Here is a 56,304-nt window from a genome sequence, read left to right as displayed (position 1 = left end):
GCACCGCGATCGCGTCGTCGACGGAGACCGACAGCCCGTCGAGCCGCGTGCCGGGCGGCCCGAGCGTCGTCTCGCCCATGCCGCGCTGGTCGTAGCGCACCACGCACAGCCCGCGATCCGCGATGAGGTCGCAGAACTCGGGCCGCCACCAGTCCATCGAGGACTCGCCTCCGGCGACGAGCAAGACGAACGGATGCTCCGCCGACCCGATCGCCTCGGCTGCGATCACGGCACCGTCGGGGCGTGCGACACGCAACGATCGAACCTCTGCTCGCGACATCCGTGCTCCGCTCAAGCGCTCCATGATGCTCAGTGCTCGACTCAGCCGCTTGCATCCTCGAGGTGCGGCGCACCGTGGTTCAGCACCTTCACGACGAGATTGTGCCGCCGCAGGGTTCGGATCGTGCGCGTGACCTCGTCGCGATCGCGGCCGAGCGCGCGCTCGTTCGCGACCACGAGCACGTCACCGGCCCGCAGCGTGTCGAACAACCGGCCGAGCCGCTGCTCCCAGGTCTCGGGCGCCTCTGCCGCCGGGTGCTTGAAATCGAGGATCGCCACGCCGAAGGCAGCCAGGTCATTCCGCTGCTCGACGACCGACGGCATGTCGTCGCGCGCGACGACGAGCCCCACGAGTCGCGACCCCTCGGGACGCGCCTTCCACCAGTCGCGGTTGCGCTGCAGCTCCTCGAAGCACTCGGGACAACCGAGGGCGTGATGGCCGGGGCCGTGCGGTGAGCGCGAGGCACCTGGTGCCGGCGTCGGCCCCGGCGCATCCGTCGTCGAATCTGTCGTCAGCTCACTCATGCTGTGCCCCTTCGCGCGTCGCCTTCCATTCTCACCCCGATCGGGGTGGGCCGCGCAGCGCACGCTGACTCGCCGCATCAGGAACACGCGACTCTTGGAATTGAACGCGGGAAGAGCGGCGAGCTCACCGCCCTCGACGTCCCCGCTTCACGCGCCTACGCTACGCATCCGCATCGGCGGCTCCTGCTGACTCTGCGACCACCAGGTTTGGGGCGTGCCGGCGGCCGCGAACGTGAGGACACCTTGACCGCGATCCCCGTGGGCGTCGATGATCACCCCGAGCGCCGCGACGCCCAAGGTATTGAGGCGGCCGAGTTCTTCCATCCACGTGAGCTGCAGTGTGACGCCCACGAAGCCTGGCGGCGGCGAGTACGAGCTTTGCACGTCCGTGACTTCGCACGGGAACGCAGATGTGCCGAACATAGCCGTCAGGCCGGTGAAAATCTGGAGTTCGTCGGACTGTGGATCGAACTGCGCCGCCGATCCGTCGGGCCTGCAGGCGGAGATGAACGCGATCACCTCCGGGCCGTCGCCGTGGCCGATAGTGACCGTGAAAGCACCTGCAATTGTGAGCTCGGCCATGAGGTTCCCTTCCCCGGCAAAGTTTGCTCCGCCTGTTTGCTCGCCCCCACCCCCCTTTCACGGGTGCCCGGCTTCGACGCGGAGAAGGCGCCCGATTCATGGGTGTCCTTGCTTTCAGGAGTAGGGCGAGACGGATGCCACGGGCACGACGGCGCGCATCTGTTCCGGCGGCGGCGTCGCCGAGGAGCACCGTGCGCGACGTCGCCCAGCGCGCGGCGCGAGTGTCGAGTCGCCAGCAGTACGGGTCGACCTGCTCAGGCGTGCTCGTCGGGCTGGCCGCCCTCGGGCTCGACGCTCCACGACGGCGGCTCGTCGGCGCCCGACTCCTCGTCTCGCTGCGCCTCATCCGCCGTCTTCTGCACCAGGCCTGGGGCGTGATGCACCGGCGCGTACACGGCGTAGAGGCGCATCGGCTCATCGCCGATGTTCTCGACGTCGTGCCACGTACCGGCCGGCACCTGGACACTCCAGCCGTCGGAGACATCCTGCTGGAAGGTCAACTCGTCTTTCGACGGGCCCATCTTCGCTCGCCCTCGGCCGGCGTCGAGGCGCAGGAACTGGTCGGTCTCGGGATGCACCTCCAGACCGATCGACTCCCCCGCCGGGATCGACATGAGCGTCACCTGCAGGTACTTGCCGGTCCACGCGACCGTGCGATAGTTGGCGTTCTCCTTCGTCGCCCTCTCGATGTCGAACGCATTCGGCTCGGGTCCGTTGTCGCTGATCTTCATGAGTCGCAGTCCTTTCGCTCGGCGTCACGATCCTCGAACAACCCGCGCGGTCGTACAAGGGCTTGCGCACGGCGAGAGCGTGGGAGACCTCGTCACGCACTGACGAAGTGCGAGACCTGTTCGCCGACGAGGGCGACCGCGAGCACGATCATCGCGCCACCCGAGATGCGCGAGATGATGCGCATTGCCGACGGCCGGAATCGGAGCACTGCCCGCGCACTCATGCCCACGACGGAGTAGACGAGCGCGCAACTCCCGACGAAGATGAGGCCCAGCACGGCGAGCTGCAACGGAATCGGCCAGGAGCTCGCGGCATCCGTGAACTGCGGCAGCAACACGACCAGCACCAGGAGCCCTTTCGGGTTCAGTCCGCTGACGCCGGCGCCCTGGGCGAGTCGCAGCCACGGCCGAGGGGTGGATCCCACGTCGGAACCGGATGCCGCATCACCTGCCACGAGGGCGGGCGGCTGCCTGAGCACGCGGATGCCGAGGAACGACAGGTACGCCGCCGCCGCGAACGTCAACCCGACGAGCACCCACGGCAGGGCCGCCACTGCGGCACCGACGCCGACCGAAACCGCCGTCACCGCCACGAGATATCCGACGAGGATCCCCGCGAGCGCCGGCGCGATGGTGCGATCCCGAGTGCCCGCGTCGATGATGTACGCCCAATCAGGGCCGGGAACCAACACCATGAGCGTCATCATGCCCCAGCATGCGAGCAGCAACTCCGTGTTCATCCTGCCCCACCTCCGGCCCTCGTTCGATACGACGAACTTAGGCAAGAACGGGCAGAATAGGCTTCCAAGTTTGCCCACCACAGGCCTCTCTCGTGGAATGATTCACTCCATGGACGCCACTGATCGGAAAATCCTTGCGGAACTGCAGCAAGACGGTCGGCTCAGCCTCACCGACCTCGCCGCGCGCGTGCAGCTGAGCATGTCGCCGACCCATCGTCGGCTCCACGCGCTCGAGGCATCCGGAGCCATCACCGGGTACCGGGCCGTCATCGACCCCGAGGTGGTCGGGCTCGGTTTCGGAGCCCTGGTGTTCGTCACGATGGAGCAGGCGAACCGCGCGACCATCCCCGCCTTCGACGCCGCGGTGGCCGAGATCCCCGAGGTGATCCAGGCGCTGCGACTCTTCGGCGACCCCGACTACCTGCTGCGTGTCGCGGTGCCCGACCTTCCTGCATATCAACGGCTCTGGGACGAACGCCTCTCTGCGCTGCCGGGCGTTCGCCGCGTCGAGTCGACCCTGGTCATGAAGGCGATCGTCGACGACCGCCCGCTGCCGATCTGAGGCCGGATGCCGCTCGCCCACGTTACGACGGCGAGCGATCCAGCACCGCGGAGGCGCCTACCCCGGGATGCCGGCGCGCACCGGCGCCAGGGGCTGCGGTGCGGGAGCCGACCGACGCACCGCGCCGGGGGTTGTTCCGTAGTGACGCTTGAAGGCTCGACTGAAGGCCGCCTCCGAGGTGTAGCCGACCCGGCTCGAGATCGACGCGATCGCGTCGGTGGTGCGGAGCAGCTCGGAGCGGGCCTGCTCGAGCCTCCATCCGGCGAGGTACCGCATCGGCGGCTCGCCGACGAGCGTCATGAACCGCTCCGCAAACGCCGACCGTGACATGTTGGCCTGCCTGGCGAGCTCGACCAAGGTCCAGTCGGCTTCGGGACGAGCGTGCATGCGGCCGAGCGCGCGGCCGACCTGTGGGTCACGAAGGGCTGCGAGCCATCCGGTCGCCGCGAGGTCGGCGTTGCGCAGCCACCAGCGGAGCACCTGGATGACCAGCACATCGGCCAGCCGAGTCATGACGGCCTCGCCGCCGGGTTCGATGGCCTCGGCCTCCCGTGCGAGCAGGCGCAGCACCGCCTGGAAGACACCCGCCTCGCCGTCAGCCCAAGCGTCGACGCGAATGACATCGGGAAGCTCGGCGATCAGGCGAGCCGTGAGCGGGGCATCGACCCGCATCGCCGCGTAGGCGACCTGAGCGCGCTCACCGCCGCCACCGAAACGTATGTGCTCGTACGTGTCGCTGAGCTGCTCGACGGGAATGTCGAAGAGCGGCGTTGCCGCGGCATCCGCAGTACTCAGCAGCCGGTGCGGGGCGCCGCGCGTGATGAGGGCCGCACTGCCGGCCTCGAGAATGTGCCGATCGTCGCCGATCTCGAGCACGCACCTTCCGGCCAAGACCACCGGAAGCGTCATGTACCCGTCGAGGCGCGGAACCTCCACGCCCCACGGAGCGGAGAGCTCGGCGCGGCAGTAGAGCGCACCGGTGAACCGCAGGAGGTGGAGACCATCGCCGAGTTGTTCGCCGGCGGCGGGGCCAGCGCCGGCTGTGCGCGGATTGACCATGCGTCCACAGTGGCATGCAGGTCTTCCAGAAGTCCCGGGGACTGGACGATCAGCAATAAGACGCGTACTCACGGCGATTGTTCGTCCGATCGAGTGCCGCGAAAGTGGACGCATACGAACCGAAAGGACACCTCATCATGAGTTCCACTATCGCCGTCATCGGCTCCACCGGAAAGACCGGACGTCGCATCGCCGACCTGCTCGATGAGCGCGGCCTCACCGTGCGCCGCCTGGCCCGCGGCACGAGCCCGGCCTTCGACTGGGAGCACCCCGAGGGCTGGCCGCAGGCACTGCACGGCGTCGAGCGCCTGTATGCGGCCTACGTCCCTGATCTCGCAGTCCCCGGATCGGATGCCGCCATCACCCGTCTCATCGAGGTCGCTCGCAACGCCGGCGTACGTCGCATCGTGTTGCTCTCCGGGCGCGGCGAAGATGGCGCGCGTCGCTGCGAGGACATCCTGCTCGCCTCCGGCATCCCCGCCACCGTCGTGCGCGCCAGCTGGTTCACGCAGAACTTCACCGAGGGGATGCTTCGTGACGCGGCATTGAGCGGAGTCCTGGCGCTTCCGGCCGGCGATGTGCGCGAGCCGTTCATCGACGTCGACGACATCGCTGCGGTCGCGGTCGAGGCGCTCACCGGCGAAGGCCACGAGGGTCGCCTCTACGAGGTGACCGGGCCCCAGTCGCTGACGTTCGCGGAAGTGGCCACCATGCTCTCCGAGATCAACGGGCGAGAGGTCGTGTACCTGCCGGTGACGTTCGACGAGTTCCATGCCGCCGTCGCCGCCGCGGAGGGACCCGAAGTCGCGACGATGCTCACCGAGCTGTGCCGCGAAGTGCTCGACGGTCGTAACGAGGCCACTGCCACCGGCGTGAGTGAGGTGCTCGGCCGGCCGGCGCGCGACGTGCGTACGGTGCTCACCGAGGCGGGTGTGGTTGGAGCTTGGGCGTAGCGGTCGCCGCAAAGGCGGTGTCGAGTGCTCGGAGTAACGACTACCCTTAGCCGGAGCGAACCACGAAAGGCAGTGCGGCTTGAGCGGACAACCGACCCTGATCAGGGCGAGTTCGTGCTCGAGCCGTCGAACTCCCGATGCACTCTGACGACGAGGCGGCCCGCCGCATCCAACTGACGCTGCGCAAGCCGTGGTTTGCGCTCCACGCCCGAATCAAGCCGACGCTCGTGATCGCCGGGCGAGGCCAGCCTGCCCAGTGGGGAATCGGAACCTGGCAAGTGCCGGCAGACGAGACGGTGGTCGTCGGGGTGTTCCTGTTCAACCGGTTATGGCGTTTCGGCCGTGCCGAGTTCGCTCTCGAACCGCACGATCCGCCAGCGCTCGTGTACCGGGCGCCGGCGCTCCCGTTCTTGCGCGGTCGGATTCGCACGAACGTGTGAGCCGCTCGTAGCGTTCCCAGCGCTCTGGGGAACGTCAGTCCGCCACCGTGTGGCCGGCCGCGATGAGCGCGTCGACGGCGAGCTGTCGATGCGTCAGCGGAACCAGCACGAGGTCAGCTGTGGCGGTGGATGCAACGAAGATCGGGCATCCGGCGGCAGAGAGCGGCGCAATGACGGAAACGGTCATTCCGGGCGTCTCCAGACCATGGGCGGTTCCGCCCGAGTAGAACGCCAACCACCGCTCACGATCGGTCTCGCTCGCGCGTCGCACCCGCGTCGTTCCATCGGGAGCCCGCACCACAGCCAGCTCGTAGTCCGATCCGATCGGGACCGACTCGCCCGAGACCGGCTCAACGGCGTACTCGCCATCGAGCAGCGCCAGGTGCTGGGGAACAACGTCAACCGTGATGACCGCCATCAGCCCAGACTAGGGTCCGGTGCCGCGGGCCGCCCGAGAACCACGGATGCCGCCGGCCGTGCAGCGACGGCACGACGCGGCATCCGCCGGCTACAGCCCCTCTGCGATCTCCTTGATCGTCGCGAGGCGGCGGTCCCACTCGGCCCCGATGGCCTCGAGCCGACGCGCGGTGTCGCTCAGTTGCGACCCGATCACCCGGTACTGAACCTCGCGTCCGACGCGGATGGGTTCGACGAGGCCCACCTCCTGCAGCACGGCGAGGTGCTTCGCGATCGCCTGGCGGGTGACCGGGAGGCGCCCGGCGAGGGCCGACGCCGACGCGTCGCCCTCGCCGAGTGCAGCCAGGATGCTCCACCGGGTCTCGTCACCGAGTGCGGCGAACACCGGGACCAGCGTTCCCGTGGTCACGCGTCGCCCTCCAGCAGGGCGACGAGCTTGTCGAGTTCGGAGACCCATCCCTCGCCGTGGCTCGCCATGTTCGCGGCCGGGTCGGTAGTGCGGTCGAATCCGGTCTCCACGACGGTGAGCTGCGTGCCGTCGGGCACCGACTCGAGCGTGAAGGTGAAGACCGTCGAGTGCTCCTCGTCGATCGCGTCGGGCCGCTCATCGGCGGCATCGTCGTTGCCCCAGCGGTACGAGACCATGCGCGGGGCATCCACCGCCTCGACCCGCAGCGGCACGGAGCCGTAGTTGGGGAACGTGATGGTGCCGAGCGCCCCGGCGCCCGTTCCATTGAGCACGGTCTGCCCGAACCACTTGGAGATGTGCGCGGGTTCGGTGACGGCGGTCCACACCTTCTCGATGGGCGCGGCGATGCGGATCGTGCGCCGAACGGTGAACGTCTCTGCGTCGATGACGGAGGCCTGGTTGTCGGTCATAGTCACAATGATCTTCCTTTCAATGGATTTTCTATGGATGCCTGCAGCTATTGGATTGCAACAGGTTCGGGTGCGGCGACCGCCGCGGGTTTCAGGAATCCGGTCGCCCACGCGACGGCGATCGAGATCGCCGCGACGACGGCGCCGGTCAGTACGGCTGCGGGGATGCCGCTGAGGTCGATCGCCACTCCCCCGGCGAACGCGCCGCCGGCGATTCCGGCGTTGACAGCGGATGCCGGCAGCGAGGCTGCGAGCGGTGCGCCCGGCCCGGCGAGGCTCACGACGCGGTGCTGGAGCGACGGCCCGGTTGCCATGCCGAACAGCCCGATGCCGAACACTGCGATGGCGACGACGAGCGGGCTGCCGCCGAAGCTGAAGAGCACGACGAGCGAGACCGTCACTCCGGTTGCGCCGACGACCAGGGCGCGCGTGGCGCTCGCGTCGGCGAAGCGTCCGCCGACGAACGAGCCGACCGTGGTCGCGACGCCGTAGGCCAGCAGGTATGCGCCGACTGCCGACCCAGAGACATCCGTCACCCCGGCGAGGAACGGCACGAGGTACGTCACTGCCGACTGGATGGCCACGAAGATCAGTGCCGCGAGGCCGAGCACGGCGATGACGCGCGGGGCGAAGGCGAACCGCGCCTGGCCGACGGCACCGCTCTCGCGCGGCGTCGGCACCGAGGGGAGCACTCGCACGGCGATGACCAGGAGCGCGAGCGCGACCGCGACGACGGCCGTGAACGATCCGCGCCAGCCGACCGCCTGCCCGAGCAACGTGCCCAGCGGCAGGCCCAGCGCACTCGCCGACGCGAAGCCGGTGATGACGACGGCCATCGCGCGGCCGGCGCGCTCGGGCGGCACGATCGTGGTCGCCATCACCATCGCGGCTGCGATGAACAGGCCCTGTGCGGCGCCGATGACGACGCGTGCGGCGAGGAAGATCGAGTAGTCGGAGCCGAACGCCGGCAGGAGGTTCGCCAGCACGAAGACGACCATCGTGGCGAGCAGCACGCGTCGCCGGTCGAATCGCGTCGTCAGGAACGTCAGCAGCGGGCCGCCGATCGCGAGCCCCAGCGCGTTGGCCGTGACGAGCGCGCCCGCAGCCGGCACCGAGACCGACAGGTCGACGGCGATCAGGTCGATCAGGCCCACGACGAGCATCTCGGCGCAGCCCATCACGAACGCGCCGGCGAAGAGCACGGCGAGCACGAGCGTCGGGCGGGGCGACGTGCGGCGGATGTCGGTCATGTCTCACTCCCTCGATTTGTGCAACCCCATAGTTGCAGATCATGAGACAGAGTGCAACCCCCCGGTTGCACCTGCGCCGGCGGACCCCCTCAGTCGTCGAGACTCCTGGGCGACGAACTCGTGACCGGCCCCGACGCGCAGCTGTCGTCGACCACGTTCGGGGACTGGCTGGCCGTCCAGTCAGCCGCGTAAACTCGAGCCATGAAGGTCGCGGTCATCGGCGGCACAGGGCTCATCGGCACGCGAATCGTGGCGGCGCTCACCGCCGACGGCCACGAGGTCGTCTCCGCATCGCGCGCGACCGGGGTCAACTCCTACACCGGCGAGGGTCTCGCGGAGGCCCTCGCCGGTGTCGAGATCCTCATCGACGTGTCGAACTCGGGATACCTCGACGAGCGGGGCGCGAACGACTTCTTCTACGGCTCCACCCTCAACTTGCTCACGTACGGCGCTGCGGCGGGCGTGCGGCATCACGTCGCACTCTCGGTCGTCGGTACCGACCGGCTCGCCCGCACCGAGGGCGGCTACTTCGCCGCGAAGGCGGCGCAGGAGCGACTCATCCGCGGGTCAGGTCGCCCCTACTCGATCGTGCACTCGACCCAGTTCTTCGAGTTCATCGCGAGCATCGCGGATGCCGCCACGAGCCAGCACATCGCCCGGCTCTCGCATGCGCTCATCCAGCCGATCGCCGCGCAGGATGTCGCGGCCGCGATCGAGTCGGTCGCGTTCGGCACGCCCGTGAACGGCGTGGTCGAGTTCGCCGGGCCCGACCAGTTCCGGCTCGGGAAGCTCGTGCGAGAGGACTTCCGCATTCGCGACGATCCGCGCGAGCTGGTCGCCGACCCGCTCGCGCGGTACTTCGGCACCGACCTCGATGAGCGCGAGTTGCTGCCGGGCCCCGATGCGACGATCACGCCGACTCGGCTGAGCGAATGGATCGCACAGGAGGCCGCTGAGCTCAGATGAGTCGGTGCACCGACGACTGAATCGCGACCGCCGCGGCACCCCGCGCCCAACCGACGAAGTCGGCGGCGTCGAGCCGAAGGTCGATCGGATCGGCCTCGGCATCGCGATCGGCGTGCATCGCCTCGAGCACGATGGGCTCGGTCACCTCATAGAGCGGCAGCCCCTCGCCGGCGAGCACGATCGTGTCCACCATGCCGAGATTCGCCGCCAACGCGAGCAGTCGACCAAGGGCGCGCCCCGCCGGTTCGGTGATGGCCAGCGCCACAGGGTCTCCCTCGGCGGCCAGGGAGATCAGCTCGTCGAACTCGATGCCACGTCCGAAGGCCACGGATGCCTGTGCGCAGAGGCTGGGAATGGTCAGCATCGCCGTGGCGCACCCGCGATGGCCCTCTGGGCAGACCGCGCCAAGGGGATCGAGTCGGATGTGCCCGGCGAGGCCGATGCCCTTGTCGGAGCGCACGACGCGATCGGCGCAGACATAGCCGTGGCCCACGCCCGCGCCGATCGTGATCACCGCGAAGTCGGTGAGCCCACGGCCCTCGCCGAACCAATGCTGGGCCTCAGTAAGGGCGACGATGTCGTTCTCGACCACGGTCGGCACCCCGAGCCTGCGCTCGAGCTCGCGCCCCAGATCCACGTCACGCCAGCCGAGGAACGGCGCCCGGATGACGAAGCGGCGATCCGTGACCGTGCCGCCGAGGCTCACTCCGACGGCATCGAAACCGCCACCGGCCGAGAGCTCGTCGTGGGCCCGAACGACCACATCGCAGACTGCGTCGACGGACTGCTCGGAGAAGACGTACTCGCGCCGATCGAGCTCGGTGGCCCGAAGGTCGGTCGAAACCGCGACGACGGAGGTTCCGGTGAGCTTGACTCCCAGGTAGTGCCGGCTGTCCCAGCGCACATCGAGGAATTTCGGAGGTCGACCGACAGCGCCGCCGGGCTCGGCGTCTTCAACGAACACCCCTCCCGCGGTGAGCTCACGCGCGAGGCGAGTGAGCGTCGGTGGCGACATGTCGAGCAATCTCATCACGTCGGTGCGCGAGATCGGGCCGTGAATCAGCACCGTGCGAGCGAGTTCCAGCGCCGGGCCGGAAATCGCGCTCTCAGCGCGCAGTGCTGCGTCAGCCACCTGACAACCCCCCTGGGTCTGCCCTCATGCGAGGACTATCTCGATGAGAATAGCCTGCTCGGGATGCAGGATCGGCGGGCGCAGGCCGATCGTCGCGAGCGCCGCCCCCGTGGTGGTCACGCCGTCGACCCACATCGGATCGGCGTGCTGCATGGCGGGTGCACGCCCCGCCGGCTCGATTCGACGCACGCGATACCGTGCGTCGGGGTCGAGGCCCGGGATGAGTGCTGGCGACGGCAGCACCCCGCCCGCGGCAGCCACTTGCGTGTAGCAGAAGATCGCCGCGGAACGATCGTGTGCCACCACGCCATGCACGAGCGCCGCAGTGTCGCTGTGATCGACTCGCACGACGCGACCGGAGTGGAGGAGGTCGCGATTCGCCTTGTAATAGGCCGCCCACTCTGCGAGGAGCGACCGTTCCGCGTTCGTCGTCTCCGTGATGTCCCACTCGATGCCCGCGTGGCCGAAGAGCGCCGTCGCGGCCCGGAACGAGAGCGAGTGCGAGCGACTCGACGAGTGGGAGGTCGACGGCCCGATGTGCGTGCCGAGCATCTCGGGCGGGATGGCGATCATCGAGTAACGCTGGATCTCCTGCCGCTCGAGCGCATCGTTCGAGTCCGAAGTCCAGAATCGATCGGCGTGCATCGCCATGCCGAGATCGACGCGGCCTCCTCCCGAGGCGCACGATTCGATCTCGAGGCCCGGATGACGCGACTTCAGCTCGTCGAAGAGTCGATAGATCGCCAGGGTCTGGGAGTTGACCGCGGGGCGCCCGTAGTGCGCCGGGTCGACGAGCGGGCGATTGTGGTCCCACTTGATGTAGGAGATCGGATGCTTCGACAACAGCGCATCGACCTGCCCGAGCACGTGCTCGTAGGCTCCGTCGTGCGTCAGGTCGAGCACCTGCTGGTTGCGACCGGTGGGCGGAGTGCGACCGGGCACGTGCAGGATCCACTCGGGGTGCGCGCGATACAGGTCGGAGTCGGGGTTGACCATCTCGCCCTCGAACCACAGCCCGAATTCCATGCCCGCGGCCGTCACCCGATCGATCAGTGGATCGAGACCCTGGGGCCAGGCCTCGTCGGAGACGACCCAGTCGCCGAGGCCGGCACGGTCGTCGCGGCGAGCGCCGAACCATCCGTCGTCCAGCACGAAACGTTCGACGCCGATCTCGGCCGCGACATCGACGAGGGCACTCAGTCGCTCGAGGTCGTGATCGAAGTACACCGCCTCCCACACGTTGAGGGTGACCGGACGCGGCCGTACCCGGGTGGGGTGCTCCGGTCGGGCGCGCAGCCACTCGTGGTACCGCGAACTGAGCCCGTCGAGGCCTTCATCGGAGTAGGCCGCCGCCACCGTCGGTGCCTGGTAGCGAGCGCCAGGCGCCAGCACCATCTCCCCCGACTGCAGGAGCTCGCCCGCGCCCATGGCCGTGCGGCCGTCGGTTCCCCGCTCGATGAGGTGCCGGTGCTCACCGCTCCAGAGCAGCCCGAGCGCCCAGACCTCTCCATTGGCGAACCCGGCCCCGCCGGTCATGGCGCATTGCACCACGGATGCCCCGTGGCCCGAGCGGCCCTCGCGGGACTCGAGCACCCAGCTGCCCACCGCGATCGGCCGGCGCTGCGGCTGCCGCTCCTTGAGCCAGCGCCCGGTGAAGTCGAGCGATTCGGACGCCCGTTCGGGCAGGGGCATCCAGGTGGTCAGTTCCTCGAGACGGTAGGGTTCGGAGCCATCGTTGACCGCCGCGAGGTCGACGAGCACGATTCCGGTGGGCTCGATTCGGTACCGCAAGTCGATCGTGAGCGATGCCTCGGCATCGTGGAGCCGGATGCTCGTCTCCGTCTCCGACGCGTGGTGCTCGACGATCCGGAACAGGGGCGCCCAGTCGAGGCCGTTCCGGTTCCCGCTCAGCGCGGGGCGTCCGTGGAAGGCCCTCCCCCGCTCACGCATGACGCCGGGATCTTGCGGCACGTCGACCGCGCTGTGCGGGATCGGCGGCGTCGTCATCCGGCGAAGGGCATCGCTCTCGACGTCGCCCAGGGGCGAACCCCAGTGACGCACCACCGGTGCACCCGAGGACAGGTCGAGGACGAGCTGGACGCCGTCGGCGGACAGGACGATTTGGTCGCGATGCGAAACCACGTGAAGATCACTCCGAACACAGTGGTCGGCGCCAGCAGCTGGTTGCCCCTGACGCCGACCGGGTTGATGAGACTTACTTGAAGAGGCCGTTGACCTGATCGTTGGCGCCGACGAGCGCATCCGTCCCCGACTTGCCCGACATGATCGACTCCATGACCGGGGTCATCGTCGCGTTCACATCCGACTTGTGGTCGGTGATCGGGTAGAGCACCGTCGTGCCGTTCGTCACGTGGTCGGCGAATGCCGCGACATCCACGCCCTTGGCCTCGAAGGCGGCAACAGCCTTCTCCGTCGAGGTCTTGATGGCGGGGAACACGACGGCAGAGTCGGCGACGACGTCCTGGCAGTCAGCGGAGCCCAGGTATTTCACCCATTCCCAAGCTTCGTCAGGGTGCTTCGTCGTGGCGGCGATGTTGTCGGCAAGGCCGTTGAACATCGACCAGCTCTTGCCATCCGGGCCCTCGGGGGTGGAGGCGAGCGCCGGCGTGAACGTGTCGCTTGCGGCGCCGAAGACGTGACCGGTCATCCACGATCCGTTCGGCACGAGTGCCGCCTTCCCCGCGATGAGCTGGTCGGCCCAGGCGATGCCGGTCTGCGCCTCGAGTGAGGGCATGTAGCCCTTCTCGACGAGCGAATACCACCACGAGATGGTGTCGGCGAACTCAGGCGCGTCGTAGTTGTACGAGTCGGCCCACGGCTCGTCGGTCTGGCTCCAGCCGAGCGACGCGGTCAGGAAGGACCACTGGGTCTGTCCGTCGGCACCGCCGGACGCCTCCATCCAGAGCCCGTAGGTCGCGACGTTGTTCTTGTCGAAGCCGGGCTCGTCGCCTCGCACGCCATTGGCGTCGACGGTGAGGTGTGCGATGACGTCCTCGTACGTGCCTCCGTCTTCGGGGTTCCACGTCAGCGACGCGAGGTCCTCGGCGGTGTACCCCGCGGCATCCGTGAACTGGGAGTTGTAGAACAACGCGATGGTGTCGAAGTCCTTGGGCAAGCCGTACTGCACACCGTCGGGGTCCTGCCAGAGCTCGACGAGGCCGTCCTGGTAGATGCTCAGGTCGAGCTCGTCGGCTTCGATGTAGTCGTCGAGGGGCAGCACCTGGCCGCTGGCCTGGAATTCGGGGTAGAACGCGACGTGGCTTGTGAACACGTCGAAGTTCTCACCCGAGACGAACCCGGTCGTGATCTTGTTCCAGTACTCGTCCCATCCGACCTGCTCGACCTTGACCTTGATGTCGTCCTGCGTCTTCTCGAAGTCGGCGGCGCACTGCTCGTAGGCAGGCAACTGGTTGGCGTCCCAGAGGCCGTAGCTGAGGGTCACCTTGCCGTCGCTCGGGGCTCCGGCTGAGCACCCTGCGAGCAGTGCGACTATCCCGACAGCGGCTGTGCTGGCGATTGTGATTCGCTTCATTGGTCCTGCTTCTTTCCTTGGTGGGGGTGGAGAAAGGGTTGGTGGAGGTGGGAAGGGCGGTGGTGCCCCGTCGGGAGTCGCCGCAGCGAGCAGCGCGCTACTTGACCCCGGACGACTGGATGGAGCCGACGATTCGGCGACCGAAGATGACGACGAGAATGAAGATCGGCACAGCCGCCAGCAGTGCACCGGCCATGAGGCCGGCCCAGTCGGGGCTGCCCTGCGGGGTCTGCGACTTGAAGATGCCGAGACCGACGGTGAGGAGCTTGGTGTCTTCGGACTGGCCCACCAGGAGGGGCCAGAGGTAGTCGTTCCAATAGAAGATGAACTGCAGGATCGCGATCGTGACGATCTGCGGCGCGACCAGTGGCGCGGCGATCCGGTAGAAGATCCGCCAGGTTCCCGCGCCGTCGATGACGGCGGCCTCGAGGATGCTCCGGTTCACCCCTAGGAAGAACTGCCTGAGGAAGAACACGACGAATGGCGACATGAAGATCGAGGGCAGTGCGATCCCGATGAAGGTGTTCAGCAGGCCCAGTTCCTTGACGAGGATGAAGTTCGGAAGCAGCGTGAAGATTCCCGGTACGAGCAGGGCGACGAGGAAGATCGCGAACACCGTGTCACGGCCCCGCCAGCGCAGCACTCCGAATGCATAGGCCGCCGCCGCCGAGAACACCACCTGCCCGACCGTGATGAGCACGCAGACGATGACCGAGTTCAGCAGGTACAGGCCGAAGTTGATGTCGGCGCCCGATCCGCCCTCGGCGAGCGCATCGCTCGTGGTGGCGATTCCGAGCACTCGCTCGAACGCTCCGAAGGTGAACTCGACCGGCAGCAGGCTCAGCGGATCGGAGAACATCGCGTTGTTCGTGCTGAATGCGGTGCGAATCATCCACCAGAACGGGAAGAGCGTGCCGACCACGACGACGCCGAGGGCGATGCCGCCGAAGATCCGTGAGCGGCGCGACGAGGTGCGGAATCCCTCATCGGAGGCGGCGGCCCGAGCGGCGGCGCGAGCGCCCCGCGACGTCGTTCGGGGTCCTTCGTCGGTGGCGAGAGCGAGATCGTCGGCGCTGGAGCCGTCGAGGTCTTCGGGGCGGGGGCGAGTGAGGATCGACATGTTCACCGTTCCAGGTCTGAGTCGTTGGCACGAAGCACGCGGAGCTGAATGAGGGCCACAGCACCGAGGATGATCATGAGAATGACCGACATCGCCGAGGCGTACCCGAAGTCGAACCGGCCGAACGCCCGTTCGTAGATGTAGTAGGTGATCGCTCGGGTGGCGTCGACGGGCCCTCCCCCAGTGGTCACCGCGATCGTGTCGAAGATCTGGAACGCACCGACGAGCGTGATGACGAGCACGAAGGCGAGCACCGGCCGGAGCAGCGGCAGCGTGATCCCGAAGAACGTGCGAGCCTCGCCGGCGCCGTCGACTTCGGCCGCCTCGTAGACGTCGCGTGGGATGGCCTGCAGCCCGGCGAAGATGAGGAGCGTCGTGTACCCGAGGTGACGCCACACGTTGATCAGGGCGATCGTCGGCATCGCGAGTGCCTCGTTGCCGAAGAAGCCGACGCGATCGAAGCCCACGGCATCGAGCGTGGAGTTGATCAGTCCGAGGTTGTAGTCGGCCAGCCAGAACCAGACGAGCGCGACCACGACGTTCGCGATCAGGTACGGCAGCAACACCACCCCGCGCACGACCATCGATCGGGTGAATCGCTGGAGGAGGACCGCGAGCACGAGTGCTGCGATCGTCTGCACACCGATGTTGATGAGCACGTACTCGGAGGTCACGACGAGCGAATTCCAGAAGACCGGGTCACCGGCGATCGCCACGTAGTTGTCGAAGCCGATCCACTCTGGAGGCTGCAGGAGGTTGAACTCGGTGAAGCTGAGGTACACACCGCGCACGGTGGGCCACGCGAAGAAGGCGATGAACCCGATGAACGCGGGTATGAGGAAGAGCATCGCCGATCTGAAATCACTGCGCCGGGCTGGCTTCGCCGACGTGAAGTCGCTGCGCCGGGCTGGCATCGCCGACTTGAGGTCACTGCGCCTTGCTGCTGGCTTCGTTGCCACCATGGGGTCCTCCGATTAACTTCCTTGTTGGAAGAAACGTAGTGACTATGGCTCGACTTCACAAGGGTAAGTTCCCAATTTTGCCGACGACGCAGGAAAGCTGTTGGCTTCTAAACTTCCACGCTGAAAATAATGGCTCCGGCAGGCCGTGAACGCTCCGTATCGTCGTCCGCTACGCGGATTCGTCCTCTTCGACCCACTCGAGGAGATCACCCGGCTGGCACTCGAGAACCCGGCACATGGCGTCGAGCGTGCTGAATCGCACCGCCTTCGCGCGGCCGTTCTTCAAGACCGCCACATTCGCCGGCGTGAGTCCGATGCGCTCGGCGAAGTCCCCCACGCTCATCTTGCGCTTGGCGAGCTCGACGTCGATCCGCACGACGATCGGCATCAGATCACTTCCTCCAGATCGGTCTTCAGCACGGTCGCCTGCCGCAGCAGCGCCCGCAGCACGAACATCGTCAGCACCACGACTCCGCTGATCAGCACCATGCCGAACAGGAAGATCGGCAGCCCCGGATCACGGAGTTCGGGCGTGACGTAGATGAACCCGACGAGGTATGCGGACACACCCGCAACGAGCACCCAGCCGGTGGCCATCGCCCACAGGATCGCGTCGACCCACACGAAGGCCTCCTCGCTGAAGATGCGATCCGCCCTGACCAGAGTGAGCAGCCTCCAGGTGCACACGATCACGATCTGAACGCACAGCAGCTCCAGGATCCAGAACGCCAGCAACAGCCACGGGATCACGCCCAGGCGGGGAGACTCCTCGGCCATGTGCGAGAACTGCCCGGGCAGGCTGAAGAGCTGTGCCAGCAGCAGGCCGGCGAAGACCACGACGAGGAGGACCCTGAGCGGGATGACGAGCCAACGGATGTTCTTCATATATCGAAGATCGCGCTATTTCTATCGTTTGTCAATCGATTGGCCAGATCTCATCGAGCCTCGCCGTCGTCGAAACATCCGCGTAGGGTAGGCGGCGAAGCGAGCCGAACAAGGAGGTTCTCATGGCTGAGCTCTCACCGATCCAGCCGTGCCTGTGGTTCGACGACCAGGCACGCGAGGCGATGGAGTACTACGTCGACGTCTTCCCGAACTCCCGCATCAACCGGATCGATGAATACCCGGACGAATCGCTCGACGAGCACTTCGCCGGGATGTCGGGCAAGGTGATCAACGGACAGTTCACGCTGAACGGGGTCGACTTCGTCTGCCTCGACGGCGGGCCGCTCTTCACGTTCAACGAATCGATCTCGTTCATCGTCTCCTGCGAAGACCAGGACGAGATCGACCGGTACTGGTCGGCGCTCTCGCACGTGCCCGAGTCGGAGCAGTGCGGCTGGTGCAAGGACCGGTTCGGGGTCAGCTGGCAGGTCATCCCCGCGAACATGGGTGAGCTGACCCGCCGGCCCGAGCAGATCCAGGTGATGATGGGCCAGAAGAAGATCGTGATCGCCGAGCTCGAGAACGCCTGACGACTGACGCCCCGCGTCGCGCCGGTCTCGCCCGCCCGGGCGGGTCGCGTCATTTCCGATCGGCGAGTGGTTGGCATCCCGCGCGCAGATCCCGAAGGATGGGCAGATGGATGCCGCCGCGACCATCGATGTGGAACTCGTCACCGCGCTCGTCGCCGACCAGTTCCCCCAGTGGAGCCAGCTCCCCATCTCCCAGGTGCTGCCCGGCGGGTGGGACAACCGCACGTTCCGGCTCGGCGACGAGTTGAGCGTGCGTCTGCCGAGCAGCGAGGGCTACGTGCTCCAGGTCGAGAAGGAGCAGCGCTGGTTGCCCATCCTGGCTCCGCAGCTGCGCGTGCCGGTGCCCGAGCCGGTCGGCATCGGGCAGCCGTCCGAGCGCTTCCCGTTCCCATGGTCGGTGTACCGGTGGCTGCCCGGCCACGCGGCATCCGCCGACCTCATCGCCCATGACGCGGCGTTCGCCGCCGATCTCGGCGACTTCCTCGCCGACCTGCAGCGAGCGGATGCCTCCGGCGGCCCGCTCCCGGGTGCTCACAACTTCTCTCGCGGCGACTCACCGGCCGTCTACGACGCGCAGACCCGGCAGGCGATCGAGGCCCTCGGCGACACGATCGATGCCGCCGTCGTGGGCGAGGTCTGGGATGCCGCGCTCTCGACGCGGTGGCAGGCGGAGCCGGTGTGGTTCCACGGCGACGTCAGCGAGGGCAATCTCCTCGTCGACGGCGGGCAGCTCGCCGCCGTCATCGACTTCGGCACGTCGGGCATCGGCGATCCCGCGTGCGACCTCGTGATCGGGCTGACGACGTTCCGCGGGGATGCTCGCGAGGCGTTCCGGGAGCATCGAGAGCTCGACGCCGACACGTGGGCCCGGGCACGTGGCTGGGCGATCTGGAAGGCGCTCATCGTGGCCGCCGGCATGGCGGGCTCGCACTCCCCCGAAACCGAGGCGCGCAAGGCCCGGCGCACGATCGACGCGGTGATCGAGGATCATCTCGCGTCGAACTGAGGTGATGAGAGGGGCATCGCGACATCCCCGCAACCCCGATCGCCAGAACGTCACCTAGGCGTAGATTGGCCTCAACGAGGAGGTTCGCGTGAGCAGCATCCGTGAGTCCACCATCCCGCCTGTCGAGCACGTCGACGAGCAGCAGTCGCGCGCCGTCGCCGAGGCCGCCCGCGAAACGGAGTGGCGAAAGCCGAGCTTCGCCAAGGGCCTGTACCTGGGGCAGTTCGACCTGTCGCTGATCCATCCGCACCCCCGACCGGCACCCGAGCGCCGCGAGGGCGGCGAGAGGTTCCTCGCCGATCTCGAGTCGTTCCTGCGCACCGTCGACAGCGCGCGAATCGAGCGCGAGGCGCGCATCCCCGACGAGGTCTTCGCCGGACTCGCCGCGATCGGTGCCTTCGGGATGAAGATCCCGGTGGAGCACGGCGGCCTCGGGCTGGGACAGCATTACTACAACCGCGCGCTCGTGATGATCGGGTCGGTGAACGCCAGCATCGGTGCGCTGCTCTCTGCGCACCAGTCCGTCGGCCTGCCCGAACCGCTCGTGCTCGCCGGCACCGACGAGCAGAAGCGGCAGTACCTGCCGCGCTGTGCGAAGGGCGCCATCAGCGCCTTCCTGCTGACCGAGCCCGAGGTCGGCTCCGACCCGGCCCGGCTGCGAGCCACCGCGGTGCCGACCGAGGATGGCACCGCGTACGTTCTCGACGGCACCAAGCTGTGGACCACGAACGGGGTCGTCGCCGAACTGCTCGTCGTGATGGCGCGCGTGCCCAAGTCCGACGGACACCGCGGCGGGATCAGCGCCTTCATCGTCGAAGCCGACGCCTCGGGCATCACCGTGCATCGCCGCAACGCCTTCATGGGCTTGCGCGGGATCGAGAACGGACTGACCTCGCTGCGGAACGTGCGCGTGCCGAGCGAGAACCTGATCGGCCGCGAGGGCGAGGGTCTCAAGATCGCACTCACGACCCTCAACGCCGGCCGGCTGGCGATCCCGGCCCTCTGCGCCGGCGTCGGCAAGTGGAGCCTGAAGATCGGTCGCGAGTGGTCGAAGGCACGCGTTCAGTGGGGCCGACCTGTCGGCGAGCACGCCGCGGTCGCGCACAAGGTCGCGTTCATCGCCGCGACGACGTTCGCGCTCGAGGCGGTCGTCGACCTGTCGGGCATCCTCGCCGACGAGGACCGCAAGGACATCCGCATCGAGGCGGCGCTCGCCAAGATGTGGGCCTCCGAGATGGGATGGCGCATCGCCGACGAGCTCGTGCAGATCCGCGGCGGACGCGGGTTCGAGACGGCGGCGTCGCTCGCTGCCCGCGGCGAACGCGCGGTCGGCGCCGAGCAGGTGCTGCGCGACATGCGGATCAACCGGATCTTCGAGGGCTCGACGGAGATCATGCGGCTGCTGATCGCGCGCGAGGCCGTCGACGCGCACCTCAAGGCCGCGGGCGACCTGATCGACCCGCACCTCGACCTGGCCCGCCGGATGAAGGCCGCCGCCTCGGCGAGCGGGTTCTATGCCCGCTGGCTGCCGCAGCTGGTCGCCGGCAAGGGCGACCTCCCCATGGCGTACGACGAGTTCGGCGCACTCGCGCCGCACTTGCGCTACGTCGAACGCACAAGTCGCAAGCTCGCACGCGCGACCTTCTACGGCATGGCCCGCTGGCAGGGCGGCCTCGAACGCAAGCAGGGGTTCCTCGCCCGCGTCGTCGACATCGGCGCCGAGTTGTTCGCCATTTCGGCTTCGTGCGTGCGTGCGGAGATGATCGCCGCCGACACGCCGGAGCAGGGCAAGGCCGCGTACCAGCTCGCCGACACGTTCGCCGAGCAGTCCCGTCTCCGCATCGAGCGACTGCTCGACGCGCTGTGGCACAACACGGATGCCGCCGACGAGCGCCTCGCCGCACGAGTACTCGACGGCAGCTACACCTGGCTCGAGGAGGGCATCATCGATCCGAGCGAGGGCACCGGCCCGTGGATCACTGAAGACGTGCCCGCCGACGCGGCCGAGAACGTCGCGCGCCGCGTCATCCGTGCGACCAAGGAGACGTAGGCCCGGTCATCCGTCGACGACCTCGACCCGTGGTTCGAGGCCGAGGTAGTCGGCGTATCGCGCGGCGGCGTCGCGGATCGACTCGACGTCGCGCGCGTGCAGCTCGCGGAAGGGCAGGAGCGCGAACGTGACCGCCGTCGGGCCGACCGCGCGTCGCATGCCGGCGACGATCTGGGCGTCGACGAGGGCCATGCCGGCCGCAGCCTCGCGCGCACGCGGCATGACTCCTTCAGCGTCGAGCATCCAGCGCGAGTCCTGATACCCCCGGTACATCTCGTCGAGCACCTGCAACAAGTGGCCCGCCGGTGCAGCGGCATCCGGAGCGGCGCCGGGAGCGTGCCAGAACGTGCGGCCGTCGTGCTCGAAGGATCCGAGCCGATCGGCGGCGATTGCGAGCCCGCGGCGGACGTCGGTCAGCGTGAGCGTGGCCCAGTAGGCGAGGTCGCGCTCGGTGGCTGGGCCGTGAGAGGTGAAGTACCGCAGGGCGAGCTCGGCGAGGGACTCGTCGCGTTCGAGCTGCCTCGGCGCGGGCACCCGATCGGCGAACAGTGCGTACGTGTGCTCCCCGTCGCGCGGCACGCCGCTGCACACGAGGGCGTGCAACTCGAGATGCGCCATGAGCAGCATCAGCTGCTGGCCCGTGAGCGGGGGCCCGTTCTCGGCCAGCTCGCCCGCGAGGTCGTTGCGCGTGCGGTCGGGGTTCTCAGCGAGAATCGACGTCACCGAATCGATGAGGCGCGTCAGCTCGTCGGCCAGCGGCTTCAACTGCTGGTCGATGACCGGCAGCACCCTCGGCGCGGTGAGCTCGATCAGCCATCGCGCGTCATCCGCATGGACGTAGTGCCAGGTCGGCCGCAAGACGTGCGTCCGCAGCACGCGGCCGCTCGCGATCATCCCGGCCAGGTCGTCTTGGCGAGGAGTCGTGGTGCGGGTGGCGACCGCCCACGCCGATTGCGAGGGGTTCTCCGCCTGCACGGCCAGGAGCGAGGACACCACGTGCTCGGCGCTCGCGACCGGGGCGGCGAGCAGTTGCGAATGCAGCCGCCAGCGTGCGATATCGCGGTCGCCGGTCACGCCCGCGGGCGTCGCCGCATCCGTCGTCGAACCGGGCGCCTCGTCACCCATGTCGAACTCCCTCGCGTCGGGTCCCATTCTCACCGAGCGAGTGCCGCCTCGGCGTCGAGCCATGCCAGTTTGTGCGGGTTCGCGACGGTGTAGAGCCGGGTGATCCGTCCGTTCTCGATGGTCACGCTCATCGCGCCGGCGAGGTTCCCGTCGACCTCGACTCGAGCGCCGGGCGCGCCGTTCACCCACGCCGGCGTGGCCACGAACCGCACGTCGAATTTCGCCAGGCCGCCCAGGATGTAGGCCACCAACTTCTCGGCGCCGACGATCGGCCGGCGCGCAGCCCCGCGAACCTGTCCGCCGCCGTCGGCGACCGCCACGACGTCGGGTGCGAGCACGTCCATGAGCCCCTGCAGGTCACCGGTGTTGAGCGCGGCGAGGAAGCGCTCGACCACCTGCCCCTGCTCGGTCGCGTCCACCCGCATCCGGGGGCGGCGCGCCGCCACGTGATCCTTCGCGCGATGGGCGATCTGCCGCACGGCGGCCGGTGTCTTGTCGACCGCCTCAGCGATCTCGTCGTACGGCACGTCGAAGACCTCGCGCAGCACGAAGACGGCGCGCTCGATGGGGCCGAGCGTCTCGAGCACGGTGAGCATCGCCATCGAGAGGCTCTCGGCGAGCTCGACGTCGTCGGCGACATCCGGACTCGTGAGCAGCGGCTCGGGCAGCCACTCCCCCACGTAGTCCTCACGGCGCCGCGAGACCGTGCGCAGATGATTGAGCGCCTGCCGGGTGACGATCCGCACGAGGTACGCGCGCGGCTCCTGCACGTGCGCCTGGTCGACGTCGGCCCACCGCAGCCAGGACTCCTGCAGAACGTCTTCGGCGTCGGCGGCGGAGCCGAGCATCTCGTAGGCGACCGTGAAGAGCAGGCCTCGGTGGGTAACGAACGGGTCGTCGCTCATACCGACGAGACTACGTCGTCTTCCAGGCAGCTCAGGGGACTTCGATCGTGAGCACGGCCGGGCGGTCGCCGGAGGTCGTCGGCGGCGCGGCGGTGACAGCCCGCGAGACGCAGCAGCACATCGATGAGTCGGAGGCCTTCTGCCGATCTGAATAGAACACGTCGCGGTGGTCGATCCGACCGGCCAGGCCGAGGACCTTCACCTGGCACAGCCCGCACTCGCCCTTGCGGCAATCCGACATCATGTCGACGCCCTCGCGCTCGAGCGCTTCGAGCATGGACTCACCCGAGCCGACGGCGGCCTCGACACCCAAGCGTGGAATGCGGACCACGAACGGTTCTGCGTCGAACCAGCCGCTGTTGCCGAAGGTCTCGTAGCGCAGGTTGGTGCGGTCGAGCCCGCGATCGGCCCACGTGCGGCGCACCGCGTCCATGAGCCGGATGGGGCCGCACATGTAGAGCTCGGTGTGCACGGGCACGCCGGCAACGAGGGCCTGCACGTCGAGGGAGCCGCCCTCGTCGTCGATGTGCGCCTCGAACCGATCCCCGTGCACAGCGGCCAGGTCGTCGAGATACGCCATCGCGGCGCGAGAACGCGCGACGTACACGAGTCGGTAGTCTGCGCCGAGCCGGCGGAGCAGCGCGGCCATGCCGGCGATCGCCGTGATGCCGATGCCACCGGCCAGCAGCACGTAGGAGGGTGCCCCGACGCGGAGGGGGAAGTTCTGCAGCGGCTTCGTGATCCTCAGCACCTGGCCTTGCTCGAGCGAGTGCATGAACTCCGATCCGCCGCGGGACTCGGGGGTGCGGAAGACGGTGATGACGAGCTGGCCGCCGTTGTCCGGCGCCTCGACGACCGAGTAGGAGCGCACCTGCGGCTCCCCGTTCACGGTGGCGAGCACATCGATGTGCTCGCCCGGGAGCGCGGGCCGGGGCAGCTCGGGGCGCAACACGATCCGCCGGATGCGATCGGCGACTTCGTCGACGGCGATGACGTCGGCCTTCTGCCACACGTCGTCTCTGGAGGTGATCACGAGCGCGCCTCAGGCCTTCGAGGAGGCCGCCGGGGCGGGGGCGCGAGCGGCGATGGAGCGGCCCTCCGCCTCGAGCGCCCGTTCGAGGAGCCGGCGCACCCACATCCCGCCCATGTCGATGTTCAGGTTGTAGAACTCATGGTCGGGGTTGGCGTCGATGGCCGCCTGCTGGGCCTGCAGCATGGCCTCGTCCTCGCCGAACACGCCGTGCACTCCGTTGCGCAGCTGCGTGGTGATGAGCTGGCTCTCCAGGCGGTAGTTGCGCATGAACGCCCAGAAGTAGTGGCACGAGCGATCCGTCTCCGGGGAGATGGTGTTCATGACGTAGCCGTTGACCCCGCGCGATCGGTCGCCCTCCGGCGCGCCGGTTCCCGCCTCCGCGACGCCCACGTCGATGCAGATGGTCGACGGGAACGTGTAATGGATGATCTGCCAGCGATCGACCTTGCCCTCGAACCCGGGGAACCTGTCGCGCATGTTCTTGAGCCAGAACGGCGGGGCGTCGATGTTGCGCATCCAGCGGGTCACCGTGACGGTGTTCTCGTCGTGGGTGACCTCGAACTCGGACTCGCTGAGCTCCTCCTGCCCGATGCTCGACGAATGCACGAACTCCTCGTGGGTGAGATCCATCAGGTTGTCGAGCACGAGCTGGTAGTTGCAGGGTGCGTGAATCGTCTCCCCGTCACCCGCCCACTCGTCGCTCTCCAGCTGGTGCATGTCGGGCAGGAGCGCCGGGTCGGCCAGGGTCGGGTCGCCCAGCCACACCCACACGTAGCGGTAGCGCTCCGACACCGGGTAGGAGGCCACGGTGGCCGACGGGTTCAGCGTCTCCTGGGCCGGCATCGCGGTGCATCGCCCCGCGGAGTTGTAGCGCAGGCCGTGGTAGGGGCACTGGATCTCGTCGCGGCCCATGAGCTTGCCCTGCGACAGCGGGGCGAGCCGGTGCCAACACGCGTCGGCGAGGGCGACGGGGTGGCCGTCCTGCGTGCGGTAGAGCGCGAGCGGTCGCCCCGCGATCGTGCGCGAGATGATGCCCTTGCTGGTGATCTCGTGGTCCCACCCTGCGGGATACCACGCATTGAGCGGGTAGGACAGCAGCTTGGCGGTCGTGCTGTTCGTCGTGCTCGTCGTGGTGCTCGTCGTCATTGACGTGGTCATGGGGGCATCCTCTGCTGAGTTCTTCCAAGAGCCGCGAATAACTATCTCGATAGGTATTCGGTGATGTGGGCATACACTACCTATGTCGATAGTGATTCTGCAAGGGTTGCCGCGGCTCGGCTCGTGAGAACCGCGCGCCCGACTCGAGAAGGGACCCGCGAGTGAGCCTCCGTTCGGCCTTGCTGGCGCTCCTCTCCTCCGGCCCGATGACGGGCTACGACGTGGTCAAGCAGTTCAGCACCTCGGTGGGTCATGTCTGGCACGCGCCCGACTCGCAGATCTACCCCGAGCTTCGGCGGATGCATTCCGAGGGGCTGCTCTCGAGCAGGCCCGTGCCGTGGGGCAGCCGCGGGGCCACCAAGACCGAATACTCGATCACGCGCGACGGCGAGCAGGCACTCCGGCACTGGCAGGACGAACCCGAGGGCTACGTCAGGGAGCGGGATGCCGCGCACTTGCGGGCCGCCTACTTCGAGTGGGCCGCACCGGGCGCCGCAGCAACCCAGCTTCGCGCCCATATCGAGCACTTCCGCGACCAGCGCGCACAGGCCCTCGAACAGATCGCGGCGATCGAGAACCGCACGAGCCCCACCCTCGCGCGCCGCCTCGCCGCCAATCCCGAAGACCAGTGGGAGCGCATCAGTCGATTCAAGGTGTTCGCCTACGAGGGCCAAGTGGGTCGCGCCGATCAGGAGATCGCGTGGGCCGAGCGTGGCTTGCGCCTGCTGGAGGAGCTCGGCGAACTCGACGGGCCCGGCGAGCGCGAGTAGACACTAAAATTGCGGGCACCCCAAGCAGAGGAGAACCCCGTGGGCAAGGTGGTCATGTACGCCTCGGTGTCGGTCGACGGCTTCATCGCCGACGAGCACGACCAGCCCGGACCGCTGTTCGACTGGTTGACCAGCGGTGACGTCCCGTTGGACGAGAGCGGCGTGTTGAAGGTGTCGCAGACGTCCTACGACTACACCCGGCCGTACTGGGACCAGATCGGGGCGACAATCGCCGGCCGCCACGTCTTCGACATGACGGACGGCTGGGACGGGGAGCCTCCGGGCGGGGTCGACCACGTGGTCGTCGTGACGCACCGGCCGAAGCCCGAGGGCTGGGACCCCGAGGCGCCGTTCCACTTCGTCGACGGCGTCGAGGCAGCCGTGGCCAAGGCGCAGGAGCTTGCGGGTGACCGCCTGGTCGAGGTCGCCGCCGGCGACGTCGGTGGCCAGGCGCTTGCCGCGGGCCTGGTCGACGAGGTGCGCATGGACGTCGTACCCGTCGTGTTCGGGTCGGGCAAGCGCTACTTCGGGTCGGTCGACTCGCCGCACCTGTTGGAGGATCCCGACGTGGTGATTCAGGGCAACCGGGTGCTTCACCTGCGTTATCCGGTGCGCCGTCAACCGATCTGAGCGGCTACGCGAAGAAGTCCACCGCGAACGGTGACAGAAGATCGGCTCTCAGCCTTCGGACGGAGGGCGGTCTCTCAGAGCGCCCCGGTCGCCGCGGTCTCGCGCACGCGCGACGTGCCACCGAACACCAGCAGCCGGTCGGCGAGCTTGTCGACGAAGAAGCGATCGTGGCTCACCACGACGACGGCACCCGGGAAGTGCGTGAGGGCGCGCTCCATCACTTGCGTTGAAGTGATGTCGAGGTGGTTCGTCGGCTCGTCGAGCACGATCACGCCCGCGCCTGAGAGCAGGCATTGCGCGATCGCGACGCGCGCCCGCTGACCGCCCGAGAGGGTGCCGATCTTCTGCTGCAGGTCGGCGTCGGAGAACTGCAGCATCGCGAGGAACCGGTTCACGCTCTTCTTCGTCGCGGTGAACGCGAGCGAGTCAGGGTAGGCGTTCACCGCGTGTCCGACAGTGTCCTCGAGATCGAGCTCGGCGTAGACCCGGTTGTACGACACGAAGCGCACGCCCTTCGCCCAGCGCACGGTCCCGGCATCCGCTTCAGTCTCGCCCGTGAGCACGTCGAGCAGTGTCGACTTGCCCGAGCCGTTCGACCCGAGCACCGCGACGCGGTCGCCGCGGTGCAGGCTGAACGTGAGTCCCTCGAAGAGCGGCGTGCCGTTGAACCCCTTGGTGAGGCCTTCGACCGTGAGCAGGTCGTTACTGACCCGCAGCCCGTCGTAGATGGCGGTAATGATCTGGTCGATCGGGCGCGGCGCCTGGCGCTTCTTGATATCGGCGAGCTTCCGGGCCACCGCGTTCGCGGGATTGCGGGCCGCCTCGCGACGCGCGGTCGACGCGGCCTGCTCGTAGGCGAGCAGCTCCTCTTCATGCGCGAACTGGCGCTCGAGCATCTTCAGCCGCGACTGCTTCGCGTGCACGTACGCCGAGTAGTTGCCCTCGTACTCCTGCAGGCGGTAGTTCTCGATCTCGACGATGCGGTTGACGACCCCGTCGAGGAACTGGCGGTCGTGCGAGACCACGAGCACCGCGCCGGCGAAGCCGCCGAGCCACCCCTCGATCCAGCGCACGCCGTCGAGGTCGAGGAAGTTCGTCGGCTCGTCGAGCAACAGCACATCGGGTGCTTGCACGAGGATCAGCGCGAGCGCGGCCCGGTTGCGCCATCCGCCCGACAAACGGTCGACGGGAAGGTGCCGCCGCTCCTCGTCGAAGCCGAGGCTCGTGAGCACGGTGTCGATGGTGTTCTCGTAGGTCCAGCCGCCGATCGCGTCCATGCGTTCGAAGAGCTCGCCCTGCTCGGTGAGCAGGCGCGTCATCGCGGCATCCGTCATCGGCTCGGCGAGCCGCAGGCCGATCGCGTCGATGCGCGCCTGCGTCTCGTGCACCGCGCCGAAGTGGGCGCTCAGGGTCTCGTAGGTGCTCTGCTCGCCGTCGAGCTCGGAGAACTGCGAGAAGTACCCGATCGTGGTGCCGAGGCTCGCGTCGACGGTGCCGCCCGACGGCTGCTGTCGCCCGAGCACGAGCTCGAGGAACGTCGTCTTGCCGGTGCCGTTCTTGCCGATGAGGCCGATGCGGTCGCCCCGCCGCAGCTTGAGGAACGCCTCCCGCAGAACGGGTCGCCCGTCGAATTCCATGCTCACGTCGTTCAGGCGGATCAGGCTCACGGGTGCGGTGTCCTTGCATTCGGGAGATACGGCGGTGGGATGTCGTCAGCCGGCGCATGCGCAGACGGCACCCAGGCGGGGGCGCGGGCGGTCGGGCCGGGCCTCACTCTACCCGGCGGGTCGCCTCCGACCCTGTGAGCAGCGCATCCCCTCAGTGCGCAGGCGGCGCCGCCCCGGCTCCTGCCTGCACGCCTCCCTCGACAGCGACGATGCGGTGATCCTCCGCGTGGGTGAGCTCCGTGCGCAGAAAGAGCTCATCCGTTGGCAGTCGCAGGTCGAAACGGGTGAAGGCCGCCACCCGCAGGTCGCCGGCGTCGACGGCGAGGTCGAGCACGTGTCCGCCGAAGCTTCGATCATCGCTGAGGAAATGGAGGTGGAGCCCGCCGACGGCGATTCCCTGATAAATGGCAGGCGTCCAGAACGCCACCAACGTGCCGCGTACCGCCCTCTCGACCGTCTCGACCTGGTGGCTCGTCACTTCGGCGAGCGCCGGGAGCGGATGATGCTGTCGGGGCGTGATTCGCAAGCGGACCTCCGACAGGACGCCGTCGAACCGCACAGCATGGAAGAGGTTCCTGCTGATGAGCGCCCGCTCGACGGATGCCGTGAATCCCGAGAGATCCTGCTCCTGAATGCCCACCGAGGCGACATCGGGAAATCGGCACACGATGGCGAACGGCAAGATCTCCTCGTCGTCCATCTCGATGGGAGGACCGTCGAGCGTGCACTCGATCACCTCGCCGTCGAGGATGACGACCTCGCCGCCGAGATGGTCGACGCAGCCGAGGCCGAAGTCACCGATCGAGCGCGCTTCGGCGACCGGCAGGCCGGACTCGTACGCGCCGGCGAGCAGGGCATCGAGCACGGCGAACTGCGTCAGCGCAGCACGCGGGTCGGGAGGTCGACTCGTCACGGAGCGACGTCAGCTGGGGAGTTCGACGGTGTAGGAGACGATCTCGCTGACGCGCCCGTCGACGAAGTCGTAGATGTCGCAGGATGCCACGACCGAGACGTCTCCCCCGCCGTCGGTGTACCTCGCGAGGCTGTCGACCACGACGCTCTCGTTGGCCACCACGACACTCTCGTTGCCGACGACGACACTCTCATTGCCGACCACGGTGCGGAAGCGTTGGAACTCCGTCGTGACACCGGCGAGATCCGCGGCGGTGCGCGCGCAGGCCTGCTTCACCGCCTCAGGCCCGATCATGGGTGCCGCGCCGACGAGCGTCCAGACGACGTCGTCGGCGAGGTGCGGCAGCGCAACCTCGAATCGATGGCTCGAGAATGCGCGGGCGATCTTCTCGTTCGTGAGATCCATGAGCCTGCCCTCCCGCGCGGTGTCCCGCGCCTCAGCGGATCCGGATGCGTTCAGCCTCGTGCGGCCACCGGCATCCGTCAAGGGCCGTTACGGCCGACCAGCCGAGAGCCGTCAGGCGGCGCTGCTACTCCTCCAGCCCGGCGCGATCGACGCGCCGGTGATACCTGTCCCCCATGACACCGCCGAGGACGGCGCCGCCGAGGCTCGCGACGGCGACGGCGGCCGCGGTGACGATGCCCGCGATCGTCAGCACGCCATCGGAGACCGGGATGCGGGGGAACGCGTTCGCCTGGCCGAGGATGTCGTACTGGCTACCCAGTGCGACGCTCACGAGCGCCACCACGATCGCGATCACGAGCGCCCACACCCAGACGGCGAGGCCCTGCCTGGCGCCGTGGAAGCGGGCCATGCGCCCCGCGACGTAGCCCCCGCAGTAGTAGGCGACGAGCAGGATCACGAGCAGCGCACCCGCGCCGACCCAGCCGACCGTCTCGACGTCGAGCGGGGCGTCGCCGGCGGCCCCCGGGTCCTGCACCACCACGCCGAGGCCGAGTGCAGCGCCGGTGGCAGCGATCATCCCGGTGAGGATGGTCGCGGTGCCGGTGGCGGTGAGCCAGCCGAAGAATGCCGAGCCGACCTTCACGCCGCCGAACTGCTCCCGTTGGCGTTCGATGACCTCCTCAGTGGTGAGCGGGTGGGAATCGACGACGTCGTCCCACGTCTCGGGTTGCAACTCGACGGTCGACGGCGAGCCCGTCGTGGGCGCAGGGTCGAGGTTTCGGAACGGCTCGGCCGGGTCTCGGTTCGGGTCGGCGGGGTGCAGCGGGTAGGTCACGGTGTCTCCTCGTCACTCGCTCGGCGCGGGGGGTAGCGCCTTGCGAATCTACGCGAACCGGGCGCGTCGGCGATACCCCCCGACGCTGCGCGGGATGGCTGCGCAGCGCGGCCCCGTGACACGGCGGGTCTGCCGTAACCGGTACTGACAGATCCTCCCTCGTCTCCCCGAACTCGCGTAGCTTCGAACAGATGACTGATACAGCGACCCTGAACTCACTCACCCTGAACAACGGAATCACGATGCCCGCACTGGGCTTCGGCGTGTTCCAGACGCCACCCGACGAGACCGTGGAGGCCGTGGCATCCGCTCTCCGCACTGGCTACCGCCACATCGACACCGCCGCCGCGTACCTGAACGAACGCGAGGTCGGCGAGGGCATTCGGCGCTCCGGCCTCGACCGGTCGGAGGTATTCATCGAGACGAAGGTGTGGATCAGCGACTACGGCTACGACGAGACGCTGCACTCGTTCGAGAAGAGCACGCGCAAGCTCGGAGTCGATGTGCTCGACCTGTTCATCCTGCACCAGCCCATGCCGAAGCGATTCGATGCGACCGTGCAGGCGTACCGGGCGCTCGAAACCCTGCTCGCCGACGGGCGAGTGCGTGCGATCGGCGTGAGCAACTTCATGCCCGACCACCTCGCGTCGCTGCTCGCGCAGACCTCGGTGGTGCCCGCCGTGAACCAGGTGGAGGTGCATCCGTACTTCTCGCAGCCCGAGGTCAGGGCCACGAACGAGTCGAACGGCATCCTGACGCAAGCGTGGTCGCCGATCGGCGGCATCACGTTCTACCGCGGCGAGGGCGAGAGCACACTCGACGATGACGTGATCGGCGGGATCGCCGTGAACCACGGCAAGACGCCTGCGCAGGTGATGCTGCGCTGGCATCTGCAGCAGGGTCGCTCGGCCATCCCGAAGTCGGTGCGCGCCGAGCGCATCGCCGAGAACTTCGACGTGTTCGACTTCGAACTCGCTTCGGCAGAGCTCGAGGCGATCGACCGGCTCGACACCGGTATGCGTGGCGGACCGAACCCAGCCGACATCACGACGGAGACCTTCGCGCTCACGATTCCCGAAGCGTAGCTTCGCGAAGGTGTCGATCGGCGCGCCCGTCACTCGTTCATCCGATGACGGGCCGCATTCGGCGTCCGAGATCGGAGCACATCATGGCCACCTTCACCGTGTTCGAGAGCGTCACGCTCGACGGCGTCATGCAGGCGCCCGGACGGCCTGACGAGGACACTCGCGGCGGCTTCACCCACGGGGGTTGGGCGCTGCCGTATCAAGACGAGGTCGCGATGCGGTTCGCCGGCGAGGGCATGTCCAAGGGCGGCGCGATGTTGTTCGGGCACCGCACCTACGACGACCTGCTCGGCTTCTGGACGAGCACGCCCGACCCCAACCCGTTCACCGACGTGCTGGTCGGGTCGCCGAAGTATGTCGCCTCGCGCGACGGCGGCACCGAACTCGGCTACCCCAACTCGACCGTGCTGGCCGGTGACGCCGCCGAGACCGTCGCGGCGCTCAAGCGGGAGCTCGATGGCGCCGTGACCGTGCTCGGCAGCGGCGAACTGGCACGCACGCTCTTCGCCGCGGGTCTCGTCGACGAGCTCGTGCTGCTGGTGCATCCGCTCGTCCTCGGAACGGGCACGACCCTGTTCGGCGACGCTCACGTCGACCTCGAGCTGCGCCGCAGCATGACCACCACGACGGGCGTCATCATCGCGCAGTACGCTGTTCGCTGAACCGGCACGGGAGTCACCATGCGCTACACGCTGCTGCTGCATTACGCCGAGGAATTGCCCGAGACGATCGGCGACGACGTCATCGCCGAGGGCATGCAACGCATGGCGAGCTACGCCGCCACCCTGCACGCGGCGGGCGTGCTCATCGCCGCCGAGGTGCTGCAGCCATCGGATGTCGCGACCACGGTCCGCCGGGTCGACGGATCCGTGCAGGTGCAGGACGGACCCTTCGCCGACACGAAGGAGCAGCTCGGCGGCACGATCGTCATCGACGTGCCCGACCTCGACGCGGCGCTCGAGTGGGCATCGCAGGCACCCGCGCTCGAGTGGGGCGGCACGGTCGAGATCCGCCCGGGTGCGACCCACACCGTGGACGGCGTGTGGACGCCGAACGATTGAGCGCCGGCGGCACTGGCGCGGGTGAGGCATCCGTCGGCGGGGCATCAGGCGCGGCATCCGTCACCGAAGCGCGCACCGCGGCGGAGCACGCGGCCCGCACCTCCTACGGACGACTCGTCGCCGTGCTCGCCGCCGGCACCGGCGACCTCGCACTGGCCGAGGACGCACTCGCCGAGGCCTTCACCGCGGCACTCGAGCGGTGGCCTCGCACCGGCGTCCCCACGAATCCGGAGGGCTGGCTGATCACCGTGGCACGCAACCGGCAACGCGACGTGTGGAAGTCGTCGGCGGTCCGCACGAATGTCCCGCTCGAAGGGACGGATGCCGCGATCGACCCGCTCGACGGGCTCGACCTGCTGCGCATCCCCGACCGACGGCTCGAACTGCTCTTCACGTGCGCGCATCCGGCCATCGACCCGGCCGCGCGCACTCCGCTCATGCTGCAAGCCGTGCTCGGCTTCGACGCCGCGCAGATCGCCGCGGCATACGCCGTGCCCGCTCCGACGATGGCGCAACGGCTCGTGCGGGCGAAGCGGCGCATCGCCCGCGCCCGCATCCCGTTCGTCATCCCCGATCGGCGCGCGATGCCCGAGCGCCTTCCCGCCGTGCTCGAGGCGGTGTACGGATGCGCCGCCATCACGTGGCGCGACGATGCGAGCTCCCTCGCCGGCGAGGCGAAGCACCTCGCGGTCACGCTCGCCTCGCTGCTCGAACGCGAGCCCGAGGCGTGGGCGCTCGCCGCGCTCGTGACCCTGTCGCTCGCGCGGCGACGCCCCGGCACCTACGTGCCACTCGAGGAGCAGGACACCGCCGCGTGGGACGCACAACTGATCGACGAGGGCGAGACGTACCTGCGCCGGGCCGCGACATCCGGCCGGCGCACACCGGGCCGCTTCGAGCTTGAAGCCGCGATCCACGCCGTGCATCTCGACCGCCGGCGCACCGGCATCACCGACTGGGGCGCAGTGAGGCAGCTGTACACGGCGCTCGTCGCCGTCGCGCCGAGCCTCGGATCGCAGGTCGCCCTCGCGGCGGTCATCGGGCGCACGGATGACGCGGACGCCGGCCTCGCCGCGCTGCCGCCCGGCGGCGACCGCTTCCAGCCCTGGTGGGCCACCCGCGCAGACCTGCTCGCCCGCGCCGGGCGTGGGGCCGAGGCATCCGTCGCCTACGAACGCGCGATCGAGCTGACGGATGACGCTGCGCTGCGAGAGTACCTCGAAGGTCGGCGCGGCCGGGTGCAGTAGGACCACCCGCCGTCGGTCGAACGGTCGCGGATGGAGGTCGGGTCTCTGGATACGCTCAAGTCTGCGGTCGTTCGACAGGTACGAGGCCGGTGACTCCTGAAAACAAGGACGCCGGATTCGAACTCGGACGGCGTCCTTGTTTTCAGGAGTCTCGAGCGTGGGATCGATCAGTACGTCTGGGCGATGATCGCCTGGGCGACGGCCGGCGCGCCCGTGCCCTTGATCTTGTACAGCGAGTCTCCGATCGCCAGGTACACCGTCGACGCGCGACTGTTCTCGGAGTCGGTGACCGCCCGCGCGCCGGCCGGGGCGTCGGCGAGTTCGAGCGGTGTGAATGCCGCATCCGCGTCGGGTGTGAGCAGCCGGTCGAACAGCGGCGCGAAGCCGCGCGCCGTCGAGATCCGGACCCACGCGATCCCATCGACCTGGAGTCCGCAGGCGAATGTGCGGGCCGCACCGTTCACCGCTTCCTCGAAGGATCTCGGGCCGGCTGCGTCGGGCTCCACCGTCACGTACTCCACGGTCGACTCCTCCGGCAGTTGCAGGGCGGCGACGATTCCCTGCTCGTCGAGTCCGCCGTTGCAGATCGCGTCGTTCTGCCGCAGCTCCATGGCGGGCCAGACGAGTTGCGCGGCATCCGCTTGCTCGATCGCGGCGAACGCGGACGCGGCGACCTCCACCAGGCGATCCATCATGCCGCCGCCCGCCAACGCGCCGAACCGGCTGCCGCTGCCGGTGAGTCCCGCGGCGCGGATGGTCGCGTGCACCCAGCTGTCGCCGACGGGCGCCGAGATCGCCCAACCGGCGTCGCCGCCCGAAACGGACGCCTCGATACCGGCGACCTGGCGAGTATCGGTCGACGGACGACCTTCGCTCTCGAACGGCTGCCACTGGGCAGCGGCGCCGGGCAGCACGTCCACGCGCAGGTAGGCCCAGTCACTGGGGGCGTTGTATTCGGGCATGCCACTCCCGACGCGCCAGGAGCAGGCGAGGCCGCCGGCTCCCTCGAGCACGATGCTCTCGAACTCATCACCGGTCTTCACCGCGGCGACCGGCTCGACCGGCACCCCATCGGCTCCCTCGAGAGTGTCGGCAACCAGGCCGGCGGGCACGAGGTCATCACAGGTGAGCGGGGCGGCTGCCACGGGGGTCGACGTCGGTGTCTGCGTCGGCGTCGGGGCCGCGACGGCGGAGCATCCGGCAAGGGCGAGCAGGATCAGCGAGGCCGTCGCGACGGCGGCGTTCGTACGCACGGGACGAACATAGCGGTCGCGCCAGACGCTGCGGCGACGAGAAGCGCGACGCGCCGTGGAGAGCACGTGGGCGGCCTGCGCGCACTAGCCGATCGGTCAGGTCGTCGCGTCATCCGCCGTCGGTCTGCAGGAACGCGAGCACCGCGGCGACGCGGCGGTGCACGCCCGTCTCGGGGAGGCGGAGCTTTGTGAAGATCGCGTTGACGTGCTTCTCGACGGTCGACGACGAGAGGAAGAGCGATTGCTCGATGCCCGCGTTCGTGCGGCCCCGCGCCATCTCGCGCAGCACGTCGAGCTCGCGCGGCGACAGGGCGGCGAGCGGGCTCGCCGCGGCCGCGCTCCGGCGGCGCACGAGCGTGTCGACGATCTGCGGGTCGATGACGGATCCCCCCGCGCGCACCTCGCGCAGCGCGTGCACGAGGTCTTCGAGGTCGCCGATGCGGTCCTTCAGCAGGTAGCCGAGCCCCGCCGAGCCATCGGCGAAGAGCGCGAGCGCGTAGCTCTCGTCGGCGTGCTGCGAGAACACGACGACGCCCGTGTCGGGGTGCGCCTCGCGGATCGCGCGGGCAGCCTCGATGCCCTCCATGTGATGGCCGGGCGGCATCCGGATGTCGGTGAGCACCGCGTCGGGGTTGAGACGCCGCACGGCGTCGAGCAGCTCGGTCGCGTTGCCGGTGCCCGCGACCACGTCGATCTCGCCGGAGTCCTCGAGGAGACGTCGCACGCCCTCGCGTACGAGGTAGTTGTCTTCAGCGATCACGACTCGCAGCACGCCCGATTCATCCAACGGGATCCGCCTCTCGCTCGATGGGGCGTCTGACGGGCAGCTCGACGAGCACGGTCGTGCCCGAGGGGTCGTTGCCCGAGACGCTCACCGTACCCCGCAGCGCCGCCACCCGGTCGCGGATGTTCGCCAGGCCGCCGCTCGACGCCTGCGCCGCGGACGGCGTGTCGATGCCGCGTCCGTCATCGCTGATCGCGATCCGCAGGCGGCCGTTGCTGCGCGCGAGCTCGACCGAGGCGCGCGTCGCGTTCGCGTGCTTCGCCGTATTCGCGAGCGCCTCCCTCACCACGTAGTACGCCGTCGTCTCGACGTCGGCGGGGAACCGCTCGGCACGAACGCCGTCATCCGCTTCGACCGTCAGCGGGATCGGGAACCTGGCCACGCTCGACTCGACCGCGGCCACGAGACCGTTGTCGCTGAGCACCGGCGGGTGGATGCCGCGGGCGAGTTCGCGCAGGTCGGTGAGCGTCTCCCGGGCCTGGTCCTGCAATTCCGTCAGCTCCTCGGGGGTGAGCTCAGCGCGCTGCAGTCGATTGCGAGCGAGGCGGAGCCCGGCGATCTGCGCCACCAGGGTCTGCTGGATACCGTCGTGCAGGTCGCGCTCGAGGCGCTTGCGCTCGTCGTCTTGCGCGGCGACGAGCCGCTCGCGAGAGGCGGTCAGCTCGTCGAGCTGCTCAGCGAGCTGCGCGGTGAGCCGCACGTTGGCCACGGACGCCGCGGCCTGGCCGGCGACCGTGCGCAGCAGCATCCGCTCGGCATCGCCGTACTCCCCGCGGCGACGCGGGCCCACCTCGATACGTCCGAGGTTCTCGTCGCCGCGCACGAGGTCGCACGACTCGATCGGCTCGCCGGCTCCGGCCAGGTCACCGGCGACGCCCGTCGGCGACGCGGCGAGCACGCCATCCGCCGACGCGAGCCGGATCCGCACCCACGACGCCCCGAGCCCCTCGCGCACCGCCTCGGCCAGCCGGGTGAGCAGCTCGCGAGGCTCGACGGCCTGCTCGAGGCGCGCACCGAGTTCGCTCAGCATGAGGAGCTGGCGGTCGCGGTCGCCGAAGAGCGCGCGGTGGATCCAGCGTTGCATCCAGGTGCGAACAGGCAGCAGGCACACCGCCGCCAGCGTCGTGATGAGCACGGCGGGCACGACCCGCAGTCGACCGGAGAGCAGCACGGCAGGTGTGGCGACGCCGATGGCGTACACGACGGCGATGAGCAGGTTCGAGGAACGGGCCACCAGCCGGCCTCGGTCGCCGGGGGCGATGTCGAATGCGCCGAAACGGAGGATGCCGTGGATCGCAGCGACCGGCAGCGCGATGAGCGACGCGTAGACGCCGAACTCGATGAGCGGGATGCCGGGAAGGAACGTCCACAGGCTGAACATCACGAGGGTCACCGCGACGGTGATGGCCATGACCCGCGTGCGGGTGCGAACCCGGGGCTCGCCGAGCAGCGCGCGGTAGGCGAGCACCCCGAGCCCGAGCAAGACCGCCGGCCATGGCTGAGCGATGAGGTAGTACACGGCCGGGGCCGCCCACTCGAGCCACGGCACGGCGAACGGGTTCGGGATCGCGTCGCCGCTGATGCCGAGATACTGCGGCGTCACCACATGTTGCGTCGTGAGCAGGGTCAGCGGCCCGACGAGCACCGGCGTCCACACGAAGGCGACGGCGATGCGCTGCCAGGGCCGCTCTGTCACACCATCGGGGAACGTGGCGAACATCATCAGCATCGCCGAAGTGGCGACCGCGTCGGCGGTGAGCCCCACGACGTTGAAGAGCGGGAACCACGGCTCCACGAGGAGCTCGATGTTCCGCTGCACGAAGGTCTCATACGCCGAGCCGACGAGCATCGCGGTCGCGGCGAGGGCGACGAGCACCGCGATGCGCGACGACGACACCGTGAGCAGCCACATGCCGAACACGAACAACGGGAGGGCGCCGAGCAGCGGCCAGGCGAGGCCGTGATCGGCGTCACCCTCCACGAACCCGCGGACGACGACGATGTAGACCAGAGCCGCGACCCCGATCGGGCCGAGCGTCGCCAGACACACCCACCTTCGTTCCACAGTCCCATGGTCCTCCTCCCCGACGTGTCGCGGGAGAGGGTCATCCCCGTCCGCCCTTAGCAGCCAGCCCCCATCGAGCGTGCGGAACTCCGCCATGCGAGGTCCGGTCTGCTGCGTTCCGGCATCCGCACCCGACCGCGAGGGTGAGGGTCGAGCGGATGCCGCGACCGGGCGCCGCACGAACAGGGAGAGACATCATGCGCAAGATCTACGCAGGCCTGGCCTGGATCATCGCAGGCGGCGTCGTCGTGCAGGCGGCCGCGATCGCCTTCGCGTTCGGCGGCGTGCTCAACCGCGTGTCGAACGGTGACGTCGTCGACAAGGCGCTCCTCGAGAGCGGCGGGGCGGGCGGCACCGGTGAGCTCGGCTTCTGGATCCACGGAATCGTGGGCGGCGGGGTCATCCCGCTCCTCGCCGTCGCGCTGCTCGTCGGCTCGTTCTTCGTGCGGGTGCGAGGAGCGAAGCTGTGGGCGGCGATCACGCTCGGCCTCGTGGCACTGCAGGTCACGCTCGGCTTCTCGATCACCGACATGCCCTACCTGGGTCTCATCCACGGCGCGAACGCGCTCGCGATCGTGGTCGCCGCGGTGATCGCCGCGCTGCGCATTCGGGGCGAGCGCATCTCGCGCACCCCCGCCGAGGAGGCGACCTCCGATGCCGTCGCGGCGTGAGCTCCTTCGCCGAGCGGCGATCGGCGTCGCGGTCACGACCGCTCTCGGCGCCGGCGCCCTCGCCTGGAGTTCCACGCTGCTCGGCGAGTACTCGGTGATGACCATGGGCGTCGGGCACAGCGGCGACACGCATGCCGGGTACGACGGCCACGCGGAGCACGGAACGAGCAGACCGGGTGCATCCGCGGCATCCGGAACCGCCGGCGACGCGAGTGACGTCGACGTGACCTCGCTGGCAGCCGATCCCGACCGGCCCGCCGACGTGCGCGTCGAGCTCGTCGCTCGGCAGGACACCGTCGAGGTGTCGGGCGGGCACCCCATCGAGGGATATACCGTCAACGGCATGTCACCAGGACCCGAGCTGCGGGCACGGCAGGGCGACCTCGTCGAAGTCGCGCTCGTGAACGAGTCGGTGGCCGACGGCGCGACGTTGCACTGGCACGGCATCGACGTGCCGAATGCTGCCGACGGCGTCGCGGGCATCACGCAAGACGCCGTGCCCGTCGGCGGCCGCCATGTCTACCGCTTCGAGGCGACGGATGCCGGCACGTACTGGTACCACTCGCACCAGGTGTCGCACGAGCAGGTCGAGGGAGGCCTGCTCGGCGCGATCATCATCGAGCCTGCGTCGCCCGCGGACACCGCGGCCGGCCTCGAGGCAACGGCACTGCTGCACGTCTACGGCGGGCAGCACACGCTCAACGGCCGCGTCGCCGACGAGCGCGTCGACGCGTCCCCGGGCGAGACCGTGCGGGTCCGCGTCATCAACACCGACCAGGGCACGGCCGCCGTGTGGTCGGCAGCGCCGTTCCGGGTGCTCGCCACCGACGGGCACGAGGTGAACGAGCCGACCGACGTCGACGGGCAGCGGCTGCTCATCCCGGCCGGCGGGCGAGCGGATGTCGCGGTGCAGGCGCCTCCCGGCGGCGAAGCGGCGCGGCTGCACGTCGGCGGCGCACGCAGCATCCTGATCGGCGACCCCGAGGCATCCGTCCCGCCTGCCGCGCGCCAGCCCTCGGAGACCCTCGACCTGCTCGCCTACGGCACGCAGACCCCGCTGTCGTTCGACCCCGCCACGCCCGAACGCTCGTTCGACTACGTGATCGCGCGGCGCTTCGGGCTCATCGACGGCCGCCCCGGCAACTTCTGGACGATCAACGGGCGCATGTTCCCCGACGTGCCGATGTTCCACGTGAGCGAGGGCGACGTCGTCGTGATGCGCATCGTCAACGACTCGGGCGACGTGCATCCGATGCACCTGCACGGGCACCACATCGTCGTGCTCTCACGCGACGGCGTCGCGGCATCCGGCAGCCCGTGGTGGGTCGACTCCCTCGACGTTCACCCCGGCGAGTCGTACGAGATCGCGTTCGTCGCCGACAACCCCGGCATCTGGAGCGACCACTGCCACACCCTGGGGCATGCGGTCGACGGCCTCGTGGCGCACGTCATGTACGAGGGCGTCTCGACGCCGTTCACCATCAACGGCGCAGCCGGCAACCGACCCGAGTGACGTGCGGCTGCGGCATCCGTCGCGTGCTCAGGCGCCGCCCTCGAATCGAGCCTCGCCGCGATCGTCGAGGGCGGTGAGGATGCGTCGTCGCTGCTCCTCCTCCACCTCGCCGAGTTCGTCGAGCCGGTGCCACCCCACCTCGGTCATCTCGCCGTCGGCCGGATACGGCTCGCCCTCGAGCCACGTGCAGCGGAAGGTGAGGTCGAGGTAGTCGGCCTCGTCGCCGTTGGCGTAGGTGATGCGCGGGATCTGGTGCACCCACGCGAGGCGATCGACGCGGATGCGCACGCCCGCCTCCTCGAGTGCCTCGCGGCGCGCGGCATCCGCCGGCTCCTCGCCTGGGTCGATGATGCCCGTGATCGGGGTGAGCGCACTCGTGTCGGAGCGCCGGCCGAGCAGCACCTCGTCACCACGGAGGATCACCGCCGTCACTCCGGCGAGTGCGAGCGGTCGAGTGCCGACATGGCGGCGCAGTTCGAGCACGAAGTCGGGGGTGGCCATGGCGCCACCCTACTCAACACGCGTTGGTCGCCCGTTCGTCGCGGAAATCGACCGCCTGTCGCACAACGCGACCATTGACCGTTCTCGACGTTTCGGCGCCCGAGATCGCTCCTACGGTGACCGTACGCAACGATGCGACCCGAGGAGGATCCCCATGACGTCAGAGCTGCGGCGAACGACGATCGAAGCCGATTCGAGCGACGAGCTCCAACCTGATCCGAGTCTTCCGCCGACGGCGGTGCCGGAGCGCGAGCTCGAGCGCGAGCGCAAGTGGACCTGGCCGAAGATTCTCCTGTGGGCGGCGGTCGCCCTGCTCGGCGGTATCGCGTGGGTGATGATCGCCATCGTTCGCGGCGAGACCGTGAACGCGATCTGGTTCGTCTTCGCGGCCGTGTGCAGCTACCTGATAGCCTACCGCTTCTACTCGAAGGTGATCCAGCGCTTCATCGCGCGACCCGACGACCGGCGCGCGACGCCCGCCGAGGTCAAGGCCGACGGCAAGGACTACGTCCCGACCGATCGTCGCGTGCTCTTCGGACACCACTTCGCCGCGATCGCGGGCGCCGGGCCCCTCGTCGGTCCCGTGCTCGCCGCGCAGATGGGCTTCCTTCCCGGCACGATCTGGATCATCGTCGGCGTCATCCTCGCCGGCGCCGTGCAGGACTACCTCGTGCTCTTCTTCTCGATGCGCCGCGGCGGTCGCACGATCGGCCAGATGGCCCGCGACGAACTCGGAAAGATCGGCGGCACCGCCGCCATGGTCGCGTCGCTCCTGATCATGCTCATCATCGTCGCGATCCTCGCGCTCGTCGTCGTCAACGCCCTCGGCGAGAGCCCCTGGGGCGTCTTCAGCGTCTCGATGACCATCCCGATCGCGCTCTTCATGGGCGTCTACCTGCGGTACCTCCGCCCGGGCAGGATCACCGAGGTGTCGCTCATCGGCTTCGTGCTGCTCATCGCCGCGATCGTCGCGGGAGGCTGGGTCGCCGCCACCCCGTGGGGCGCCGAGATCTTCCACCTCGACCGCACGACCATCGCCTGGGGCATCATCGTCTACGGCTTCATCGCCGCGGTGCTCCCCGTCTGGCTGCTGCTCGCCCCGCGCGACTACCTGTCGACGTTCATGAAGATCGGCGTCATCGTGATGCTCGCCGGCGCCGTCGTCGTCGTGCGCCCCGAGATCACGGTGCCCGCGTTCAGCGAGTTCGCCGGCGGTGAGCTCGGCCCGGTGTTCTCCGGCCCGCTGTTCCCGTTCCTGTTCGTGACGATCGCGTGCGGTGCGCTCTCGGGATTCCACGCCCTGATCGCCTCGGGCACGACACCGAAGCTCATCGAGAAGGAGCGCCAGACGCGCTTCATCGGCTACGGCGGCATGCTCATGGAGTCGTTCGTGGCGATCATGGCACTCGTCGCCGCGATCTCCCTCGATCGGGGCATCTACTTCGCCATGAACTCGTCGGCCGCCGCGACCGGCGGAACCATCGAGGGCGCGGTCGCGTTCGTCAACGGGCTCGGTCTCATGGGGGTGAACCTCACACCCGACATGCTCTCCTCGGCGGCTGCGGCGGTCGGCGAGGAGTCGATCGTCTCCCGCACGGGCGGCGCACCGACGCTCGCACTCGGGCTCGCGCACATCATGCAGCAGTTCCTCGGCGGCGCTGCGATGGCGGGATTCTGGTACCACTTCGCGATCATGTTCGAGGCGCTCTTCATCCTCACGGCCGTCGACGCCGGCACGCGAGTCGCGCGCTTCATGCTCCAGGACGCGATCGGCAACGTGTTCCCCAAGTTCAAGAACACGGCCTGGCGTCCGGGCGTCTGGATCTCGACCGCGATCATGGTCGCCGGTTGGGGCTACATCCTGATCCTCGGCGTGACCGATCCACTCGGGGGCATCAACACCTTCTTCCCCCTCTTCGGCATCGCGAACCAGCTGCTCGCCGTCATCGCGCTCGCCGTCGTGCTCGCGATCGTCGTCAAGCGCGGCAGGAGCTACTTCACGTGGCTCTGGATCATCGCCGTGCCGCTCGGCTTCGCCGCGGTCGTGACGATCACCGCGTCGATGTTCAAGATCTTCTCGCCGGTGCCGCAAGTGGGCTACTGGGCCAACAACGTCGCGTTCCGCGACGCCTTGGCCGCGGGTGAGACCTCGTTCGGCACGGCGACGAGCGTCGAGGCGATGGAGGCGGTCGTTCGCAACACGTCGGTGCAGGGCACGCTCTCGATCGTGTTCGTCACCCTCGCGATCATCGTGCTCATCACGTCGATCCTCGCGACCATCAAGGCACTGCGGAACGGCGGGGGCGAGAACCACGAGGATCCGCCCGTGGCATCCCGCCGCTTCGCTCCGGCAGGACTGATCGCCACGCCGGCCGAGAAGACCATCGAGCGCGAATGGGCGGCACTCCCCGCCGACCACCAGCCGGAGTCGGTGCGTCACTGATGGCCGAGACGTTGCTCCAGACCCTGAAGCGCGCGCCCGGAGCCATCGCCTGGTACGTCCAAGACCTGATGGGCGACAATTCCTATCAGCGCTATCTTGAACACCACCGCTCGAATCACGGCGAAGAACACCAGCCGCTGAGCGAGCGAGCGTTCTGGCGGCAGAGAATGGATGACCAGGACCGCAACCCGGGGGCGCGCTGCTGCTGACGACGACGTGACGAGGAGCCCACATGATCGACGACGTGTGGGCCCTCGTCCTCGCCGGCGTCGGCATCGGCATCGCGCTGACCCTCCTGTTCCAGCTCGTGTGGCGGCTGATGCGCGGCTCACGCGATCTGGGCAGCGATGCCGAGCGCGCGACCTTCCGCACCCTCTCGCTCGCATCGCGTGCCGCCGTGCACTTGCGCGGGGGTCTCGACACAGGCGATCTCCACCGTGCGTCGCGGGCGTTGCGTTCCCTCTTGGGCAGTGACGCGATCGCCATCGCGAACCGACAGGGGGTCGTCTCCATCGACGGGCGGCCGAGCCTCTCGGATGCCGCGTGGCACGTCGCCTCGAGCGTGATCGAGACCGGCCAGCGACAACTGCTCACCTCGAGCTCCGACGCGGAACCCGCCGCGGTCGGAGCACCCGTCGTCGCCAATGGCAGAGTCGTCGGCGTGATCGTCGCCTTCGCCCCCAAGGTTCGCCCGCCACTCGTGCGGGCGACGACCGAGGTCGCGAAGTGGTGCGGGGCGCAGATCGAGCTCGGCGAGCTCGAGACCTCGCGCGCCGCCCTCGCCGAGGCGGAATTGCGAGCCCTCCGCGCGCAGATCAGCCCCCACTTCGTCTACAACGCGCTGGGCGCCATCGCGTCGTACATCACCACCGACCCCGAGCGGGCCAGGGACCTCGTGCTGGACTTCGCGGACTTCACCCGGTACTCGTTCCGGCGGCAGGGCGAGTTCACGACGCTCGCCGAGGAGCTCAAGAGCGTCCATTCCTACGTTGAGCTCGAGCGGGCCCGCTTCGAGGAGCGCCTGAGCGTCACGCTGCAGATCGCTCCCGAGACGCTCACGACCGTCATCCCGTTCCTCAGCGTGCAACCGCTCGTCGAGAACGCGGTGCGGCACGGACTCGAACCCCGCGAGCGCGGCGGCACCATCGTCATCGCGGCGCGCGACGACGGCACGCACACCGAGATCACGGTCGACGACGACGGGGTCGGCATGCAACCGGAAGAGCTGCGAGCACTGCTCACCGCCGGCGAGATCACCGACCACGTCGGCTTGCGTAACGTCGACTCCCGCATCCGCCGCATCTACGGCGACGACCACGCACTCGTGGTCGAGACGAACCCCGGGGCGGGCACGATGGTGCGCATGCGCATTCCCAAGTCGCAGCCGTTCAACGAGACGGAAAGGCCGGTCGACCGATGACAGCCGCAGACGAGTCAGGAGCCGACCCCGGCGCGAGCGCCGCGACGATCGACGTGCTCATCGCCGACGATGAACGCCCGGTGCTCGACGAGCTGGAACAGCTGTTGCGCCGTGATGCGCGCATCGGCGGGATCTGGCGGGCCTCCTCCGGTTCTGAAGCGATTCGCCTGCTCGCCGAGCACCAAGTCGACGCCGCGTTCCTCGACATCCACATGCCCGGCCTGTCGGGGTTCGACCTGGCGCGCGCGATGTCGCGGTTCACGCAGCCGCCGGCGATCGTGTTCGTCACTGCCGACGAGGCCGGCGCAGTCGAGGCGTTCGACTTCGCCGCCGTCGACTTCATCCTCAAGCCCATCCGCCGCGAACGGCTGCACCGCGCCATCGGGCGCATCATCGCCGGTCGCGAGACGCCCGAACAGCCTGAGACGATCCCCGATGAGAGCATCCCGGTCCGAGTCGGGCACATCACCCGCGTCGTCCATCGCAACGACGTGCGCTGGGTCCAGGCCGAGGGCGACTACTCGCGACTCGTCACCGAGACCGGCAGCCACCTGATCCGCGAGTCGATCTCCGACCTCGAGCTGCGCTGGGCCGAGGCGGGCTTCATCCGGGTCCATCGCTCGTACCTCGTCGATCGCAACGCCATCAGCACGATCAGGCTCACCGGCACGCACCCCTCGGTCAGCGTCGGCTCGGAGGAGATCCCGGTCAGCCGGCGATCGATCGCCGCGGTTCGCGAGGCGATCCTGCAGCCCCGTGAGGGCCGAGCATGACCGATCCGGATGCCTCGCGCGGCGGGCCGCCCGCCGAACCTCGCCGCGGGCAGGGCAAGCCGGTCCGTGAGCGAGTGAGCTCCGCCGACCAGCCCTCGAATCGAGCTGAGCCGCTGGTGCGCGTGGGCGCCTCACAGGTCAGCGAGGCGGAGACGGTGTTCACCCGCAGCCTCATGCGCACCCAAGGCCGCCTCGCGCTGGCGTGCGTGCTCTCGTTCGTCGTGGTCGTGGCATCCGTCACCTTCGTGATCAGCCGGGTGCCCGAGCTGCACGACCTCTCGATCGGCGGCGTGCCGCTGCCCTGGTTGATCCAGGCCTACGGCTTCTACCCGATCATCATCATCTATGCCGTGGTCTTCGCGGTCGCGGCGACGCGCACCGAGCGCCGGTTCAACGCCCTCGTGGAGCACGAATGAACCCGATCCTCGCGGTCGCCGCGATCGCGCTCGTGCTCGTCGTCACGTCGCTCATCGGCGTCTACGGACTGCGCATCTCTCGCACCACGAGCGACTTCTTCGTGGCATCCCGCACGGTGCGCCCCATCTGGAACGCCTCCGCCATCAGTGGCGAGTACCTCTCGGCCGGCACGTTCCTCGGGCTGTCGGGGCTCGTGCTCCTCTCGGGCTCCGACGCGTTCTGGTTCCCCATCGGCTACGCCGCCGGATACCTGCTCGTGCTCATGTTCGTCGCCGCACCCCTGCGGCGGAGCGGCGCGTACACGATCCCCGACTTCATCCACGCCCGCCTCGACTCGATCACCGCTCGCCGGATCACGAGCGCCCTCGTGCTCGTCATCGGCTGGCTCTACATCGTGCCCCAGCTGCACGGCGCCGCACTCGCGGTCAACGTCGTCGCCGACATCCCGCCGTGGGTGGGCGCCGTGGTCGTCGCCGTCGTCGTGAGCGGCTCGGTCGCGGCGGGCGGCATGCGCTCCATCACCTTCGTGCAGGCGTTCCTGTTCTGGCTCAAGCTCGGGGCACTCCTCGTGCCCGTCATCTTCTTCGTGATCACGCTCGGCGGGCACGAGCCGCGCATCGACCCCGAGCTCGTGTTCCCTGCCGAGCACGGTCCGAGCGGACTCGACGCCTACACGACGGCGTCGCTGCTGCTCGCCCTGCTCTGCGGCACGATCGGCCTGCCGCACGTGCTCGTGCGGTTCTACACGAGCCCGACCGGGAGTTCGGCGCGCTGGACCACCGTCATCGTCATCGCCATGATCAGCGCCTTCTACATGGTCTCGGGCACGATCGGCCTCGTCGCCCGGGCCACCGCACCCGACCTCGCCAAGCCGGGCATCGCCGACACCGTGGCACTCCTGCTGCCCTCGCGCCTGATCCCCGGCATTGCGGGAGAGCTGCTCACCGCGCTCGTCATCGCCGGCGCCCTGGCAGCGTTCCTGGGCACGTCGTCGGGACTCGTCGTGTCGCTCTCGAGTGTCGTCAGCCAGGACCTGTTCCACGGCACCGTGCGCTCCTTCCGATGGGCGGCCGTCGTCTGCGCCGCCGTGCCGCTGGGATTCGCGCTCGCAACGGTTCCCCAGGGCCTCGTGACCTCCGTCGCCAATGTGTTCGTCTTCGCCGCCTCGGCGCTCTCACCCGTCATCGTGCTCGGAATCTGGTGGCGCCCCCTGACGGCTCGAGGCGCGATCGCCGGGATGCTCGTCGGGTCCGTGCTCTGCGCGGCCGCGCTCATCGCATCGTCGGTGTTCGGGCCGCAGGCCGGCGCCGCGGCCGCGTTGCTCGCACAACCCGGAGCCTGGACGATCCCTGCCGCCGCACTGACCACGATCGCCGTCTCGCTGCTCGACCGCCGCACGCCCCTGAACACCGACCGGATGCTCAGCCGGCTGCATACGCCGGAGCTCCCTCGCGTGAGCGGATCGTCGAGCGGGTCGTGACGCGCGGGCGGCGCCGTCTGCGCCGTGGCGCTCTCGCGACGAGGGGCGGAGCCGACCGAAGTCGACCCCGCCCCTCGGCGCACGCGCCGGCTACTTTTTCCGCACCAGCACCTCCGCCGACGGCGCCGACACCGGTGACGAGCCGATCTCGTTGTGCGCCACGATGGTCGCGCGGTACTTCGCACCGGGCTGCAGGCCGGTGAACGTCACCGTGGCCGAGGTGCCGCCGACCTCCTTGACGAGGGTCGGCTGATCGGTCCCACGCGGCGTCAGCGTGATCGTGTAGCCCGAGATCGCACGGCCGCCGTCGTCGGGCGCCTCCCAGCGCACCGTGATCGACGCCGGTCCGGCCGTCACCTTGGGCGCGCCGGGCTGCGCGGGCGCCGTGGGCAGTGGCAGCACCGGCCCGACCTCGGCGCTCGCGGTCGACGGGCTCCAGAGCGGCTTTGCGGCGGTCACCGTGACACCGATCGTCGCGTCGAGGTCGGCCGGCGTGAGCACGTACTCGACGCCGGTGGCGTCGGCGATGGCCTCGCCGTCGCGCGTCCACTGGAAGGCCGACGCGGTCCACGGATCGGCCACCGCGGCGGTGAGCGTCTGCCCGACCTCCGCCTGGCCGCCGATCGCGACGCCGAGTGGCTCGGGATCGACCACGGTCTGCGCGTCGACGCTCTCGAGAGTCGGCGTAACGGTCTTCATGAGGCCGTTCTCGTCGAACTCGATGCGGTCGATCGTCGTCTCGCGGTGGGTCCCGTTGCCGTCGGGCATCGCGAACCGGTGGTAGGCGATGTACCAGTCGTCGGTGCCCGGCACGTTGATCACCGAGTTGTGTCCCGTTCCGCGGATCCCGAGCGACGTGTCCTTCTGCAGGATGACGCCGCGGTAGGTCCACGGTCCGTCGACGCTCGTCGCGGTGGCGTAGCCGACGCGGTAGTTCTCCGAGCCGGTGTCGTCGATCGAGTACGTGAGGTGGTACAGCCCGTCACGGAAGTTGACGAAGGTGCCCTCACGGAACGACGTCAGGCCGCCGATCGTCTTGATGGTCTCCGGCTTGATCGACACCATGTCGTCGTTGAGCTCGGCGTAAAGCGGGCTGCCGTTGCCCCAGAACAGGTAGTGCTTGCCGGTCACCGGGTCGTGGAACGCGGCCGGGTCGATCGCCTGCCCCGACTTCACCGCCTCCCCGTTGGTGATCATCGCCGTCGACTGGGCGACGAACGGACCCTCGGGATGGTCGGCGACCGCGACGCCGATCGTCTTGCGGTTGAGCGCCGCGTTGTGACCGCTGAAGTAGAAGTAGAACTTCCCGCCGCGCTCGATGATGGTCGGCGCCCACGCATTCCCCGTGGCCCAGGGAACATTGCCGTTCGCGCCGTCGAGGGTCAGGAAGGGCTCGGCCGAGCGCTCCCAGTCGACGAGGTCCTTCGACTTCCAGACATAGAACTCTTTGCCGCCCCAACCGGCGAACCCGTCGGTGGTCGCGTAGATGTAGTACGTGTCACCGAACACCGCGATGTTCGGGTCGGCGTACAGGCCCGGCAGCACCGGGCTCGCCATCACGCGCGCCTGCATCGTCCACGTCGCCGTCGAGCCGTCGGGTGCGGTCAGCGTGACCACCAGCGGCTCACCGAGGTCGACGGTGTCGCCCGAGGCCGGCGAAGCCGTCACGCCGTCGGCGATGCCGAAGACCGGCGTGAGCGCCGCGACATCCGTGCCGGGAACGACCGGGAAGACCACCGTGCGTGCCGCAGCATCGACGATCGGCGCGATCTTCAACTGCGAGGGGTCGGCGAGCGTGACTCCGGCGAGCGCCGCGGTGTTGCCCGACCGGGTCAGCACCTCGCCCGGGCTCAGCGCGCGGTTGTAGAGCGCGAACTCGCGGAACTGGCCGCGGAAGCGCGGGTCGGCGTTGTAGAGCGACCGGCCGAGGTAGTTGGCGATCGTGCTCCCGCCGCCGATGTCGCCGGGGTCGAGCGTCACGCCCGTGTTCCTGGCGACCTCGACGCCGTCGAGGTACAGACGCGCGGTCGTGCCCTCGAGCGTGTAGGTGAGGTGCACCCACTTGTCGCGCGGCAGCGCCGAACCCGAGCTCACGTTCTGCTCCGTGGTCCAGTTGCCCGACGCGATGCCGGTGCGATAGGCGCTGTTGCCCGTGGTGAAGAGATACCCCGAACCGACACCGGATGCGTCGGTGTTGCCGAAGCCGTAGATGAAATAGGAGCCCGACTGCGAGGGGCTGATCTTCACGTCTGCTTCGACCGTGACGTCTTCGACGCCCGTCAGGAGGTGGTCGGGCAGGTCGACGTAGTCGTCGGTGCCGTCGAACGTGAGCGCGTCGCCCTGCCAGGCGGCACCGCCGACGATCGTGCCGTCGTTGCCCATGCCCGAACGGTCGGCGACGACCGTGCCGGCGGCATCCGTGAAGTCATAGCGCAGGATCTCGCCGTCTTCGTTGGCCTCGACCGGTGGCGGGCCTGCCGTGAGCCGCTCGAGCTCGGCAGCGGTGACCGGCAGCACGGTGCCGTGCCGCGGGCTCGCGGGCAGGTCGTATTCGGGTGCCACGGCCCACGACGGGTTGGCGATGTCGTCGGTCTGAAGCGGGATGTACCCGCGTCCGCCGAACTCGTCGACGAAGAGATAGGTCTTGTCGCCGTTGACGTCGCCCGGGTTCGCGTTGAAGACCGTCGGCCCTTCGACGGCGCTCGTGCCGGCGTCGCGGCCGATGCACGAGTCGATCATCGTCCACGACGTGAGGGGCGCGCGCAGCTCGGTCGACGTCTCCTGGATGATGTCGCTGCATCCGGTGCTGCCGGCGCCCTCGTCCTTCGTGAACCGGTGGTACGTGTCACCGTCCTTGATCACGGTCGAGTCGATGCGCGACATGCCGTCCTGCCAGATCTGCGGCTCGCTGAAGGTGACGAAGTCGCGGGTGGTGGCGTACAGCATCCGGTTGTAGGTGTTGCCGGTGTGACCGGGGTCGTTCTCGGCGTAGAGCTTCGAGGCCCAGAACACCACGAACGCGCCGATCGATTCGTCGTAGTACGCCTCGGGCGCCCACGTGTTGCCGGCCGTGTCGGGCGAGACCTTCACGTGCCGCTGCTCCGACCAGTTCACGAGGTCGTGCGACTCCCACACCTCGAGGTGCAACGAGCCCTGGCGCTGCGAGGCGTCCCAGCTGGTGCCGCCGCCGATCGAGAGGTCGGTGGCGATCAGGTAGAACGTGTCGCCCTCGGGCGAGCGGATGATGAACGGATCGCGCAGGCCCTTCGTGCCGAACTTCGACGTCAGTGTGGGCTGCCCGCCGTTGAGCTCGGTCCAGTCGAGCGCGTTGTTGCCGTTGCTCGCCGCGAAGTAGATGTTCTCGCCCGCGATCGAGTTGCCGGTGAAGTACGAGAACGCGTAGCCCTCGAAGGGCTCGAGCGCCACTGCCGCGCGCACGGTCGCGACGAACTCGCGCGTGGCCGTCGCCCCATTGCGGGTGACCGTGGCGGTGAGCGTCACGTCGGTGTCGGAGGCGGGCCGCACGACCACGCCGTCGGTCGTGATCGTCGCCGGTGCCGACGATGCCCAGGCGATCTGTGTGCCCGCGGGGGCACCGGGAAGCGTGAGGTTGCCGCGCACGTCGTCGACGTTCGTGATCGCGAGCGCCGCTGCCGCCGCGTCGACGATGGCCTGGTCGTCTTCCTCGGCGATCACGGTCGCCACGAACTGCTTCGTGCCGGTGGCACCGCCGCGCGTGACGGTGGCGGTGAGCGTGACGGATGCGTCGCCGTCGGATGCCGCTGGGCGCGTGACGACGCCCGAAGCCGAGATCACCTCGGGGTCGCTCGACGCCCACGCGATGGCGGCGCCGTTCGGTCCCGACGTCGGGAGCGTCAGGTTGCCCTCGACGGCCGAGAGGTCGCCGAGGTCGAGCACCGCGAGGTCGCGGTCGACCTTGACCTGGTCGGCGGGCTGCAGCGCCGCCACCTCCACGGCGGTGAGCGCCACCTCGTAGATGCGGAAGTCGCGCAGGCTCCCCGCGAGGTAGCGGTCGGCGGTGTACACGGATCGGCCGAGGTAGTTCGCGGCTGTGACGCCGTTGCCGATCGCACCAGGAGTGATCGTCACGTTCGTGTTCTGCGCCACCTGCACGCCGTCGAGGTAGATGCGCGCCGTGTTCGAGGCGTCGTCGAGCGTGTAGGTGATCGTCTTCCACACGCCGCGAGCGAGGTTCGCGCCGCTCGACGCGGTCTGCTCGGTCGACCAGTTGCCGGTCGCGATCGACGACTTGAAGGCATTGCCCGTGGAGAACAGGTAGCCGTTGCCGACGCCCGACGAGTTGGTGTTGCCCATGCCGTAGATGAAGTACGGCGTGGACTGCGTCGTGCGGATGAGCACCTCGGTGCTCACGGTGATCGAGGTGAGCCCGGCGAGGATGTTGTTCGGCAGCCGCACATGGTCGTCGACCCCGTCGAGCCGCACGCCCTCGCCCCCGGTGAGGGTCGGGCCGCCCATGATCGTGGCGTCTCGGCCGTTGCCCGACTGGTCGGCGGCGAGCGCGCCGCTCGTCTCGTCGAGCGTGTAGTGGGCGACGAGACGTTCATCTGGAGCGGCGAACGCGGGTTGGGTGGCCGTGAGCGCGACGGAGACGCCGAGGAGCGCGGCGGTCACCCCCGCCACGGATCGTCGAACGACGTTGTGCTTCATTGCGCAATCCTTCGGACGTGCCCCGGCATCGCGGACGGGGTCGCAGACATGACAAGCGTGATGTTATCGCTCACAATCCGCGATCACAACATTGTGTTGTTGATGTGTTGCGGCTCGTGAACACAGTGGTGCGGCTGTGCAGGCCGCCAATGTGATCCCTCACATGGGTGCATCGATACCGTGGATGCGGCGCTTCGTCACTCCCAGCCCTGGACGCATCACCCCGCCGAATCAGGCCGAGGACCCGAGATCAGGACCGAAGGCATCTACTGCCGGCGCTCGCCTGCGCGCGTCTCGGATCGAGACGCCTTCAGGCGGCCACCCGCACGTCGGTTGGAGCGGCGCGCATGGCGGCATCGGGCACGGCGATGAATGGGCGTTCGGGGTGGGTGCGGAGAACGTGGCCGGCGGGTGAGGTCCAACGGATGACGCCGCCTGGCTCCTGTGTCATCCGCCACCGGGATCGGTGCTTGAGACGGTGGTGTTTGCGGCAGAGGTGGGCGAGGTTCTCGTGGCTGGTGGCTCCGCCGTGCGCCCAGTCGACGGTGTGGTCGAGGTCGGCCTGGCGAGCGCGTCGCCCGCAGCCCGGGAAGCGGCATCCGCCGTCACGCACCGCGAGGTATCCGGCGAGGTCGACGGGCACCCGGTACGAGGTGCGGCCGTAGGAGAGGAACGCGCCCGTCTCGGGGTGGGTGAGGATGCGCTGGAAGCTCGGCGCATGCGCCGCGAGCCGGCGGGCGGTCTCGGCGTCGATCGGCCCGTGCCCGTCGAGCTCGGCCGGCTCGTCGCTCAGGCCGAGCAGCGACAGCACCGGCACGGTCACGAGGATCCGCGGCGTGACCGCGCCGATCACGGTGAACGGGGCGGCATCGCCCTCGACGAGTGTGCCCCCGAGCAGCAGGTCGCCCGCGAGGTCGGCGACGCGCTGGGTCGTCGTACGTGGGTCGTGCGCGGTGACGGATGCCGCGGTATCCGTCACATCAGCGCCGTCGGCTTCGGCCGCCCGAGCGACGATTAGGTCGAGCCTGGCCTTGATCGCGTGCGCCCGCTCGGCTTCGAGGAGGATGCTGAGCCAGGCCATGCCGTCAGCCGCCGGCTCCACGCAGACGCGGCGATCATGTGCGGCGGCGGCGCGGCGTTCGTCGAGCGGCTGCGGCTCGAGGCGCTCGCGCAACCGGCGCAGGCTGCGGCGAAGCGACGCGTTCGTCTGCCGGGCCGCACGCTCGATCGCCTCCCGCTCGAGGCGCGCCGTCAACTCGGCCGACGCACCCGAGGTGACCTCCATGATCGTGTGCACCTGGGCGAGCCCCACGACACCGGCGGCGAAGGCCGCGGCCGTCGCGGGCAGTTCGGCGAGCCGGGCGGCGTCGCCGACCATGGCGGACGCGCGCAGCTCACTCACGACGAGCGTCGTCGCGAGCTCGGCGATGAACGAGCGCGTCGCGAATTCGCGATCACCCGACGAGCTGCCATCGTGCACCCCCTCGAGCTGGGCAGCACGAGCACGGGCACGCGCCACGAGCCGCAACTGCTCCGCCTGAGCGACACGAATCTCGCGCTCGAGCGCCACGATCGCATGGAGATCAGCTGCCAGATCACGCTCGAGCGATGACGACGACAGGTGCGTCTGCATCGCTTCGACGGGTGGCCTCATGCTTCGATTCCACCACGACCCACTGACATTCCGACGGCATCGCAGGGACGCTGGAAATGGTCATTTACCGGCCCTTTCCAAAATCCGCCACTTCGAGATCGTACGGCATCAGCCGATCAGATACACGAGGCCCTCGCCCCTCGTAGCAAGTGATCGAGTAAAGTCGCGAGCCGCCGTCATGTAGCTCCGCACGTAGTCCGTCGCGCCGTCGAAGCGGCAGTCGATCAAGGTCGGATCTGCCTCTGCGAGCGCGAGCTCGAGGTCGTTGGCGATAGCCGCAACCTCATCGGGATCGAGTACGCGCCGGAAGCCGATCCAGCCGAGATCGACGAACGTCACCGCGCCACGGACGAGTTCGGCGGCTGGTCGTGGAGTGGAAGTGTCGACCCCGAACTTCCCCTGAAGACAGCCCCAGCACTTATCGAGATAGAGCATGCGAGGTCGCGGCTCCGTTCCACCCCAGGCATCCATGAGCGGGTCGATGCCGAGATACCGGTCTGGGTCTCGCTTCGCATCATCGATGTCATCTGACGCAAGCGGATAGGCGTAGTAGCGGATTCCTATGTCGATACGGTCACTCCGCGGCGCGCACAATCTCGGTGTTGGCGGTCGATCTGAGGAAGATCGGCCTTGACCAGTGCCATGTGGAGGACGGGTGAGGAATGGCCCCCTGATCTGGCGCCGTCGGCCTGACCTGACGATCGCCCGCGCACGGACTGGCTCGACTCGTACTTCGCTCATGAGGAGCTCTACACGACCATCGGTATTGCACTGGAACGGACAGCGGGCGTCGAGCGCTGAAGCAGTGGGGTGCATCACGGGCGGACGCCTACCGCCGGACCGCAGGGCCTCACTCCGAGGCGACGTCGATGAGCACCTTGCCGACCACACCGCCCTCGACGGCGTCATGCGCGGCCACGGTCTCCTCGAGCGGGTACCTGTGCACCGGGAGGCCAGCTTCGGCACCGATCGCCAGGGCTCCGTCGCGCGCCGCGGCCGTCACGTCTTCGCCGGCCGCGATCCAGGCATCCGCCCCCATCGTGTAGATCAGCACGAACTGGTAGCGGAGGTTGAGCATGATGGCCCGGCCGAAGTCGAGCGTCACCGGCGCACCGCCGTCGTTGCCGTAGCTCGCGATCGTGGAGCGTTCGTGCGTCACAGACTGGTCGAGCTCGGCATTCGCGCCCGCGGCGACCTCGACCACGAGATCGACGCCGCCGGGCGCGATCCCTCGGACTTGGGCCGCGGCATCCGCATCCCGATAGTTGACGACGTGGTGGGCGCCCGCGGCGGTGGCGAGCGCTGCCTTCTCGTCGCCGCTCACCGTCGTGAGCACCGTTGCGCCGGCCCAGCGAGCGAGCTGAATAGCGGCGTGGCCGACGGCACCCGCTCCCCCGGCGACCAGCACGGTCTTCCCATCGAGCGCGCCGGGGTGCAGTCGCGCCGGTGCATCCTCCGACACGGTCAGCGCGCGGTGCGCCGTGACCGCGGGAACGCCGAGGCTCGCCCCGACATCGAACGACACCTCGTCGGGCAGCGGGAACGCCCGCTCGGCGAGCGTGATGAGGTACTCCTGCGCCGTGCCCGACACCGCACGCTTCCAGCCCGAGATCGCCAGCCACACGCGGTCGCCCACGGCGAAGTCCGTGACGCCCGGGCCCACCGCATCGACCACGCCGGCGCCATCCTGGTTGGGCACGGTCTCACCGGTGGCGGCCGCGGATCCAGACCCGCGGCGTGCCTTCCAGTCCGTGGGGTTCACTCCGGAGACGGCGACCCGCACCCGCAGTTCCCCCGGGCCCGGCTCCGCGATCTCCCGCTCCGACAGTTCGAGCACCGAGGAGTCCCCGGTGCGGCGGTAAACGATGGCTCTCATGGTGGGTGCAACCGAGCCGGCTCGCTCGTGATTCCACTCTCGGTCGACCGGCAGCACAGTCGGTCAAGGCGACCTCCGCGTCGTATACTCGTCCCGTCACGGCTCACGACGCGCCGGTGCTTGAAAAAAGAGCACGAAGCCGACGCCGCCACAAGCGGTTCGCGCGAGACACATACGGAACCCCGCATCCGTCATCGTCTCGAAAGGCTTCGCCATGCCCTCCGTCTCCTCGCACGTCGCCCGCACGCTCGCCGCCCACGTCGACCACGTCTTCGGCGTCATGGGCAACGGCAACGCCTGGTTCCTCGACGCGCTCGAACGCGAGACCGGCGCGCAGTTCACCGCCGTGCGCCACGAGGTCGGCGGCGTCGTCGCGGCCGACGCATACTTCCGCGCCTCGCGCCGGCTCGCCGCGGCCACCGCGACCTACGGCGCCGGATTCACGAACACCCTCACGGCCCTCGCCGAGGCCGCGCAGGCGCGCGTGCCGCTCGTACTCGTCGTCGGCGACGAGCCCACCTCGGGGCGGCGCCCATGGGACGTCGACCAGATCGCGCTCGCATCGGCCGTCGGTGCACGCACCTATACGGTCGGCCGAACGGATGCCGCTGCCACGACCGTCACCGCGATCGAGCACGCCCTCGCCTACCGCAGGCCCGCAGTACTCGCGATCCCCTACGACGTCGGCGGCCTCGAGGCGGGCGAGCCCGGAGTGACGCCGGAGCCCCGGCTCCCGCGCCCGATGGCACCCGCGGGCGTGTTCGCGACCCGCGCCGTGGCCGAGGCCGCCCAGGCGCTCGCAAGCGCGAAGCGCCCCTTCCTCCTAGCCGGTCGGGGGGCGTGGCTCGCCGGAGCCGGCGAGGCCCTCGGCGAAATCGCCGCAGCCACGGGCGCCCTCACCGCGTCGACGGCCCTCGGGCGAGGCGTCTTCCCCGACGGTCGCTACGACCTCGGCGTCACCGGCGGCTTCGGTGCCGAGCGCGCGATGGAGCTCGTGCACGAGGCCGACGTCGCCGTGGTGTTCGGCGCTTCGCTCAACCAGTTCACGATGCGCTTCGGCGAGCTCTTCGCGCCCGGCACGCGGGTCGTGCAGGTCGATGTGGCGCCTGCCGCGACGCATCCGCATGTCGGCGCCTTCGTGCGCGGCGACGCCGCCATCGTCGCCCGCGCGCTCGTCGCCGAGCTGCACGCCCTCGGCGCGACCCCGCCTGGATGGCGCGAGTCGGTCGACGTTGCGGCGCTCGCGGCCC

The 56,304-nt window shown here is 69.0% G+C and carries 55 protein-coding genes (1 of these 55 only partly in view); 22 read left to right on the top strand and 33 right to left on the bottom strand.

Going from position 1 to position 56,304, the window contains the following annotated elements; translation table 11 throughout:
- From ESP51_RS01475 to ESP51_RS01455, 5 genes are all read right to left on the bottom strand, one after another.
- Positions 1-280, bottom strand: partial view of an alpha/beta fold hydrolase gene (locus ESP51_RS01475; protein WP_206737152.1) — the beginning only. The gene continues 590 nt to the left of window position 1, outside the view; the window shows 280 of its 870 coding nt (coding positions 1-280); it begins with the start codon at positions 278-280; its stop codon lies beyond the left edge, outside the window.
- Between the two features lie 41 nt (positions 281-321).
- A complete protein-coding gene (locus tag ESP51_RS01470; protein ID WP_129519111.1) occupies positions 322-804 on the bottom strand; it encodes a recombinase family protein in 483 nt (160 codons plus the stop codon).
- Positions 805-951: 147 nt separating this feature from the next.
- Entirely contained in the window at positions 952-1,386 is a 435-nt protein-coding gene (locus ESP51_RS01465) for a hypothetical protein (protein WP_129519110.1), read from the bottom strand.
- 254 nt (positions 1,387-1,640) lie between these two features.
- Positions 1,641-2,117, bottom strand: a complete 477-nt coding sequence (locus ESP51_RS01460) for a cupin domain-containing protein (protein ID WP_129519109.1) — start codon at positions 2,115-2,117, stop codon at positions 1,641-1,643.
- Positions 2,118-2,209: 92 nt separating this feature from the next.
- Positions 2,210-2,857, bottom strand: coding sequence for a LysE family translocator (locus tag ESP51_RS01455; RefSeq protein ID WP_129519108.1), 648 nt, complete (start codon positions 2,855-2,857; stop codon positions 2,210-2,212).
- Between the two features lie 109 nt (positions 2,858-2,966).
- Here ESP51_RS01455 and ESP51_RS01450 point away from each other — a divergent pair, with 109 nt between their 5' ends.
- Positions 2,967-3,419: an Lrp/AsnC family transcriptional regulator gene (locus ESP51_RS01450; RefSeq protein WP_129519107.1), complete on the top strand. Its 453-nt coding sequence runs from the start codon at positions 2,967-2,969 to the stop codon at positions 3,417-3,419.
- A 57-nt stretch (positions 3,420-3,476) separates the two neighbouring features.
- Here ESP51_RS01450 and ESP51_RS01445 read toward each other — a convergent pair whose 3' ends face one another.
- A complete protein-coding gene (locus ESP51_RS01445; protein WP_129519106.1) occupies positions 3,477-4,478 on the bottom strand; it encodes an AraC family transcriptional regulator in 1,002 nt (333 codons plus the stop codon).
- A gap of 137 nt (positions 4,479-4,615) precedes the next feature.
- On the opposite strand from ESP51_RS01445, the gene ESP51_RS01440 reads away from it, so the two are divergent.
- Together ESP51_RS01440 and ESP51_RS01435 are read left to right on the top strand one after the other, a co-directional pair.
- Positions 4,616-5,431, top strand: coding sequence for a Rossmann-fold NAD(P)-binding domain-containing protein (locus ESP51_RS01440; protein WP_129519105.1), 816 nt, complete (start codon positions 4,616-4,618; stop codon positions 5,429-5,431).
- Positions 5,432-5,568: 137 nt separating this feature from the next.
- Positions 5,569-5,871, top strand: coding sequence for a hypothetical protein (locus tag ESP51_RS01435; RefSeq protein WP_129519104.1), 303 nt, complete (start codon positions 5,569-5,571; stop codon positions 5,869-5,871).
- A gap of 34 nt (positions 5,872-5,905) precedes the next feature.
- On the opposite strand, the gene ESP51_RS01430 is transcribed toward ESP51_RS01435, so the two are convergent.
- The 4 genes from ESP51_RS01430 to ESP51_RS01415 all read right to left on the bottom strand — a co-directional run bounded on the left by ESP51_RS01430 (position 5,906) and on the right by ESP51_RS01415 (position 8,417).
- Positions 5,906-6,289, bottom strand: coding sequence for an ACT domain-containing protein (locus ESP51_RS01430; RefSeq protein ID WP_129519103.1), 384 nt, complete (start codon positions 6,287-6,289; stop codon positions 5,906-5,908).
- A gap of 90 nt (positions 6,290-6,379) precedes the next feature.
- Positions 6,380-6,697: an ArsR/SmtB family transcription factor gene (locus ESP51_RS01425; protein WP_241842918.1), complete on the bottom strand. Its 318-nt coding sequence runs from the start codon at positions 6,695-6,697 to the stop codon at positions 6,380-6,382.
- Entirely contained in the window at positions 6,694-7,167 is a 474-nt protein-coding gene (locus ESP51_RS01420; protein WP_129519101.1) for an SRPBCC family protein, read from the bottom strand. Before ESP51_RS01420 ends, ESP51_RS01425 begins: the two co-directional genes overlap by 4 nt.
- Positions 7,168-7,214: 47 nt before the next feature.
- On the bottom strand, positions 7,215-8,417 hold the full coding sequence (locus tag ESP51_RS01415; protein ID WP_129519100.1) for an MFS transporter: 1,203 nt from the start codon (positions 8,415-8,417) through the stop codon (positions 7,215-7,217).
- 201 nt (positions 8,418-8,618) lie between these two features.
- Here ESP51_RS01415 and ESP51_RS01410 point away from each other — a divergent pair, with 201 nt between their 5' ends.
- Entirely contained in the window at positions 8,619-9,383 is a 765-nt protein-coding gene (locus ESP51_RS01410) for an SDR family oxidoreductase (protein ID WP_129519099.1), read from the top strand.
- Here ESP51_RS01410 and ESP51_RS01405 read toward each other — a convergent pair.
- The 7 genes from ESP51_RS01405 to ESP51_RS01375 form a co-directional block, all read right to left on the bottom strand.
- Positions 9,376-10,515: an ROK family protein gene (locus ESP51_RS01405; protein WP_241842917.1), complete on the bottom strand. Its 1,140-nt coding sequence runs from the start codon at positions 10,513-10,515 to the stop codon at positions 9,376-9,378. The genes ESP51_RS01410 and ESP51_RS01405 overlap by 8 nt on opposite strands.
- A gap of 24 nt (positions 10,516-10,539) precedes the next feature.
- On the bottom strand, positions 10,540-12,657 hold the full coding sequence (locus tag ESP51_RS01400) for an alpha-galactosidase (protein ID WP_241842916.1): 2,118 nt from the start codon (positions 12,655-12,657) through the stop codon (positions 10,540-10,542).
- A 73-nt stretch (positions 12,658-12,730) separates the two neighbouring features.
- A complete protein-coding gene (locus ESP51_RS01395; protein WP_129519097.1) occupies positions 12,731-14,068 on the bottom strand; it encodes an ABC transporter substrate-binding protein in 1,338 nt (445 codons plus the stop codon).
- Positions 14,069-14,165: 97 nt separating this feature from the next.
- On the bottom strand, positions 14,166-15,188 hold the full coding sequence (locus ESP51_RS01390; RefSeq protein WP_129519096.1) for a carbohydrate ABC transporter permease: 1,023 nt from the start codon (positions 15,186-15,188) through the stop codon (positions 14,166-14,168).
- A 2-nt stretch (positions 15,189-15,190) separates the two neighbouring features.
- A complete protein-coding gene (locus ESP51_RS01385; protein ID WP_338420332.1) occupies positions 15,191-16,036 on the bottom strand; it encodes a carbohydrate ABC transporter permease in 846 nt (281 codons plus the stop codon).
- A gap of 283 nt (positions 16,037-16,319) precedes the next feature.
- The gene (locus ESP51_RS01380; RefSeq protein ID WP_129519094.1) at positions 16,320-16,538 is read right to left on the bottom strand and encodes a helix-turn-helix domain-containing protein; all 219 of its coding nucleotides are present in this window, start codon (positions 16,536-16,538) and stop codon (positions 16,320-16,322) included.
- On the bottom strand, positions 16,538-17,035 hold the full coding sequence (locus tag ESP51_RS01375; protein ID WP_129519093.1) for a DUF2975 domain-containing protein: 498 nt from the start codon (positions 17,033-17,035) through the stop codon (positions 16,538-16,540). The genes ESP51_RS01380 and ESP51_RS01375 overlap by 1 nt, the downstream gene beginning before the upstream one ends.
- A gap of 122 nt (positions 17,036-17,157) precedes the next feature.
- Here ESP51_RS01375 and ESP51_RS01370 point away from each other — a divergent pair, with 122 nt between their 5' ends.
- The 3 genes from ESP51_RS01370 to ESP51_RS01360 all read left to right on the top strand — a co-directional run bounded on the left by ESP51_RS01370 (position 17,158) and on the right by ESP51_RS01360 (position 20,681).
- Complete coding sequence (locus ESP51_RS01370) at positions 17,158-17,625, top strand: VOC family protein (protein WP_129519092.1); 468 nt, start codon at positions 17,158-17,160, stop codon at positions 17,623-17,625.
- Positions 17,626-17,731: 106 nt separating this feature from the next.
- On the top strand, positions 17,732-18,631 hold the full coding sequence (locus ESP51_RS01365; protein WP_129519091.1) for an aminoglycoside phosphotransferase family protein: 900 nt from the start codon (positions 17,732-17,734) through the stop codon (positions 18,629-18,631).
- Between the two features lie 88 nt (positions 18,632-18,719).
- Positions 18,720-20,681, top strand: a complete 1,962-nt coding sequence (locus ESP51_RS01360; RefSeq protein WP_241842915.1) for an acyl-CoA dehydrogenase family protein — start codon at positions 18,720-18,722, stop codon at positions 20,679-20,681.
- Between the two features lie 6 nt (positions 20,682-20,687).
- On the opposite strand, the gene ESP51_RS01355 is transcribed toward ESP51_RS01360, so the two are convergent.
- The 4 genes from ESP51_RS01355 to ESP51_RS01340 are packed head-to-tail and all read right to left on the bottom strand — an operon-like array spanning position 20,688 to position 24,902.
- Entirely contained in the window at positions 20,688-21,806 is a 1,119-nt protein-coding gene (locus ESP51_RS01355; protein WP_164990343.1) for a winged helix DNA-binding domain-containing protein, read from the bottom strand.
- A gap of 29 nt (positions 21,807-21,835) precedes the next feature.
- Positions 21,836-22,711 (bottom strand): RNA polymerase sigma-70 factor, encoded by an 876-nt coding sequence (locus tag ESP51_RS01350; protein ID WP_129519089.1) that lies wholly within the window; start codon positions 22,709-22,711, stop codon positions 21,836-21,838.
- A gap of 31 nt (positions 22,712-22,742) precedes the next feature.
- Positions 22,743-23,744, bottom strand: a complete 1,002-nt coding sequence (locus ESP51_RS01345) for a PDR/VanB family oxidoreductase (RefSeq protein ID WP_129519088.1) — start codon at positions 23,742-23,744, stop codon at positions 22,743-22,745.
- Positions 23,745-23,753: 9 nt separating this feature from the next.
- Positions 23,754-24,902 carry an aromatic ring-hydroxylating dioxygenase subunit alpha gene (locus ESP51_RS01340; RefSeq protein ID WP_241842914.1) on the bottom strand — a complete coding sequence of 383 codons (1,149 nt, stop codon included), beginning with the start codon at positions 24,900-24,902 and terminating at the stop codon, positions 23,754-23,756.
- A 161-nt stretch (positions 24,903-25,063) separates the two neighbouring features.
- On the opposite strand from ESP51_RS01340, the gene ESP51_RS01335 reads away from it, so the two are divergent.
- Together ESP51_RS01335 and ESP51_RS01330 are read left to right on the top strand one after the other, a co-directional pair.
- A complete protein-coding gene (locus tag ESP51_RS01335) occupies positions 25,064-25,672 on the top strand; it encodes a PadR family transcriptional regulator (protein ID WP_129519087.1) in 609 nt (202 codons plus the stop codon).
- A gap of 39 nt (positions 25,673-25,711) precedes the next feature.
- Positions 25,712-26,302 (top strand): dihydrofolate reductase family protein, encoded by a 591-nt coding sequence (locus ESP51_RS01330; protein WP_129519086.1) that lies wholly within the window; start codon positions 25,712-25,714, stop codon positions 26,300-26,302.
- A gap of 74 nt (positions 26,303-26,376) precedes the next feature.
- On the opposite strand, the gene ESP51_RS01325 is transcribed toward ESP51_RS01330, so the two are convergent.
- From ESP51_RS01325 to ESP51_RS01310, 4 genes are all read right to left on the bottom strand, one after another.
- Positions 26,377-27,969 (bottom strand): ABC-F family ATP-binding cassette domain-containing protein, encoded by a 1,593-nt coding sequence (locus ESP51_RS01325; protein WP_129519085.1) that lies wholly within the window; start codon positions 27,967-27,969, stop codon positions 26,377-26,379.
- Positions 27,970-28,120: 151 nt separating this feature from the next.
- A complete protein-coding gene (budA, locus tag ESP51_RS01320; RefSeq protein WP_129519084.1) occupies positions 28,121-28,882 on the bottom strand; it encodes an acetolactate decarboxylase in 762 nt (253 codons plus the stop codon).
- A gap of 9 nt (positions 28,883-28,891) precedes the next feature.
- Entirely contained in the window at positions 28,892-29,287 is a 396-nt protein-coding gene (locus ESP51_RS01315; protein WP_129519083.1) for a nuclear transport factor 2 family protein, read from the bottom strand.
- A gap of 124 nt (positions 29,288-29,411) precedes the next feature.
- Positions 29,412-30,122 (bottom strand): hypothetical protein, encoded by a 711-nt coding sequence (locus ESP51_RS01310; protein WP_241842913.1) that lies wholly within the window; start codon positions 30,120-30,122, stop codon positions 29,412-29,414.
- 191 nt (positions 30,123-30,313) lie between these two features.
- Between ESP51_RS01310 and ESP51_RS01305 the strand changes: the two genes are divergently transcribed.
- The 4 genes from ESP51_RS01305 to ESP51_RS01290 all read left to right on the top strand — a co-directional run bounded on the left by ESP51_RS01305 (position 30,314) and on the right by ESP51_RS01290 (position 33,515).
- Positions 30,314-31,207: an aldo/keto reductase gene (locus ESP51_RS01305; protein ID WP_129519082.1), complete on the top strand. Its 894-nt coding sequence runs from the start codon at positions 30,314-30,316 to the stop codon at positions 31,205-31,207.
- 83 nt (positions 31,208-31,290) lie between these two features.
- Positions 31,291-31,869 (top strand): dihydrofolate reductase family protein, encoded by a 579-nt coding sequence (locus ESP51_RS01300; RefSeq protein WP_129519081.1) that lies wholly within the window; start codon positions 31,291-31,293, stop codon positions 31,867-31,869.
- A gap of 18 nt (positions 31,870-31,887) precedes the next feature.
- Entirely contained in the window at positions 31,888-32,268 is a 381-nt protein-coding gene (locus ESP51_RS01295) for a YciI family protein (protein WP_129519080.1), read from the top strand.
- Positions 32,250-33,515 carry an RNA polymerase sigma factor gene (locus ESP51_RS01290; protein ID WP_241842912.1) on the top strand — a complete coding sequence of 422 codons (1,266 nt, stop codon included), beginning with the start codon at positions 32,250-32,252 and terminating at the stop codon, positions 33,513-33,515. Before ESP51_RS01295 ends, ESP51_RS01290 begins: the two co-directional genes overlap by 19 nt.
- Before the next feature lie 167 nt (positions 33,516-33,682).
- Here the strand turns inward: ESP51_RS01290 and ESP51_RS01285 are convergent, their stop codons facing one another.
- The 3 genes from ESP51_RS01285 to ESP51_RS01275 all read right to left on the bottom strand — a co-directional run bounded on the left by ESP51_RS01285 (position 33,683) and on the right by ESP51_RS01275 (position 37,617).
- Positions 33,683-34,768: a hypothetical protein gene (locus ESP51_RS01285; protein WP_129519079.1), complete on the bottom strand. Its 1,086-nt coding sequence runs from the start codon at positions 34,766-34,768 to the stop codon at positions 33,683-33,685.
- Positions 34,769-34,877: 109 nt separating this feature from the next.
- Entirely contained in the window at positions 34,878-35,555 is a 678-nt protein-coding gene (locus tag ESP51_RS01280) for a response regulator transcription factor (RefSeq protein ID WP_338420331.1), read from the bottom strand.
- Positions 35,548-37,617 (bottom strand): sensor histidine kinase, encoded by a 2,070-nt coding sequence (locus ESP51_RS01275; protein ID WP_129519078.1) that lies wholly within the window; start codon positions 37,615-37,617, stop codon positions 35,548-35,550. The genes ESP51_RS01280 and ESP51_RS01275 overlap by 8 nt, the downstream gene beginning before the upstream one ends.
- Before the next feature lie 197 nt (positions 37,618-37,814).
- Here ESP51_RS01275 and ESP51_RS01270 point away from each other — a divergent pair, with 197 nt between their 5' ends.
- Together ESP51_RS01270 and ESP51_RS01265 are read left to right on the top strand one after the other, a co-directional pair.
- A complete protein-coding gene (locus ESP51_RS01270; RefSeq protein ID WP_129519077.1) occupies positions 37,815-38,288 on the top strand; it encodes a hypothetical protein in 474 nt (157 codons plus the stop codon).
- Positions 38,272-39,801: a multicopper oxidase family protein gene (locus tag ESP51_RS01265; RefSeq protein ID WP_206737151.1), complete on the top strand. Its 1,530-nt coding sequence runs from the start codon at positions 38,272-38,274 to the stop codon at positions 39,799-39,801. Before ESP51_RS01270 ends, ESP51_RS01265 begins: the two co-directional genes overlap by 17 nt.
- A gap of 27 nt (positions 39,802-39,828) precedes the next feature.
- Here ESP51_RS01265 and ESP51_RS01260 read toward each other — a convergent pair whose 3' ends face one another.
- Complete coding sequence (locus ESP51_RS01260) at positions 39,829-40,302, bottom strand: NUDIX hydrolase (protein ID WP_129519076.1); 474 nt, start codon at positions 40,300-40,302, stop codon at positions 39,829-39,831.
- A gap of 154 nt (positions 40,303-40,456) precedes the next feature.
- On the opposite strand from ESP51_RS01260, the gene ESP51_RS01255 reads away from it, so the two are divergent.
- Genes ESP51_RS01255 through ESP51_RS01230 form a run of 6 tightly spaced genes read left to right on the top strand, consistent with a single transcriptional unit; the run spans position 40,457 to position 46,835 of the window.
- Positions 40,457-42,745, top strand: coding sequence for a carbon starvation CstA family protein (locus ESP51_RS01255; protein ID WP_129519075.1), 2,289 nt, complete (start codon positions 40,457-40,459; stop codon positions 42,743-42,745).
- Entirely contained in the window at positions 42,745-42,954 is a 210-nt protein-coding gene (locus tag ESP51_RS01250) for a YbdD/YjiX family protein (protein ID WP_129519074.1), read from the top strand. Before ESP51_RS01255 ends, ESP51_RS01250 begins: the two co-directional genes overlap by 1 nt.
- Positions 42,955-42,977: 23 nt before the next feature.
- Positions 42,978-44,165 (top strand): sensor histidine kinase, encoded by a 1,188-nt coding sequence (locus ESP51_RS01245; RefSeq protein ID WP_129519073.1) that lies wholly within the window; start codon positions 42,978-42,980, stop codon positions 44,163-44,165.
- Positions 44,162-44,938 carry a LytR/AlgR family response regulator transcription factor gene (locus ESP51_RS01240; RefSeq protein ID WP_129519072.1) on the top strand — a complete coding sequence of 259 codons (777 nt, stop codon included), beginning with the start codon at positions 44,162-44,164 and terminating at the stop codon, positions 44,936-44,938. The genes ESP51_RS01245 and ESP51_RS01240 overlap by 4 nt, the downstream gene beginning before the upstream one ends.
- Positions 44,935-45,354 carry a heavy metal transporter gene (locus tag ESP51_RS01235; protein WP_129519071.1) on the top strand — a complete coding sequence of 140 codons (420 nt, stop codon included), beginning with the start codon at positions 44,935-44,937 and terminating at the stop codon, positions 45,352-45,354. The genes ESP51_RS01240 and ESP51_RS01235 overlap by 4 nt, the downstream gene beginning before the upstream one ends.
- Positions 45,351-46,835, top strand: a complete 1,485-nt coding sequence (locus tag ESP51_RS01230) for a sodium/solute symporter (protein WP_129519070.1) — start codon at positions 45,351-45,353, stop codon at positions 46,833-46,835. The genes ESP51_RS01235 and ESP51_RS01230 overlap by 4 nt, the downstream gene beginning before the upstream one ends.
- A gap of 90 nt (positions 46,836-46,925) precedes the next feature.
- Here ESP51_RS01230 and ESP51_RS01225 read toward each other — a convergent pair whose 3' ends face one another.
- The 4 genes from ESP51_RS01225 to ESP51_RS01210 form a co-directional block, all read right to left on the bottom strand.
- Positions 46,926-51,524: a family 43 glycosylhydrolase gene (locus ESP51_RS01225; RefSeq protein WP_164990342.1), complete on the bottom strand. Its 4,599-nt coding sequence runs from the start codon at positions 51,522-51,524 to the stop codon at positions 46,926-46,928.
- Between the two features lie 310 nt (positions 51,525-51,834).
- Entirely contained in the window at positions 51,835-53,178 is a 1,344-nt protein-coding gene (locus ESP51_RS01220) for an HNH endonuclease (RefSeq protein WP_129519069.1), read from the bottom strand.
- A 108-nt stretch (positions 53,179-53,286) separates the two neighbouring features.
- On the bottom strand, positions 53,287-53,517 hold the full coding sequence (locus ESP51_RS01215; protein ID WP_129519068.1) for a hypothetical protein: 231 nt from the start codon (positions 53,515-53,517) through the stop codon (positions 53,287-53,289).
- Positions 53,518-54,028: 511 nt separating this feature from the next.
- Positions 54,029-55,054 (bottom strand): NADPH:quinone reductase, encoded by a 1,026-nt coding sequence (locus ESP51_RS01210; RefSeq protein WP_129519067.1) that lies wholly within the window; start codon positions 55,052-55,054, stop codon positions 54,029-54,031.
- Between the two features lie 214 nt (positions 55,055-55,268).
- Here ESP51_RS01210 and ESP51_RS01205 point away from each other — a divergent pair.
- Positions 55,269-56,304, top strand: a 1,036-nt coding sequence (locus ESP51_RS01205) for a thiamine pyrophosphate-binding protein (protein ID WP_164990341.1), incomplete at its 3' end; no start/stop codon positions are given.

It is taken from the genome of Agromyces albus, assembly GCF_004134825.1.
Classification (GTDB): Bacteria; Actinomycetota; Actinomycetes; order Actinomycetales; family Microbacteriaceae; genus Agromyces; species Agromyces albus.
This window is presented reverse-complemented; position numbering and strand designations above follow the sequence as displayed.

Bases quoted from the DNA above. Each gene is read 5' to 3' on its own strand.
- ESP51_RS01260 (WP_129519076.1), bottom strand. From the start codon at position 40,302: ATGGCCACCCCCGACTTCGTGCTCGAACTGCGCCGCCATGTCGGCACT.
- ESP51_RS01420 (WP_129519101.1), bottom strand. From the start codon at position 7,167: ATGACCGACAACCAGGCCTCCGTCATCGACGCAGAGACGTTCACCGTT.
- ESP51_RS01235 (WP_129519071.1), top strand. From the start codon at position 44,935: ATGACCGATCCGGATGCCTCGCGCGGCGGGCCGCCCGCCGAACCTCGC.
- ESP51_RS01445 (WP_129519106.1), bottom strand. From the start codon at position 4,478: ATGGTCAATCCGCGCACAGCCGGCGCTGGCCCCGCCGCCGGCGAACAA.
- ESP51_RS01370 (WP_129519092.1), top strand. From the start codon at position 17,158: ATGGCTGAGCTCTCACCGATCCAGCCGTGCCTGTGGTTCGACGACCAG.
- ESP51_RS01265 (WP_206737151.1), top strand. From the start codon at position 38,272: ATGCCGTCGCGGCGTGAGCTCCTTCGCCGAGCGGCGATCGGCGTCGCG.
- ESP51_RS01380 (WP_129519094.1), bottom strand. From the start codon at position 16,538: ATGCCGATCGTCGTGCGGATCGACGTCGAGCTCGCCAAGCGCAAGATG.
- ESP51_RS01465 (WP_129519110.1), bottom strand. From the start codon at position 1,386: ATGGCCGAGCTCACAATTGCAGGTGCTTTCACGGTCACTATCGGCCAC.
- ESP51_RS01225 (WP_164990342.1), bottom strand. From the start codon at position 51,524: ATGAAGCACAACGTCGTTCGACGATCCGTGGCGGGGGTGACCGCCGCG.
- ESP51_RS01385 (WP_338420332.1), bottom strand. From the start codon at position 16,036: ATGCTCTTCCTCATACCCGCGTTCATCGGGTTCATCGCCTTCTTCGCG.
- ESP51_RS01450 (WP_129519107.1), top strand. From the start codon at position 2,967: ATGGACGCCACTGATCGGAAAATCCTTGCGGAACTGCAGCAAGACGGT.
- ESP51_RS01430 (WP_129519103.1), bottom strand. From the start codon at position 6,289: ATGGCGGTCATCACGGTTGACGTTGTTCCCCAGCACCTGGCGCTGCTC.
- ESP51_RS01255 (WP_129519075.1), top strand. From the start codon at position 40,457: ATGACGTCAGAGCTGCGGCGAACGACGATCGAAGCCGATTCGAGCGAC.
- ESP51_RS01375 (WP_129519093.1), bottom strand. From the start codon at position 17,035: ATGAAGAACATCCGTTGGCTCGTCATCCCGCTCAGGGTCCTCCTCGTC.
- ESP51_RS01410 (WP_129519099.1), top strand. From the start codon at position 8,619: ATGAAGGTCGCGGTCATCGGCGGCACAGGGCTCATCGGCACGCGAATC.
- ESP51_RS01435 (WP_129519104.1), top strand. From the start codon at position 5,569: ATGCACTCTGACGACGAGGCGGCCCGCCGCATCCAACTGACGCTGCGC.
- ESP51_RS01300 (WP_129519081.1), top strand. From the start codon at position 31,291: ATGGCCACCTTCACCGTGTTCGAGAGCGTCACGCTCGACGGCGTCATG.
- ESP51_RS01340 (WP_241842914.1), bottom strand. From the start codon at position 24,902: ATGACCACGTCAATGACGACGAGCACCACGACGAGCACGACGAACAGC.
- ESP51_RS01305 (WP_129519082.1), top strand. From the start codon at position 30,314: ATGACTGATACAGCGACCCTGAACTCACTCACCCTGAACAACGGAATC.
- ESP51_RS01270 (WP_129519077.1), top strand. From the start codon at position 37,815: ATGCGCAAGATCTACGCAGGCCTGGCCTGGATCATCGCAGGCGGCGTC.
- ESP51_RS01315 (WP_129519083.1), bottom strand. From the start codon at position 29,287: ATGGATCTCACGAACGAGAAGATCGCCCGCGCATTCTCGAGCCATCGA.
- ESP51_RS01355 (WP_164990343.1), bottom strand. From the start codon at position 21,806: ATGGGTGACGAGGCGCCCGGTTCGACGACGGATGCGGCGACGCCCGCG.
- ESP51_RS01245 (WP_129519073.1), top strand. From the start codon at position 42,978: ATGATCGACGACGTGTGGGCCCTCGTCCTCGCCGGCGTCGGCATCGGC.
- ESP51_RS01295 (WP_129519080.1), top strand. From the start codon at position 31,888: ATGCGCTACACGCTGCTGCTGCATTACGCCGAGGAATTGCCCGAGACG.
- ESP51_RS01365 (WP_129519091.1), top strand. From the start codon at position 17,732: ATGGATGCCGCCGCGACCATCGATGTGGAACTCGTCACCGCGCTCGTC.
- ESP51_RS01390 (WP_129519096.1), bottom strand. From the start codon at position 15,188: ATGTCGATCCTCACTCGCCCCCGCCCCGAAGACCTCGACGGCTCCAGC.
- ESP51_RS01240 (WP_129519072.1), top strand. From the start codon at position 44,162: ATGACAGCCGCAGACGAGTCAGGAGCCGACCCCGGCGCGAGCGCCGCG.
- ESP51_RS01230 (WP_129519070.1), top strand. From the start codon at position 45,351: ATGAACCCGATCCTCGCGGTCGCCGCGATCGCGCTCGTGCTCGTCGTC.
- ESP51_RS01460 (WP_129519109.1), bottom strand. From the start codon at position 2,117: ATGAAGATCAGCGACAACGGACCCGAGCCGAATGCGTTCGACATCGAG.
- ESP51_RS01210 (WP_129519067.1), bottom strand. From the start codon at position 55,054: ATGAGAGCCATCGTTTACCGCCGCACCGGGGACTCCTCGGTGCTCGAA.
- ESP51_RS01220 (WP_129519069.1), bottom strand. From the start codon at position 53,178: ATGAGGCCACCCGTCGAAGCGATGCAGACGCACCTGTCGTCGTCATCG.
- ESP51_RS01455 (WP_129519108.1), bottom strand. From the start codon at position 2,857: ATGAACACGGAGTTGCTGCTCGCATGCTGGGGCATGATGACGCTCATG.
- ESP51_RS01440 (WP_129519105.1), top strand. From the start codon at position 4,616: ATGAGTTCCACTATCGCCGTCATCGGCTCCACCGGAAAGACCGGACGT.
- ESP51_RS01415 (WP_129519100.1), bottom strand. From the start codon at position 8,417: ATGACCGACATCCGCCGCACGTCGCCCCGCCCGACGCTCGTGCTCGCC.
- ESP51_RS01470 (WP_129519111.1), bottom strand. From the start codon at position 804: ATGAGTGAGCTGACGACAGATTCGACGACGGATGCGCCGGGGCCGACG.
- ESP51_RS01395 (WP_129519097.1), bottom strand. From the start codon at position 14,068: ATGAAGCGAATCACAATCGCCAGCACAGCCGCTGTCGGGATAGTCGCA.
- ESP51_RS01250 (WP_129519074.1), top strand. From the start codon at position 42,745: ATGGCCGAGACGTTGCTCCAGACCCTGAAGCGCGCGCCCGGAGCCATC.
- ESP51_RS01350 (WP_129519089.1), bottom strand. From the start codon at position 22,711: ATGAGCGACGACCCGTTCGTTACCCACCGAGGCCTGCTCTTCACGGTC.